This window comes from Saliniradius amylolyticus (assembly GCF_003143555.1).
GTDB lineage: Bacteria > Pseudomonadota > Gammaproteobacteria > Enterobacterales > Alteromonadaceae > Saliniradius > Saliniradius amylolyticus.
This window is the reverse complement of the sequence record NZ_CP029347.1, coordinates 395,175-452,845: the sequence shown is the minus strand read 5'-3', so window position 1 is coordinate 452,845 and position 57,671 is coordinate 395,175. Positions and strand designations below refer to the sequence as shown.

50 protein-coding genes, 7 tRNA genes and 3 rRNA genes (2 of these 60 cut by a window edge) are annotated in these 57,671 nt (G+C 51.3%); 13 read left to right on the top strand and 47 right to left on the bottom strand.

The genetic code is table 11. From position 1 onward, the window contains the following. The 14 genes from nqrM to HMF8227_RS02255 all read right to left on the bottom strand — a co-directional run. A protein-coding gene (gene nqrM, locus HMF8227_RS02320) for a (Na+)-NQR maturation NqrM (RefSeq protein ID WP_109338639.1) crosses the window boundary here: on the bottom strand, nucleotides 1-145 show its 5' portion. Its footprint begins 89 nt before the window's first position; the window shows 145 of its 234 coding nt (coding positions 1-145); its start codon is at nucleotides 143-145; its stop codon lies off the left edge, out of view. A 12-nt stretch (nucleotides 146-157) separates the two neighbouring features. Next, nucleotides 158-1,165: an FAD:protein FMN transferase gene (locus HMF8227_RS02315; protein ID WP_109338638.1), complete on the bottom strand. Its 1,008-nt coding sequence runs from the start codon at nucleotides 1,163-1,165 to the stop codon at nucleotides 158-160. A gap of 205 nt (nucleotides 1,166-1,370) precedes the next feature. Beyond that, on the bottom strand, nucleotides 1,371-2,603 hold the full coding sequence (gene nqrF / locus HMF8227_RS02310) for an NADH:ubiquinone reductase (Na(+)-transporting) subunit F (protein ID WP_109338637.1): 1,233 nt from the start codon (nucleotides 2,601-2,603) through the stop codon (nucleotides 1,371-1,373). Between the two features lie 23 nt (nucleotides 2,604-2,626). Further along, on the bottom strand, nucleotides 2,627-3,235 hold the full coding sequence (gene nqrE / locus HMF8227_RS02305) for an NADH:ubiquinone reductase (Na(+)-transporting) subunit E (protein WP_109338636.1): 609 nt from the start codon (nucleotides 3,233-3,235) through the stop codon (nucleotides 2,627-2,629). A gap of 3 nt (nucleotides 3,236-3,238) precedes the next feature. Further along, the gene (locus HMF8227_RS02300) at nucleotides 3,239-3,871 is read right to left on the bottom strand and encodes an NADH:ubiquinone reductase (Na(+)-transporting) subunit D (RefSeq protein WP_109338635.1); all 633 of its coding nucleotides are present in this window, start codon (nucleotides 3,869-3,871) and stop codon (nucleotides 3,239-3,241) included. 12 nt (nucleotides 3,872-3,883) lie between these two features. After that, entirely contained in the window at nucleotides 3,884-4,642 is a 759-nt protein-coding gene (locus HMF8227_RS02295) for a Na(+)-translocating NADH-quinone reductase subunit C (RefSeq protein ID WP_109338634.1), read from the bottom strand. Continuing rightward, a complete protein-coding gene (locus tag HMF8227_RS02290) occupies nucleotides 4,632-5,843 on the bottom strand; it encodes an NADH:ubiquinone reductase (Na(+)-transporting) subunit B (RefSeq protein WP_109338633.1) in 1,212 nt (403 codons plus the stop codon). The genes HMF8227_RS02295 and HMF8227_RS02290 overlap by 11 nt, the downstream gene beginning before the upstream one ends. A 3-nt stretch (nucleotides 5,844-5,846) precedes the next feature. Beyond that, nucleotides 5,847-7,187, bottom strand: a complete 1,341-nt coding sequence (locus HMF8227_RS02285; RefSeq protein WP_109338632.1) for a Na(+)-translocating NADH-quinone reductase subunit A — start codon at nucleotides 7,185-7,187, stop codon at nucleotides 5,847-5,849. A gap of 361 nt (nucleotides 7,188-7,548) precedes the next feature. Then, entirely contained in the window at nucleotides 7,549-8,718 is a 1,170-nt protein-coding gene (fabV, locus tag HMF8227_RS02280) for an enoyl-ACP reductase FabV (protein WP_109338631.1), read from the bottom strand. 72 nt (nucleotides 8,719-8,790) lie between these two features. Beyond that, nucleotides 8,791-9,885, bottom strand: coding sequence for a TRAP transporter substrate-binding protein DctP (locus HMF8227_RS02275; RefSeq protein WP_109338630.1), 1,095 nt, complete (start codon nucleotides 9,883-9,885; stop codon nucleotides 8,791-8,793). A 19-nt stretch (nucleotides 9,886-9,904) separates the two neighbouring features. Then, nucleotides 9,905-11,278, bottom strand: a complete 1,374-nt coding sequence (locus HMF8227_RS02270; protein ID WP_109338629.1) for a TRAP transporter large permease — start codon at nucleotides 11,276-11,278, stop codon at nucleotides 9,905-9,907. After that, nucleotides 11,278-11,805, bottom strand: a complete 528-nt coding sequence (locus HMF8227_RS02265; protein ID WP_109338628.1) for a TRAP transporter small permease subunit — start codon at nucleotides 11,803-11,805, stop codon at nucleotides 11,278-11,280. Before HMF8227_RS02265 ends, HMF8227_RS02270 begins: the two co-directional genes overlap by 1 nt. A 266-nt stretch (nucleotides 11,806-12,071) precedes the next feature. After that, on the bottom strand, nucleotides 12,072-12,392 hold the full coding sequence (locus HMF8227_RS02260) for a BolA/IbaG family iron-sulfur metabolism protein (RefSeq protein ID WP_109338627.1): 321 nt from the start codon (nucleotides 12,390-12,392) through the stop codon (nucleotides 12,072-12,074). A 136-nt stretch (nucleotides 12,393-12,528) separates the two neighbouring features. Further along, complete coding sequence (locus tag HMF8227_RS02255; protein ID WP_109338626.1) at nucleotides 12,529-13,134, bottom strand: alpha-ketoglutarate-dependent dioxygenase AlkB family protein; 606 nt, start codon at nucleotides 13,132-13,134, stop codon at nucleotides 12,529-12,531. Between the two features lie 73 nt (nucleotides 13,135-13,207). Between HMF8227_RS02255 and HMF8227_RS02250 the strand changes: the two genes are divergently transcribed. Then, a complete protein-coding gene (locus HMF8227_RS02250; RefSeq protein WP_109338625.1) occupies nucleotides 13,208-13,801 on the top strand; it encodes a peptidylprolyl isomerase in 594 nt (197 codons plus the stop codon). 3 nt (nucleotides 13,802-13,804) lie between these two features. Here HMF8227_RS02250 and djlA read toward each other — a convergent pair whose 3' ends face one another. Next, nucleotides 13,805-14,641 (bottom strand): co-chaperone DjlA, encoded by an 837-nt coding sequence (djlA, locus tag HMF8227_RS02245; RefSeq protein WP_109338624.1) that lies wholly within the window; start codon nucleotides 14,639-14,641, stop codon nucleotides 13,805-13,807. Between the two features lie 224 nt (nucleotides 14,642-14,865). Between djlA and HMF8227_RS02240 the strand changes: the two genes are divergently transcribed. The 7 genes from HMF8227_RS02240 to HMF8227_RS02210 all read left to right on the top strand — a co-directional run bounded on the left by HMF8227_RS02240 (nucleotide 14,866) and on the right by HMF8227_RS02210 (nucleotide 23,505). Continuing rightward, the gene (locus HMF8227_RS02240) at nucleotides 14,866-17,079 is read left to right on the top strand and encodes an LPS-assembly protein LptD (protein ID WP_109338623.1); all 2,214 of its coding nucleotides are present in this window, start codon (nucleotides 14,866-14,868) and stop codon (nucleotides 17,077-17,079) included. An 11-nt stretch (nucleotides 17,080-17,090) separates the two neighbouring features. Next, nucleotides 17,091-18,371 carry a peptidylprolyl isomerase SurA gene (surA, locus tag HMF8227_RS02235; RefSeq protein ID WP_109340985.1) on the top strand — a complete coding sequence of 427 codons (1,281 nt, stop codon included), beginning with the start codon at nucleotides 17,091-17,093 and terminating at the stop codon, nucleotides 18,369-18,371. 3 nt (nucleotides 18,372-18,374) lie between these two features. After that, entirely contained in the window at nucleotides 18,375-19,355 is a 981-nt protein-coding gene (gene pdxA, locus HMF8227_RS02230; protein ID WP_109338622.1) for a 4-hydroxythreonine-4-phosphate dehydrogenase PdxA, read from the top strand. Then, nucleotides 19,352-20,152, top strand: a complete 801-nt coding sequence (rsmA, locus tag HMF8227_RS02225; protein WP_109338621.1) for a 16S rRNA (adenine(1518)-N(6)/adenine(1519)-N(6))-dimethyltransferase RsmA — start codon at nucleotides 19,352-19,354, stop codon at nucleotides 20,150-20,152. Before pdxA ends, rsmA begins: the two co-directional genes overlap by 4 nt. Continuing rightward, complete coding sequence (gene apaG / locus HMF8227_RS02220) at nucleotides 20,152-20,529, top strand: Co2+/Mg2+ efflux protein ApaG (protein ID WP_420820547.1); 378 nt, start codon at nucleotides 20,152-20,154, stop codon at nucleotides 20,527-20,529. The genes rsmA and apaG overlap by 1 nt, the downstream gene beginning before the upstream one ends. Nucleotides 20,530-20,531: 2 nt before the next feature. Next, a complete protein-coding gene (locus tag HMF8227_RS02215; protein WP_109338619.1) occupies nucleotides 20,532-21,347 on the top strand; it encodes a symmetrical bis(5'-nucleosyl)-tetraphosphatase in 816 nt (271 codons plus the stop codon). 133 nt (nucleotides 21,348-21,480) lie between these two features. Continuing rightward, nucleotides 21,481-23,505 (top strand): methyl-accepting chemotaxis protein, encoded by a 2,025-nt coding sequence (locus HMF8227_RS02210; protein WP_109338618.1) that lies wholly within the window; start codon nucleotides 21,481-21,483, stop codon nucleotides 23,503-23,505. A gap of 62 nt (nucleotides 23,506-23,567) precedes the next feature. On the opposite strand, the gene folA is transcribed toward HMF8227_RS02210, so the two are convergent. The 4 genes from folA to rplU all read right to left on the bottom strand — a co-directional run bounded on the left by folA (nucleotide 23,568) and on the right by rplU (nucleotide 25,954). Beyond that, complete coding sequence (gene folA / locus HMF8227_RS02205; RefSeq protein WP_338056546.1) at nucleotides 23,568-24,062, bottom strand: type 3 dihydrofolate reductase; 495 nt, start codon at nucleotides 24,060-24,062, stop codon at nucleotides 23,568-23,570. Nucleotides 24,063-24,064: 2 nt separating this feature from the next. Continuing rightward, on the bottom strand, nucleotides 24,065-25,222 hold the full coding sequence (gene cgtA / locus HMF8227_RS02200) for an Obg family GTPase CgtA (protein ID WP_109338617.1): 1,158 nt from the start codon (nucleotides 25,220-25,222) through the stop codon (nucleotides 24,065-24,067). Between the two features lie 147 nt (nucleotides 25,223-25,369). Next, the gene (rpmA, locus tag HMF8227_RS02195) at nucleotides 25,370-25,627 is read right to left on the bottom strand and encodes a 50S ribosomal protein L27 (RefSeq protein ID WP_109338616.1); all 258 of its coding nucleotides are present in this window, start codon (nucleotides 25,625-25,627) and stop codon (nucleotides 25,370-25,372) included. A gap of 15 nt (nucleotides 25,628-25,642) precedes the next feature. Beyond that, a complete protein-coding gene (rplU, locus tag HMF8227_RS02190) occupies nucleotides 25,643-25,954 on the bottom strand; it encodes a 50S ribosomal protein L21 (protein ID WP_109338615.1) in 312 nt (103 codons plus the stop codon). Nucleotides 25,955-26,168: 214 nt separating this feature from the next. Between rplU and ispB the strand changes: the two genes are divergently transcribed. After that, complete coding sequence (ispB, locus tag HMF8227_RS02185; RefSeq protein ID WP_109338614.1) at nucleotides 26,169-27,140, top strand: octaprenyl diphosphate synthase; 972 nt, start codon at nucleotides 26,169-26,171, stop codon at nucleotides 27,138-27,140. Nucleotides 27,141-27,486: 346 nt separating this feature from the next. On the opposite strand, the gene tuf (HMF8227_RS02180) is transcribed toward ispB, so the two are convergent. The 13 genes from tuf (HMF8227_RS02180) to HMF8227_RS02120 form a co-directional block, all read right to left on the bottom strand. Then, nucleotides 27,487-28,671 carry an elongation factor Tu gene (tuf, locus tag HMF8227_RS02180; RefSeq protein WP_109338602.1) on the bottom strand — a complete coding sequence of 395 codons (1,185 nt, stop codon included), beginning with the start codon at nucleotides 28,669-28,671 and terminating at the stop codon, nucleotides 27,487-27,489. Nucleotides 28,672-28,734: 63 nt separating this feature from the next. After that, nucleotides 28,735-30,831, bottom strand: coding sequence for an elongation factor G (gene fusA / locus HMF8227_RS02175; RefSeq protein ID WP_109338613.1), 2,097 nt, complete (start codon nucleotides 30,829-30,831; stop codon nucleotides 28,735-28,737). 21 nt (nucleotides 30,832-30,852) lie between these two features. Continuing rightward, on the bottom strand, nucleotides 30,853-31,323 hold the full coding sequence (gene rpsG, locus HMF8227_RS02170; RefSeq protein ID WP_109338612.1) for a 30S ribosomal protein S7: 471 nt from the start codon (nucleotides 31,321-31,323) through the stop codon (nucleotides 30,853-30,855). Nucleotides 31,324-31,399: 76 nt separating this feature from the next. Beyond that, nucleotides 31,400-31,774, bottom strand: a complete 375-nt coding sequence (gene rpsL, locus HMF8227_RS02165) for a 30S ribosomal protein S12 (protein WP_109338611.1) — start codon at nucleotides 31,772-31,774, stop codon at nucleotides 31,400-31,402. Nucleotides 31,775-32,016: 242 nt separating this feature from the next. Beyond that, nucleotides 32,017-36,207, bottom strand: a complete 4,191-nt coding sequence (rpoC, locus tag HMF8227_RS02160; protein WP_109338610.1) for a DNA-directed RNA polymerase subunit beta' — start codon at nucleotides 36,205-36,207, stop codon at nucleotides 32,017-32,019. A gap of 75 nt (nucleotides 36,208-36,282) precedes the next feature. Beyond that, on the bottom strand, nucleotides 36,283-40,311 hold the full coding sequence (rpoB, locus tag HMF8227_RS02155) for a DNA-directed RNA polymerase subunit beta (RefSeq protein WP_109338609.1): 4,029 nt from the start codon (nucleotides 40,309-40,311) through the stop codon (nucleotides 36,283-36,285). 268 nt (nucleotides 40,312-40,579) lie between these two features. After that, nucleotides 40,580-40,954, bottom strand: a complete 375-nt coding sequence (gene rplL / locus HMF8227_RS02150) for a 50S ribosomal protein L7/L12 (RefSeq protein ID WP_109338608.1) — start codon at nucleotides 40,952-40,954, stop codon at nucleotides 40,580-40,582. Nucleotides 40,955-41,007: 53 nt separating this feature from the next. Beyond that, nucleotides 41,008-41,526: a 50S ribosomal protein L10 gene (rplJ, locus tag HMF8227_RS02145; RefSeq protein WP_109340983.1), complete on the bottom strand. Its 519-nt coding sequence runs from the start codon at nucleotides 41,524-41,526 to the stop codon at nucleotides 41,008-41,010. A gap of 283 nt (nucleotides 41,527-41,809) precedes the next feature. Further along, complete coding sequence (rplA, locus tag HMF8227_RS02140) at nucleotides 41,810-42,502, bottom strand: 50S ribosomal protein L1 (protein WP_109338607.1); 693 nt, start codon at nucleotides 42,500-42,502, stop codon at nucleotides 41,810-41,812. Between the two features lie 3 nt (nucleotides 42,503-42,505). Continuing rightward, entirely contained in the window at nucleotides 42,506-42,934 is a 429-nt protein-coding gene (rplK, locus tag HMF8227_RS02135; RefSeq protein ID WP_109338606.1) for a 50S ribosomal protein L11, read from the bottom strand. 162 nt (nucleotides 42,935-43,096) lie between these two features. Beyond that, nucleotides 43,097-43,633 carry a transcription termination/antitermination protein NusG gene (nusG, locus tag HMF8227_RS02130; RefSeq protein WP_109338605.1) on the bottom strand — a complete coding sequence of 179 codons (537 nt, stop codon included), beginning with the start codon at nucleotides 43,631-43,633 and terminating at the stop codon, nucleotides 43,097-43,099. A 1-nt stretch (nucleotide 43,634) separates the two neighbouring features. Beyond that, nucleotides 43,635-44,012, bottom strand: a complete 378-nt coding sequence (gene secE, locus HMF8227_RS02125) for a preprotein translocase subunit SecE (protein ID WP_109338604.1) — start codon at nucleotides 44,010-44,012, stop codon at nucleotides 43,635-43,637. A 61-nt stretch (nucleotides 44,013-44,073) separates the two neighbouring features. Further along, a tRNA-Trp gene (locus HMF8227_RS02120) sits at nucleotides 44,074-44,150 on the bottom strand. Between the two features lie 188 nt (nucleotides 44,151-44,338). Here HMF8227_RS02120 and HMF8227_RS02115 point away from each other — a divergent pair. Continuing rightward, nucleotides 44,339-44,557 (top strand): hypothetical protein, encoded by a 219-nt coding sequence (locus HMF8227_RS02115; protein WP_109340982.1) that lies wholly within the window; start codon nucleotides 44,339-44,341, stop codon nucleotides 44,555-44,557. 1 nt (nucleotide 44,558) lies between these two features. Then, nucleotides 44,559-44,969 (top strand): hypothetical protein, encoded by a 411-nt coding sequence (locus HMF8227_RS02110; protein ID WP_109338603.1) that lies wholly within the window; start codon nucleotides 44,559-44,561, stop codon nucleotides 44,967-44,969. A 280-nt stretch (nucleotides 44,970-45,249) separates the two neighbouring features. Here HMF8227_RS02110 and tuf (HMF8227_RS02105) read toward each other — a convergent pair whose 3' ends face one another. The 13 genes from tuf (HMF8227_RS02105) to HMF8227_RS02045 all read right to left on the bottom strand — a co-directional run bounded on the left by tuf (HMF8227_RS02105) (nucleotide 45,250) and on the right by HMF8227_RS02045 (nucleotide 55,550). Continuing rightward, nucleotides 45,250-46,434, bottom strand: a complete 1,185-nt coding sequence (gene tuf, locus HMF8227_RS02105) for an elongation factor Tu (protein WP_109338602.1) — start codon at nucleotides 46,432-46,434, stop codon at nucleotides 45,250-45,252. Nucleotides 46,435-46,507: 73 nt separating this feature from the next. Beyond that, nucleotides 46,508-46,583, bottom strand: a tRNA-Thr gene (locus tag HMF8227_RS02100). Between the two features lie 8 nt (nucleotides 46,584-46,591). Further along, nucleotides 46,592-46,666, bottom strand: a tRNA-Gly gene (locus HMF8227_RS02095). A gap of 107 nt (nucleotides 46,667-46,773) precedes the next feature. After that, nucleotides 46,774-46,858: transfer RNA gene (locus HMF8227_RS02090), tRNA-Tyr, on the bottom strand. 15 nt (nucleotides 46,859-46,873) lie between these two features. Beyond that, nucleotides 46,874-46,949 (bottom strand) — tRNA-Thr (locus HMF8227_RS02085). 124 nt (nucleotides 46,950-47,073) lie between these two features. Continuing rightward, on the bottom strand, nucleotides 47,074-47,805 hold the full coding sequence (locus HMF8227_RS02080) for a type III pantothenate kinase (RefSeq protein ID WP_162558459.1): 732 nt from the start codon (nucleotides 47,803-47,805) through the stop codon (nucleotides 47,074-47,076). After that, entirely contained in the window at nucleotides 47,789-48,766 is a 978-nt protein-coding gene (gene birA, locus HMF8227_RS02075) for a bifunctional biotin--[acetyl-CoA-carboxylase] ligase/biotin operon repressor BirA (protein ID WP_109338600.1), read from the bottom strand. Before birA ends, HMF8227_RS02080 begins: the two co-directional genes overlap by 17 nt. Continuing rightward, on the bottom strand, nucleotides 48,763-49,752 hold the full coding sequence (gene murB, locus HMF8227_RS02070; RefSeq protein WP_109338599.1) for a UDP-N-acetylmuramate dehydrogenase: 990 nt from the start codon (nucleotides 49,750-49,752) through the stop codon (nucleotides 48,763-48,765). Before murB ends, birA begins: the two co-directional genes overlap by 4 nt. A 648-nt stretch (nucleotides 49,753-50,400) precedes the next feature. Further along, nucleotides 50,401-50,516 (bottom strand): 5S ribosomal RNA (gene rrf, locus HMF8227_RS02065). A 108-nt stretch (nucleotides 50,517-50,624) separates the two neighbouring features. After that, nucleotides 50,625-53,506: ribosomal RNA gene (locus HMF8227_RS02060) — 23S ribosomal RNA — on the bottom strand. 287 nt (nucleotides 53,507-53,793) lie between these two features. Further along, nucleotides 53,794-53,870 (bottom strand) — tRNA-Ile (locus HMF8227_RS02055). 1 nt (nucleotide 53,871) lies between these two features. Further along, a tRNA-Ala gene (locus tag HMF8227_RS02050) sits at nucleotides 53,872-53,947 on the bottom strand. 70 nt (nucleotides 53,948-54,017) lie between these two features. After that, nucleotides 54,018-55,550: ribosomal RNA gene (locus HMF8227_RS02045) — 16S ribosomal RNA — on the bottom strand. The 16S, 23S and 5S rRNA genes sit together here with 2 tRNA genes alongside, the layout of an rRNA operon. A gap of 60 nt (nucleotides 55,551-55,610) precedes the next feature. On the opposite strand from HMF8227_RS02045, the gene HMF8227_RS15005 reads away from it, so the two are divergent. Together HMF8227_RS15005 and HMF8227_RS02040 are read left to right on the top strand one after the other, a co-directional pair. After that, nucleotides 55,611-55,934 (top strand): hypothetical protein, encoded by a 324-nt coding sequence (locus HMF8227_RS15005; RefSeq protein ID WP_162558458.1) that lies wholly within the window; start codon nucleotides 55,611-55,613, stop codon nucleotides 55,932-55,934. 81 nt (nucleotides 55,935-56,015) lie between these two features. Next, nucleotides 56,016-56,774: a hypothetical protein gene (locus HMF8227_RS02040; protein WP_204101018.1), complete on the top strand. Its 759-nt coding sequence runs from the start codon at nucleotides 56,016-56,018 to the stop codon at nucleotides 56,772-56,774. 98 nt (nucleotides 56,775-56,872) lie between these two features. On the opposite strand, the gene rplQ is transcribed toward HMF8227_RS02040, so the two are convergent. Together rplQ and HMF8227_RS02030 are read right to left on the bottom strand one after the other, a co-directional pair. After that, on the bottom strand, nucleotides 56,873-57,271 hold the full coding sequence (gene rplQ / locus HMF8227_RS02035; protein ID WP_109338597.1) for a 50S ribosomal protein L17: 399 nt from the start codon (nucleotides 57,269-57,271) through the stop codon (nucleotides 56,873-56,875). Nucleotides 57,272-57,313: 42 nt separating this feature from the next. After that, nucleotides 57,314-57,671, bottom strand: the 3' end of a protein-coding gene (locus HMF8227_RS02030; RefSeq protein WP_109338596.1) for a DNA-directed RNA polymerase subunit alpha. 632 nt of this gene lie beyond the right edge of the window; the window shows 358 of its 990 coding nt (coding positions 633-990); its start codon lies off the right edge, out of view; it ends in the stop codon at nucleotides 57,314-57,316.

Genomic DNA, 57,671 nt, shown 5'->3' with positions numbered 1-57,671 from the left:
CCGGACAATCACAGGCTTTTTCGATGCCAAGGGCACCAAGACCGCCACAACTGCCCGAGATGGTTTTTTGCTGCACGATATAACCAACGGCCATTGCCAATACCACCAGCAGGAAAAAACCAAATGCCAGGAAAAACGTCGTCACAATAACACCTTCTTACTGCAAATAAGGCTTGAATTCGGCGGTATTATAACTGGTATAGCCGCCTTTTTCTTTACTAATGAGGAACACGGGTAAATTTTGTTCACGGGCAAAGGCAAGTCCTCTTTCCAGCCCCATCACATTGATCGCCGTTGCCAGCCCATCGGCAGTCATCGCCGAGGGGTGTACCACTGTCACCGATACCAGGTTATGCTGAATCGGGCGAGCCGTGAGCGGGTCGATAATATGGGAGTAGCGAACGCCATCCTGCTCATAGTAATTCCGATAATCGCCGGACGTGGCCACAGCATTATCCCCTACCGAGATAATCTGAGCCACCGCACGCTCTTCGGAAACCGGCTTCTCGATTGCGACCCGCCAGGGTTGCTGATGGTGCTTGTGACCAGACAATCTCATCTCGCCGCCGATTTCCACCAGATAATTATAAATGTCGCGCCGCTCCAGAAGCTCGGCAACCACATCCACGCCATAGCCTTTGGCAATAGTGGAAAGATCCACATAAAGCTCGGGATGGCGCTTGATGGCCTGATTCGATTCCAGCTCCAAAAGATCTAAGCCCGTGCGCTGTCGAACACGTTCAATGTCCTGCTGGGTCGGTACCTGCTCAGGACGCCCGTTAGGACCAAAACCCCAGAGGTTTACTAAGGGCCCTACGGTCACATCCAGCACACCGCCGGTGAGCTTGCCCAAACGCTTAGCCTCCTCAAGGACCATCATGGCGCCAGAGGAAAAAGCAAAAGCCTGAGCGGCTTGCATACGATTAAACTGGGATAACTCAGAGTCGGGATCATAGGTGGACATCTGACGATTCACCTCCACCAAAGCCTGATCGATATCCTGTTGAAGGGTGGCGGCATCCAATCCTGCCGAATTGACGAACTTAACCGTATACGTGGTGCCCATAGTTCGGCCTTGCAGGCTCTCCAGTTCAGGCTGAGGCTTGGCACAGGCAGTCACCAGTGCCAACAGAATAATGACCAGCCAACAACGAATGGCAAGCATAGACAAACACTCCCTTAATTTGGTTACAAAAAAAGGGCCCAAAGGCCCCTTTTTATATATGTTCTCGATAACCGAATATCGACTTAGACAAAGTATTGAGGCTTTAGACAAGGCCGCCGAGGTCTTGAGCCCCGGGAGCTTACCCAAAAGTAAGTGACCGGGGTCAAAGGCGACGGCAACGCCGTATTAAGCCTCAAGACGAAGTCTAACCGCCGAAGTCGTCCAGCATGATGTTTTCATCTTCCACACCCAGATCATGCAGCAGGTTGATGACTGCGGCATTCATCATCGGTGGACCACACATATAGAACTCACAGTCTTCCGGCGCCGGATGGTCCTTCAGATAGCGCTCATACAAGACATTGTGGATAAAGCCGGTATCCCCTTCCCAGTTATCTTCTGGCTGAGGGTCGGACAAGGCCACATGCCACTCGAAGTTGTCGTTCTCTTCCTGCAGTTCATTGAAATCCTCTTCATAGAACATTTCTCGCAGTGAACGTGCACCGTACCAGAAGGTCATCTTACGATCGGTCTTGATTCGACGCAGCTGATCGAAGATGTGTGAGCGCATTGGCGCCATACCGGCACCACCGCCGACAAACACCATCTCGGCATCGGTATCCTTGGCGAAGAACTCACCGAACGGACCGGAAATGGTTACCTTGTCACCTTCCTTCAGGCTCCAGATGTAAGAGGACATCTTACCGGCTGGCAGGCTGAGGTTATTCGGTGGAGGCGTCGCGATCCGGACGTTCAGCATAATAATGCCTTTCTCTTCCGGATAGTTGGCCATGGAATAGGCGCGAATGGTTTCTTCGTCTACTTTGGACTCAATGTCGAAGAATCCAAAGCGATCCCAGTCACCCTTGTACTCGTCCGGAATATCAAAATCTTTGTACTTAACATGATGCGGTGGCGCCTCAATCTGAATATAACCACCAGCGCGGAAAGGCACGTCCTCACCTTCTGGAATCTTAAGTACCAGCTCTTTGATGAAAGTGGCTTTGTTATCATTGGAAATGACTTCACAATCCCACTGCTTAACACCGAAGATCTCTTCATCCAGCTCGATCTTCATATCCTGCTTCACCGCTACCTGACAAGACAGACGGCAGCCCTCACGGGCTTCTTTCTTAGTGATGTGATCCAGCTCGGTTGGCAGGATTTCACCGCCACCGTCTTTCACATCCACCCGGCACTGACCACAAGAGCCACCGCCACCACAAGCAGAAGAAACAAAGATCCCCGCGTCAGCCAATGCCCCAAGCAGCTTACCGCCCGGCTCTGTGGTGATCGCCTTTTCCGGATCGTCGTTGATAGTGATAGTCACTTCACCACTGGGTACCAGCTTAGACTTGGCAAACATAATGATGAATACCAGTGCCAGTACAATGGCAATAAACATACCCACACCAAGGTAAATCTCAATCTGATTCATTACTTACTCCTATGTGCGGTCTGTTACAAAGAAACGCCGGTAAAAGACTGAAAGCCCAGGGCCATCAGACCGGAAATCATAAACACCGACCCCAGTCCCCGAATACCATCGGGCATATCGGCATACTTCAGCTTCTCGCGCACCGCTGCCAGCAGAGTAATGGCGATGGCCCAGCCAAGACCACTACCCACACCGTAGACAATGCTCTCGGACAGGTTGTACTCACGCTGCACCGCAAATGCCACGCCACCAAAGATGGCACAGTTTACGGTAATCAGTGGCAAGAAGATCCCAAGAGCGTTGTAGAGCGCCGGGAAGAACTTATCCAGACTCATTTCCAAAATCTGTACCAACGCAGCAATTACGCCGATAAAGGTCAGGAAGTTCAGGAAGCTCAAATCCGCCTCAGGAAAGCCAGCCCAGGCCAGCGCACCGGGTGCCAGAATATTGGTGTAGATAATCTGATTTACCGGTACAGAGATGCCCAGCACCACAATCACTGCAGCACCCAGACCCATCGCCGTCTTGACTTTCTTGGACACCGCCAGGAAGGTACACATCCCCAGGAACAGGGACAGAGCCATATTCTCGATAAATACCGAGCGAACAAAGATATTAATATAATGTTCCATAAATTACTCCTTAGGCTCCACTTGCTCAGGGCGAATAGTCCGGATAAACCAGATCATCCCGGCGATCAGGAAGAACGAACTGAATGGCAGAATTAACAGACCATTGCCTTGGTACCAGCCACCGTTTTGCACCAGTGGCAGAACTTCAAATCCAAGCAGTGTTCCGAAGCCGAACAGCTCCTTAATGGTACCGATAACGATCAGAATAAAGGAATAACCCAAGCCGTTCCCAATGCCGTCTAACAGGCTCATCATAGGAGGGTTTTTCATCGCATAGGCTTCAGCACGGCCCATAACGATACAGTTAGTAATGATAAGACCAACGAACACCGAAAGCTGCTTGGACACCTCGTAGGAGTATGCTTTCAGGATCTGGTCCACCACAATTACCAGAGAGGCGATAATGGTCATCTGAATGATGATACGCACGCTCGAAGGAATGTGATTACGAATCATAGAGATAAACAGGTTAGAGAACGCGACCACTGAGGTCAGCGCCAACGACATAACCAGCGCGGTCTCTAACTTAGTTGTGATAGCCAGTGCAGAGCAGATCCCCAACACTTGCAGCGCAATTGGGTTGTTGTCCAGAATCGGACCAAACAACGCCTTTTTCATTTCTTTTGCATTAGCCATTTGCTTGCCTCCTTAGGACTTCCAGGGCTGCTTATCCAGGAAGGGACCAAAACCAGCATCGCTTACCCAGTATTGCACCTGGTTCTGTACGCCGTTACTGGTTAAAGTCGCTCCTGATAGCGCGTCAACGGTGTAAGGGTTGCTGTCAGACGCACTCTTAGTGACTTTAATCGCCACCTCGCCGTCTTTATACAGTTTCTTACCGTCCCACTTGGCCTTCCAGCTTGGGTTTAACACTTCACCGCCCAACCCTGGGGTCTCTGCCTGATCGTAGTAGATCAGCTCACGGGTGGTATTACCGTCGCTGTCTACAGCCAGGAAGGCGTACATCAGATCCCACAGGCCACTGCCGTGAACAGGCAGGATGATGCGGCTGACATCGCCTTGCTCATCACGCACCAGGTAAACCGGCGCTACGGTAGCACGACGCTTAAAGCCAACATTACTGTTCTCAACCTGTTTGCTGAGTTCAGGATTATCGGCTGCCTTGTACATGTCGTAGTCTGGCTTCGGTGCTTCGGTAAACTGTCCGCTGGACAGGTCGACAAAGCGCTCTTCGATAAACTCGTTGTAGGTTGCTGCAATATCGCCGCCGGCTTGCTCTAACAGACCAGCCGCTTCCAGGATATTACTCTGGCGGTCCAATTTGGCGTTGGTTTGCTGCAGCGAGCGCAGGCCTACCGCTGCACTCGAGACCACAATTGAACATACCAGGCAGACGGCAACAACGATGCCGACGGTTCTGCCGAGAGATTCTTTTTTAGCTGACACGTGCCATCCTCCGCTTGATATTTTTCTGTGCTACGAAGTAATCGAACAGTGGCGCCCACAAGTTAGCAAACAGGATGGCTAACATCATGCCTTCCGGGAAGGCGGGGTTAAGCACACGGATCATTACACACATAAATCCAATCAAAATGCCGTAGGCCCATTTACCCTGGTTGGTAAAGGACGCTGAAACCGGATCGGTTGCCATAAACAACATACCGAACGCAAAGCCACCGGTTACTAAATGCCAGTACCATGGCATGGCAAACATCGGGTTGGTCTCGCTGCCAATCAGGTTCAATAAGGTAGCGAAAGCTGCCATACCCAAAAAGGTGCCGAGTACGATACGCCATGAGGCGATACGCATATACATGATAAAGACACCGCCGATCAGCAGCATCAGGGTGGAAACCTCACCAACAGACCCCTGGATATTACCGAAGAAGGCATCCCACCAGGCCTGATTCAGGCTCCAATCGTTGATTTGACCCAGAGCCGCCTTGCCCAATGCTGTCGCACCGGAAAATCCGTCTACAGCCGTCCAGATTTGATCGCCGGAGATTTGTGCCGGATAGGCGAAGTACAGGAAAGCACGACCAGATAGGGCTGGGTTTAAGAAATTACGGCCGGTCCCGCCAAAGACTTCCTTAGCAATCACCACACCAAAACTGATGCCCAGTGCCACCTGCCATAGTGGAATTGTGGCCGGCAGAATCAGCGCAAATAATACCGAGGTCACGAAGAACCCCTCGTTGACTTCGTGCTTACGCACCGACGCAAACAGCACTTCCCAGAAACCGCCGACGATGAAGGTCACCGCATAAATTGGCAGGAAGAAGCATGCGCCGTAGCCAAACATGGCCCAGCCTGAGGTTGCCTCAGTGCCCAGTTCGCCGCCCAGGGCGGTAAACAAGGCAGCCTGCCACATGTCGGGCAAGGTGCCGGCACCGGTCATGATAGCTTCGTGCGCTTGAGCACCCACATTGTACATGCCGTAGAACATGGCCGGGAAAGTCGCCATCCACACCATGATCATGATGCGCTTCAGGTCGATGCTGTCACGAACGTGGGTAGTATTCTGGTTAACCTTACCGGGCGTATAAAAGATGGTAGCTACCGCTTCATAGAGGGCGTACCACTTCTCGTGTTTTCCGCCGGGTTCGAAATTCGGCTCAATTTTTTCTAAATAATTCTTTAAGCTCATGGATCAGCCCTCTTTCTCGATAGTGTTGAGGCAATCTCTCAGGATTGGTCCATAGTTATACTTACCGGGGCAGACATAGGAACACAGTCCCAGATCTTCCTCATCCAGCTCCAGACAACCTAGTGTCTGAGCACTGTCCGTATCACCGGCGATCAAGTCGCGCAGTAATAGAGTCGGTAAGATATCCAACGGCATAATGCGCTCATAATTGCCGATGGGCACCATGGAACGGCTGGAACCATTGGTAGTCGTGGTCATATTAAACAGACGCTTAGGATTCAGATGGCCTAAGTAAGCACGGGTGATGGAGTGCTTATCAGAGCCAGGGCGTAACCAGCCAAACAGCTCTTTCTCATAGCCTTCTTTAAGCACTGAAAGCTGGGCATGGAAGCGGCCCAGATAACCGTGTACACCAGAAGCGTGAGTTCCGCAGAGCACTGAACCGGATACGACACGGCTGTCGCCCGTGGTCAGTTCCCCCTCAGTCAGCTCCTCGGTGCAGGCACCCAAGACAGTGCGTACCAGACGAGGTTTTTTCACCACAGGACCAGCCAAAGAAACCACACGACGATTATCCAACTGGCCCGAGGTCAAGGTGGCGCCGATGGCCATCACATCTTGGTAGCCGATGTGCCAGACGATCTTGTCGGCACCCGCGGAGTCCAGAAAGTGGATGTGGGTACCCACCAAGCCAGCCGGATGAGGACCGGCAAACTCATTAACACTGACATCCGCCTCGCCCACCGGGATATCGGCACCGGCAGCCTTGGTGACATACAGCTTACCCTGAGTCAGCTTGCGGATAATGGCCAGGCCATTCACAAAGTCCTCCTTGCGCTCGCCGATGATCACTTCAGGATCGGCCGCTAATGGATTGGTATCCATAGCGTTAACGAAGATGGCCTTGGGCTCAGAGCCGATTTCAGGACTGCGGCTGAAAGGACGGGTACGGAAAGCCGTCCAAAGACCGGAGTCTACCAGCGTCTTCTCGATGGTGTCTCTTTCCAGGGAGGGAATGTCTTTGGCATCCACCTGATGGAAAGTTTCGTAGTCTTCGCCCTGCATTTCGATCACGACCGATTGCAGCACACGTTTGTGACCACGATTGACTTCTTTTACCACGCCGGCCGCCGGGGCAGTGAACTTCACTCCCGGATTTTTCTTGTCTTCAAAAAGCACCTGGCCTTTCTTGACACCGTCCCCCTCACGCACATGCATGGTGGGGCGCATACCGACATACTCTTCACCAAGTATGGCAACTCGGGAAACCCGGGCACCATCCTGGATTTGTTGTTGTGGCGCTCCCTCAATGGGGAGGTCCAACCCTTTGGTGATTTTTATCATACGCAATTGCACTACTTATTTACTGAATACTCATCAGCATGGACACGCACAGCGCACATCTGTCCATGCTGATGAGTATTCAAACGAACTCCACCTGCTCTGATATCCAGCAACAAGCACCTGCAATTTCTACTTTTTAGAAAAGGGGTCGCGAGATTTTATGGACCCACTTATAAACCCGGTATTTTAGCATCAAGCGGCCCATCTTCGCTACGTCAATTATGATTTAACTTAGGTTTTCTTGCCCAACAGGGAAAGGAACAGGCGAACCCAGCGTTTTTAACATTTTGATTACACCTGGCCCGCAAGAGGGGGCTGAAACAAAAGCGCCGCCCAAAGGCGGCGCGAATAATAGAGCACGTTACCAGTCTCTCAAAGGAGATATATCGGCGTCGTAATCCACGTTATCAAAATCGAAACCGAACAAGTGCAGAAACTCGCTGTGATAACCGGCATAGTCAGACAACTCATGGAAGTTGTCTTGGGTCACCTGATCCCACAAGGCCTTAATTTTGGCCTGAGTCGCGTCGTTAGTTTCCTTACCATCCATGCGCAAACGGTTGGTATCATCGGTATCCGGACTGTCCACCAGCAGCTTTTCACGGAACAAACCGTCGATCTGCTCAATGCAACCTTCATGGGTCCCTTCTTCTTTCATGACTTTATAAATCAAGGAGATATAAAGCGGCATGACGGGAATGGCCGAACTGGCCTGAGTTACCAGGGCCTTCAGGGAAGACACATAAGCCTGTACCTTGGGATTTTGACTGATGGCCGACGCCGCCCGGTCCAAATCTTCCTTAGCTTTACCAATAGTGGCATTACCATAGATGGGCCAGGTCAGTTCCTTGCCGATATAGGTATAGGCAGTGGTTTTACAGTTATCCGCCAGAACTCCGGCCTTATCCAGAGCGTCGATCCACATTTCCCAGTCTTCCCCGCCCATGACCTTGACCGTATTAGCGATCTCTTCATCGTTGGCAGGATCCAGTGTGACTTCATGGATCTTGTCTTTATCCGTGTCATAGGTCTTGGTGGTGTAAGCCTGTCCTACTGGTTTTAACGTGGACTTGTATGTCTCCCCGCTATTTGGATCAGTCCGACGCGGCGACGCCAGGCTGTAGATCACCAAATCCACCTGTCCCAAATCCGCCTTGATAGCCTCAATAGTTTCCTGCTTGATCTCATTAGAGAACGCATCCCCATTGATGGTATGTGCATATTTACCGGCTTTTTGCGCCTCGTCGTGGAATGCCGCTGTGTTATACCAGCCGGCCGTTCCCGTCTTGCGCTCGGACGGCGCTTTTTCAAAACACACACCCAGGGTTTTGGCGTTATAACCGAACGCCGATACGATGCGGGAAGCCAGCCCATAACCAGTAGAGCAACCGATCACCAAAACATTCTTTGGTCCCTCGCCGGGGTGATCCTGCTGCTGTACATAGCCGATCTGACGGCGAACATTTTCGGCACACCCCTCTGGATGGGCGTTAGTACAAATGAATCCGCGAACCTTTGGCTTTATAACCATTGCCATTTTTCCTCGTTAAAATTTGCGCCTATTGTAGTTGTCCCTTATCAGGAAACAACTCGGAGCAGAGAGCTATCGTCCAGCCCGGTTGAGGTAATATTCCATCTCTGAAAATTTGTGATAGTCACTGACCTGCTGCTGAAACGCGGAATATGACTGGTACACCTTGTTAAACATGGGGTCCTGTTTGGACTGCTCCTGCATAACTTCGGTCGACGCCTGTTTCAATGCCCGCATCACTTCGTCGGGCAGTGGCCGCATATCAACCCCGTGCTGTTTAACTAGCTGGGTCATGGCCGACTGATTACGGGCAGTGTATTCGTCCAGCATGTCCTGGTTTACGGCTCGTGTGGCGACACGGATAATGGCCTGCAAATCCTCAGGCAACCTGTTATAAGCCTTCTCATTAACGGTAAACTCCAGCATGGCACCCGGCTCGTGCCAGCCAGAGTAATAGTAATACTGCGCCGCTTTATGGAAACCAAACGCCAGGTCATTGTAGGGGCCGACCCACTCGGTGGCATCAATAGCACCGGTTTGCAGTGACGTGAATATTTCGCCCCCGGTCAGTGAAACCGGCACCCCGCCGAGCTTTTCAAACACCTCGCCCCCTAAGCCGGGAATGCGCATTTTCAGGCCTTTCAGGTCGTCAACGCTGTTGATTTCCTTTTGAAACCAACCGGCCATCTGTACGCCAGTATTGCCACCTGCAAAAGGGATCACACCGAAGGGCTTGTATAACTCACGCCACAACTCCTGACCACCGCCATAGTGGATCCAAGCATTCATCTCGGTCGCGTTCATACCAAAAGGAATGGTCGTGAAGATCTGTGCCGCAGGCATCTTCCCTTTCCAATAATAACTGCCTGCGTGACCCATTTCAGCAGTGCCTCTGGAAACCGCATCGAACACCTCAAAGCCAGGCACCAGTTCCCCCGCGCCATAGACCTTGATATTCAGCCGCCCACCGGACATTTCCTTCACATAACGGGCAAAAGTCTCGGGGGCCCGTCCCAGGCCGGGAAAATTCTTCGGCCAGGAGGTCACTAATTTCCAGCTATAAGTTTTCGCCGGTGGGGCTGGTTCGGCCGAACCAGCGGGCTGGGGCTTGTCACCACAACCGGATAACAACAGCATGATAAATAACAAACAGGAGAGCAGTTTCATAATGAGTCCTTAAAATGAGCTATTGGTCGTAAAGCGTTTCCGGCAGCCAGGTAACCAGTTCCGGCCAGATTGCCAACATGGCCAGCAAGAGTAACTGAATCAGAATAAAGGGAATCACGCCCAAATACATCTGTGAGGTGGGGACACTAGCCGGGGCCACCCCACGCAGATAAAACAGGGCAAAACCAAAAGGTGGCGTTAAGAAAGAAGTTTGCAGATTGACCGCGATCATAATGCCTAACCAGATGGGGTCGATTCCCATAGCCAGGAGCACAGGCCCAATGATAGGCACCACCACAAAGGTGATTTCGATAAAATCCAGAATAAAGCCGAGCAGGAAAATCACCAGCATCACCACCAGCATCGCGGTGAAGACGCCACCAGGCAGGCCCGTAAGAAAGTCTTCGATCAGCACCTCACCGCCCAGGCCACGAAATACGAGCGAGAAAACAGAGGCTCCGATGAGGATCAAAAACACCATACTGGTGATCTTGGTGGTGTTCATCATCACTTCTTTTAAGGTCTTCATACTAAGTTGGCGCTGACTTACTGCTAACAGCAGTGCGCCCACAGCCCCCACCGCGGCCGCTTCTGTAGGCGTGGCAAGACCTGCAAGAATGGAGCCCAGCACCACCACCATTAAGGCCAGAGGCGGGAATAGCGCCTGTAATAAGAGCGTCAGTGACAATGGCTGCGGTTGTTCCTCATCGGACTGCTCGATCTGAGATGGCCTATATAGCCCGACGCCCAGCACATAGATCAGGTACATCCCCACTAGTATCAGTCCCGGTACTATTGCCCCTACAAAGAGGTCCCCTACCGACACTGACTCGGGGGAGAAAATCCCCATATCAATCTGGGCTTGCTGATAGGCGCTGGAGAGCACATCTCCCAAAAGAACCAACGCAATGGACGGTGGAATGATCTGACCTAAGGTACCGGTGGCGCAGATACTGCCAGCGGCCAACGCCGGATGATAGCCGCGCTTGAGCATCGTAGGCAGGGATAGTAACCCCATGGTCACCACAGTCGCTCCCACAATACCGGTACTGGCAGCCATTAACATGCCCACCAGAATAACGGACACCGCAAGCCCGGCTTTGTAGCGGCCAAACACCTGAGCCATAGCCTGCAAGAGCTGCTCTGCGAGCCTGGATTTCTCCAGCATTACCCCCATAAATACAAACAGCGGCACCGCCAGTAAGGTTTGATTGGTCATGATACCGTATAGGCGATTTGGCAGAGCCTGCAGGTAACTGAGCTCAAAAGCGCCGAACAGGGAGCAGACACCGGCAAACAGCAACGCCGTGCCGGCCAGGGAAAACGCCACCGGGAACCCCAGCATTAATACAACGCACACCAAGACAAAAAGAACCAGAGCGAGGATTTCCATTAACTTGCCTCCTCGCGGTATGTCAGACGCAGTCCTATGCCCTGCCGGGTAGCAATCGCAACCCCCTGCAATAACAGGGTGAGTGCAAATAAGGGCAGCAAGGACTTGAGCACAAACACCAAAGGGAGGCCTCCAGCTTCCTGCGAGGTCTCCAGTAATTGCCAAGAGCTGGCCACATAGTCCAGGCTGGCCCAGAAGATAAATCCCGTTACTGGCAATAACAGCAATATGCTGCCGAACAGATCGACCCAAGCCTTACCTTTGTGGGACATGCGCCGATATAGGATATCAACCCTGACATGCTCATCCACCTGCAGCGTATAAGCTGCGCCTAACATAAACACCGCCGCATGGAGATACATGGCGCTTTCTTGAAGGGCAATCCATCCAAGATTAAAGCCGTAACGCAGCACCACCACCACAAAGACAATGATCACCATCAAAAGGGTAAACCAACTGATGAGTTGGCAGAGACGCCGATGCAAGAGATCGATAAACACACAGAACTTCGGGGTGTTTTCGGACATGGGGTTAGTTATTGTTATTTATTGATGCACCGCTTTTAACAAAAAACTAACGAGATTGGAATAACAACCGGCAGAAGTAACGCTAAAGATAGCTGTCAGTTATCGGTTCTGGAGGTCATTGGATTACGCGTTAACGACGGTCATTTTAAGGTCCACAAAACCTGAATCCGCGCTGGATGCGCCGCCTTAACTGAACGCTCATCTACCGCTTCCTGACGACGACCCCTGGCGGAAGGGGCCTGTTTACTGAACGCCTTATTCAGTATTCACGAGGCTTGACGCTCACCGCCAAGACAACGCGGAGAATCCGGTGTTTCACCATACAAGCCATGCCACTCTGAGTCAGTGTAGGTGTGCAGCGCCAAAGCATGAATATGATTGGCCAACTCCTCTCTTAGAACCTTGTTCACCGCCCGATGGCGGTTGATCAGTCGCTCACCATGAAATTTGGGAGACACCAACACTACTTTGAAATGAGTCTCAGAACCTGCAGCGACATTGTGCTGATGGCTCTCATTAAGCACCTCCAAGTGTTCTGGCGAAAAGTGCTCGCTCAGCTTGTCTTCAATTACAGACTGAATATGCATAGTGTCCCCTTGTATCACGTCTCTGGAATTACTAAATGTAGATGCCTATTTGCCGAAGCTACACCGTATTTTACTGACTCGAGAGTAACTCATTGAGTTGCTGCCATATAATTTTTTGTCACCGATCCCAAGCCAATTATTCTACCGAATGAATCCAACGGAAGGTGAGATTGACTCTGGGGCTGGTTATCTTCTTGGTTCGCGCCATACCGTGCTGCCAGCACTTCTGAGTATCACCACGCATGATTAACACACTCCCGTGAGCCAGTGGCAAACGGACCTTCTGGCCGGTTTTCTTGTGTCGAAGATCAAAGCCACGCTCAGCACCGAAACTGACCGACGCAATCACAGGACGACTACCCAGCTCAGGCTCATCATCACTGTGCCAGCCCATAGCGTCGTTACCATCCCGATATAAATTAGCCAGGACACTGTTAAATCTGCAGTCAGCCAACCTCTCGCAGCGCAGCTTGATCGCCTCCAGTACCGGCAACCAGGGTCTGGGCTGCATCGTCAGTCCCGAATAGCGGTAGTTCGCGCTTGAATCCCCATACCAAGCCTGCAGCCGGGGAATATTCACTTTCTTACCATACAGACAGATTCTGTCTTGTCGCCAGTGCAACTGAGTCATTAGCTGAGCCAATAGTTCATCGGCTTGTGCCCGATCATAGGCCTCGGGAAAATAATCCAACGTGGCGTCGGGCAATTCTACAGGCTCAGGGCCGAACAGTGATGCTTGCATTGGCTTTGGCTTGCGATCCGTACATATATCCGTATCTTACCATTTTTAGTTCAGTGATACGCCCAGAGGTACTATGAGAATCCTATTAACCGCCCTGTGCTGGCTGCTTGTCAGCTCCGCCTATGCCATCGGCGATGGCTCTGAAATCCAGCCCGCGGATATTTTCCCCCGGGTGAAAATCGAAACCAATATGGGGAATATCGTTGTAGAGCTGGACAGGATCAAAACACCCATCACTACCAACAATTTCCTGTTGTATGTAACCCGGGGAAGCTACAAGGGCACCATTTTTCACCGAGTTGTGAAAGACTTCGTGGTTCAGGGCGGCGGCTATGATAAAGACTACAACGCCAAGCCCACGATTCGCACTATCTTCAACGAATCCGGCAGTGGCAACAAAAACGAAATGTACACCATTGCCATGGCGCGCGAGAAAGACCCGCATACCGCTAACCGCCAGTTTTACTTTAACATGAACGACAATCCAAGCCTGGATCCGGGCCGCAAATGGGGCTATGCCGTTTTTGGCCGAGTGGTGGAAGGCACTGAAGTCTTGGATAAGATGGCGGATGTTGAAACTCATACCGCCCCTGAACTCGGTTGGACCGATGTGCCGAAAGAGCCTCTGGTGATCGAAAAGGCCACTCTGCTCCCTCAGCAATTCTAATGCCTAGCGCTGTTGCTTGATCATCTCATAGGCGGCCTGTATATCCTGAGCCTTGTTTTTCGATAGCTCAATGGCCTGTTTCGGCAGGCCTTTGGCGATGAGTTTATCTGGGTGGTGTTCGCTCATCAGCTTGCGGTAAGCCTTCTTAATGGTGGCCATATCATCGCTGGGCTTTACCCCCAGGATCTGATACGCATCATTCAAACTCTGTTTGTCCGAACTGCTGCGCTGTTGACGTTGCCGCCGCTGACCGTCGCCGCGCTGCCGGGAACGAAACCGTTGCTCGGCCTCATAAACCGATAGCAGGTAGGAAAACTCATGGCGTTTAAAGCCAAGAGTCTGAGCAATCTTCTCCAGCACTCTCTGCTCAGCGGAATCCAGGCGACCATCGGCGTACGCTGCCTGGATTAGGATTTCTAAAAACACCTGTAATACATCGCGGCGCGAAAAGCACGACTGTTTGAATTCATTTAGGGTATCGATTAGCGGAAAATCTGCGGCTTTACCCTCTCGAAAGGCCTGTTGCGCTTCTTTTAAAGTATCTCCGGCGAGCCCCATCTGCTTCATCAATCCAGAAGCAATGTCGATTTCTTCGCGGGTCACCCTACCATCGGCTTTGGCGACATGCCCCATGGCAGAAAACAGTGCATGGAAAAAAATTGCCTGGCGCTGATAATCGTCGCTTTGACCAAAAAAGCGACCCAGTCCCCCCATTTGATTAAAATCCTGACTGTAGCCCCGATCAAAAAGATGACCGACGATAAACCCAAGAATGGCACCAGGGATGCGTCCGAACATAAAGCCAAACAGAGTGCCAAGCAGTTTTCCCCAAAAGGGCATTGTTGTCCTTCCTAAATCTTCGCATTGCACGGTAGTGACGCCACTATACCAAAGCTTGCCCGCGAGGAAACCAGCTCCTGTTCATCGCACTGTGGTACGTTAGAAACAACAAAGCCTGAGTTTTTTGTGTCATCGCTGGTAAAACCAGACGAAAGCTTTAAAATTGCCTGCTAATTTAAGCTAAGTTGCCGTTCATACGTATTATTCTCAGTGCGCATCCATTTATGAGTCTGTTCCGTTATCTAGTGCCCCTGCTGCTCTTAACCAGCTGTTTGTCTCACGCAGCCGAGGCCCCTTTATGCCCGGTGCCCCCAGTATCCGAACCAGAGCTCCTGGCAGGAGATAACCCCAATATTGTGGTTACCGCCGATAAGGCTCAGATTAACCAGGATACTCTGGCATTTTTTAGTGGTAATGTGGACATACAGAGCCGCGATGCGCAGATCCACGCCCAACAAGCGACTTACAACAAGCGGGAGCAGTTCCTTGGAGCCACCGGCGATATTCGCTACCGGGATCGCCAGATCGAGGTCACCAGTGATGACCTTTTCCTTGATGCAGACTCCGGCAGGTTAAACCTTCGTCAAACCCAATATCGTCTGTCCGCCTACCCCGGGCGCGGAGCTGCTGGTTCCATCGGCATCAATCAGCGCGAAGGTATCGTACTTGATGATGTGACCTTCACCACTTGTCCGGCAGGCCAGGAAGACTGGGCTCTGAAAGCAGGCAGTCTGGAATTGTCGCCAGGCAAGATTTGGGGGGAAGCCAAACACACCCGCTTGTATATCGCCGATGTGCCCGTGTTATATCTGCCGTACTTTAGTTTTCCGGTCACCGACCGCCGCCAGTCTGGTCTGTTATTTCCCAAGTTTACCAGTTCCGATCGTGTCGGTCTGAGTTACGAACAACCCTATTATTGGAATATTGCTCCCAATATGGATCTAACCCTAAGCCCCCGGGTCATGACCGACCGGGGAGTGCAGCTTAAGACCGAATTTCGTTACCTATCCAGGAAGCACCAAGGACAGCTCAATCTTGAATACCTGGACAATGACCGTCGTTTTGAGCTGAATGAAGCCCGTTACGCTTACCGGCTCTCTCATTTAAGCCAACTCTCAGAGAACTGGTTGTTCAGCGCCGATATCAATGACATCAGCGACGATAACTACATTGTGGATCTGGGGTCAGACTTTTATAGCCGTGCTGACACTCACCTTTATCAGACTCTCAAACTAGACTATTTTTCCGAAACACTTAGCCTGAACATGCAGTTACGAGACTTTGAAATCATCGGCGATCACCCGGAGAGTTATCGGACACTTCCCGAAATCAAGCTCAACTATCAGGTTCCTTTTGGTTCTGTCGCCCACTTTGGGCTGCACTCTGAATTAGCGTATTTCGATAGCCCGGACCCAGGCAAACACGCCGCAAGCCGATTTCACATAGCGCCAACTTTATCATTACCCCTATCCAACGAATGGGGCGAGCTGCTTGGCGAGGTCAGTGTGTTACATACCCGCTATCACCAGGATGTAGCCGCCGATTCCACTCTGGCGAAAAATACCAGCCGTACTTTGGGTAAAGCCAGACTATACGGTGCCATAAACTTTGAGCGGACATTGAACTTTTCCGGTCAGTCCCTGACTCAGACTCTGGAACCCAAGATGCAATATCTGTATACCAGCTATGAGGATCAGTCAGAAATCGGTCTTTACGATACCAACCGCTTGTTAAACGATTATGATGGCCTGTTCCGAGGCCAGAGCTTTGCGGGTCTGGACCGAATCAGCGACGCCAATCACCTTACGGTAGGTTTGACTTCGCGACTGATGGATGAATCGGAGTCAGAGTTATTGCGAGCCAGTATTGGTCAAATCTTTTACCTGCAAACACCCGAGATGGGAAATGCTCAGCAGAACAGTGACCGCTCAGCTCTGGCGGGGGAATTGGACTGGCGCATCAACAACCATTGGAGCCTGCAAACTGAGCTTCAGTTGGGTGCGGAAGACCAAGCAATGGAACGAAGCTCCATGAGCCTGAATTATCAGCCCTCCGCCAGTAAGTTATTGCAAGCGACTTACCGGTATGTCGAAAACATCGGTAATGAGGAAATCGAACAGGCAGGTTTTACCGTTGCCTGGCCTTTAGCCAAGCGCTGGCAGTGGGTAGCACGCTGGTATCATGATTTAACACAGCACCGTTCCATCGAGACCTACACTGGCCTACAATACGATTCCTGTTGCTGGTCAATACGCTTGGTTGCGCAACGCTACTTGAGCAACCGGTTTGATGCGTTGGGACATCAGAACACCAATGAATTCGAGTCAGGCATCTCGTTACAATTTGAATTTAAGGGAATGGGCAGCAGTGACTCGGCCCGCTCATTGCTCGACGAAGGCTTGTTTGGTTACAGACAGCCTTATTTTGTCAATCAATAATGAAGTTGGATATGAAATTAAAAGTTGTCTTATTATCGTTTCTCGCACTGTGGCTGAGCACAGCTCACAGTCAACCAAAAGAACTGGATAAGGTCGCGGTTATCGTCGATCAAGGCGTGATACTGGAAAGTGAAATCCAGAGCCGACTACAACAAGTCAAGCAAGAGGCTCTGGCCTCAGGTCAGGATCTTCCTTCCGAGCGGGCTTTACGTACTCAGGTCACCGAACGCCTGATTATGGAGAATCTGCAAATGCAGATGGCTGACCGCATGGGGATGCAAATCAGCGACCCTCAACTTGACCAGACCATCGCTAATATCGCCGCAGAACAAGGCATGACACTGGCGCAATTGCGCGGCCAAGTGGCAAAAGATGGCTTAAGCTATGACGAATACCGCGAGCAGGTGCGCCGCCAGTTAATCATGGGCGAAGTCAGACGTGCGAATGTGCGCCGCCGGGTCTATATCACCCCGCAGGAAGTCCAGAACCTGGTGGAGTTAATGAAAGAACAAGGTCAGCAGCAAGCCGAATATCGTTTGGGGCATATTCTGATCGGATTCCCACCGGAACCGTCCGATGAAGATATTGAAAGCGCGCGTGACCGAGCGGCTAAAGTACTGGATCTGCTCAGTCAGGGTTCTGATTTTGCCAAAATCGCCATCGCGTCCTCCTCTGGCTCTAAAGCTCTGGAAGGCGGTGATATGGGTTGGCTGAACATCAACGCCATGCCCACCCTGTTTGCAGAAGCGGTGCAAGGCAAAGATAAAGGCGAACTCATCGGTCCGATTCGCAGCGGTGCCGGCTTTCACATTTTGAAAATCCAGGACACCCGGGGACTGGAAACCGTTGAAGTAGAGGAAGTTAAGGCCCGTCATATTTTAATGAAACCCTCGGTCATCCTGAGCGAAGAAAAAATTCGCACTATGATGAAAGACTTCCGTGAACAGCTCATCGCTGGTGAGGCAGACTTCGCAGAACTGGCCAAAGAACACTCAGAGGATCCTGGCTCTGCGCTCAAAGGCGGAGAGCTGGGCTGGGCCGACCCCGAGAACTACGTCCCCGAGTTCCGTCAGGCGCTGGCCAGACTCGAGAAAGACCAGTACAGCCAACCGGTTCGTTCCACACATGGCTGGCATCTCATTCAGCTCCAGGATCGCCGTATCAGCGATGCCACCGAGGAGCGCCGTCAAAACAAAGCCTATCAGCTCCTGTTCAAACGCCGCTTTGCTGAGGAAGCCGACAGCTGGATGCGAGAAATGCGCGACCAGGCATACATAGAGGTGGTGGAGTAAACCATGACCGTTCGTATTGCGGTAACGCCGGGGGAACCCGCCGGCGTTGGCCCCGACTTGCTGATCCAACTGATTCAGCAACAGTGGCGCGCTCAATTGGTGGCTTTTGCTGACCCTGCGATGCTGCAAGCGCGGGCCAGCCAATTAGGCTTGCCACTTGAACTGCTCCCCTACAAGTCCGAACAGAGGCAACCTGCAAGGCCGGGGCAGCTGTATATACACCCCATTAGCGGCTCTAGTCCGGTGACAGCCGGAAAGCTGGACGCCGGCAACGGACACTATGTGGTGCAAACTTTAGAGCAGGCCTGCAAGAAAAATCTCAGTGGCGAATTTGATGCCGTAGTGACCGGTCCGGTTCATAAAGGAATCATTAACGAGGCAGGCATCTCTTTTAGCGGCCACACCGAGTTTTTTGCACAGCAAAGCAACATCTCCGATGTGGTTATGATGCTCGCCACCGAAGGACTACGAGTGGTTCTTGCGACCACTCACATTCCCCTGGCGTACGTGGCCAAAGCGATTACCCGCGAACGGTTAAACAGAGTACTCACTATTGTTCACGAGGACCTAAAAACTAAGTTTGGTATCGACAACCCCAAGATCTATGTATGTGGACTCAATCCCCACGCGGGTGAGGGAGGCCACTTGGGGAGTGAGGAGATCGATATCATAGAACCGGCCCTGGATGAACTGCGACAGCAGGGCCTGAACCTTACCGGACCACTGCCTGCCGACACTATTTTTCAGCCCAAGTATCTCGAGCAAGCCGACGCCATTCTAGCCATGTACCACGACCAGGGCCTGCCAGTACTGAAATATAAAGGCTTCGGTGCCGCCGTTAATATTACTCTGGGGCTGCCCTTTATCCGCACCTCAGTGGATCACGGCACCGCGTTAGACTTGGCCGGCACCGGACAGGCCGACACCGGCAGTTTTTCCATCGCGCTGAATAAGGCCATTGAAATGGCAGAGGTGCAACAATGAGTCGTCAGCATTTGGGCCACACTGCCCGTAAGCGCTTTGGCCAAAACTTTCTTCATGACGCCCTGGTAATACAGCGCATCGTGGATGCTATCTCCCCACAAAAGGGGCAGGCACTGGTTGAAATTGGCCCAGGCCTCGGCGCACTAACAGAACCGGTGTGTGAACAGGTGGATCACCTTACCGTGGTGGAACTTGACCGGGATCTGGCCAAGCGCTTGCGCCACCACCCCTTCATGGCTGATAAACTGACGATCGTCGAGCAGGATGCCCTTAAGTATGACTTTCACCAGCTTTGCCCTGAAAACGGTAAGCTACGAGTATTTGGCAACCTGCCCTATAACATCTCTACGCCCCTGATGTTTCACCTCTTCGCTCAGTCCGAGTGCATTGAGGATATGCATTTCATGTTGCAAAAAGAAGTGGTTAAACGGCTGGCTGCCAGTCCAGGCAATAAAAACTACGGACGGCTTTCCGTCATGGCTCAGTATTATTGCCAGGTGGAATCGGTCCTCGAGGTTCCCCCGGCGGCATTTAATCCACCGCCAAAGGTGGACTCGGCCATTGTGCGCCTGATTCCCCATACCAATAAACCGGTTCAGGTAAACAATGAAAGCACATTGGCCAGTATCTGCACTCAGGCCTTTAACCAGCGCCGGAAAACCATTAGAAACAGCCTGAAGAACAGTTTATCCGCTGACCAGATCGCCTCCGTTGGCATTAAACCGGAGAGTCGTGCCGAAGTCCTATCGTTGGAAGACTTCGCGCGTTTGGCTAATCTGATTCACGTTGAGGAGTAATTTTGCCCCCTGAGTCCATTCATATCACCGCCGAGGTTCAATATCTTCCCAAAAGCTCGGACCCTGAACAAGACCAGTTTGCCTTTGCCTACCACATTAGGATTACCAACGAGGGCGAACAGACGGTACAACTCATTAACCGGTATTGGTTGATCACCGATGGCAATGGCACCCATAAAGAGGTGGCGGGCTCTGGCGTAGTGGGTCAGCAACCCCAGATTGCCCCCGGGGAGAGCTACGAGTACACCAGCGGCGCCATGTTGGAAACCCCGGTCGGTACCATGCAAGGCCACTATGATATGCAAACGGCGTCTGGCGAGACATTTCAGGCCCACATCCCGGTATTTACCCTGGCCGATCCCAAACAGGTTAATTAGTTATGGCTCGCTATGTGGTTGGCGATATTCAAGGCTGTTACTCCGGGCTACGTCGCTTACTGGATAAGTGTCAGTTCAGTCCCGAACGGGACAGCTTGTATGCGGTCGGCGACTTGATTGGCCGCGGTGCAGAGGCAAAGGAAACGTTGGACTACCTTTTGTCTTTAGGCGATAGCTTTCAAACGGTGTTGGGTAACCATGACCTGCATTTTTTAGCCGTACACCTCGAGCTTGCAAAGAATAAGCCCAGTAATGGCTTTGAGCCATTGCTTGAGAGCAGACACCGGGATGAATATGTTCACTGGCTACGCCATTGTCCGCTTGCCCTGGCTCCGGTCTCGAACACTCTGATGACTCACGCAGGCTTATACCCGCACTGGAGCATTGAGCATGCCCTGGATCAGGCTACTTTTGTTAGTCAACAGCTTCGATCACAGGGTTGGCAAGCGGTGCTCTCTCATATGTACGGAGATGAGCCCAGAGTCTGGTCCGATGACTTACCGACAAAGCAACGCAATCGCTTTATCATTAATGCTCTGACTCGAATGCGCTACGTTACCGCCGACGGCGCCCTGGAGCTGAAGACGAAAACCTCGACCGCCCAGGCACCTAAAGAGCTTTATCCCTGGTTCAAACACCCTGAATTTAGCCTTAAACCGGGCCAAAGGGTGATTTTCGGCCATTGGGCCGCATTGGAGTGCAAAACCCAAAACGAGCATGTTATTGGATTGGATAGCGGCTATATTTGGGGAGGGAGTATGACAGCATTGGATTTGGACACTGGTCAGTGCACTCGGGTCCCTCATCTTAAAGGTTAGCCCGAACTGGTCGATAGCCTGTCTGATGGTTGCAAAAATGCCACCACCCTATCACTAAGGCATTGTTTTTTAGTGATCCTAAGTTATAAATTTGTGACAATGAACCGGCAATGATTGTTTTTCGGGGAAGACTATGAAATTAACAGTAGCCATGCGAGTTATTGGTGGCTTTGCCATCATCACCCTGTTGCTATTTATTATCAGTATTACATCGCTGATCAATCTCAACAGTGTGGACAGTGAAATAGAGCAAGTAAACCAATTGGCCGTCCCCACCTTACAGGGCAGCTCAAACCTCAAGGTTACCTTTGTCGATATGGGCCGTATCGCCATCACCGCTTTCCACGAAAAGACCGTTTCAGCTCTTGAGGAACGCTTAGGTCATTACCAGGAATCTAAAAATGAGTTCAACTCGGTTCTGGGCAATCTTAAGCAAACCGTTACTAGTGAGCCGACACTTAAAGAAGAAGTTGCCGAGGTCGAAAGAGCGTACGGCCGGTACAGTGATAACGTGCAGTCCATGTTTGATAGCCGGATTGCTGACCTGGAACTGGCCGCCAGCCTGCAGAGCCAGTTAGAGGATGTGGAAATAACCATTGATGACACCACCATGATGCTGCTCGACTTCTCCGATATGGACGCAGCGCGGGGCGATGGCCCCCTAGCAGACGCTGCGATGGTGGGCATGGATTTAGAAGCCGAGTTAGTAGCTCTGATTACCGTGGCATCCAACTACCTGAAAACTGAAACGTTAACGCGTGCTGAAACCATAGGGAATGAGTTTAAGCTGCGTATGGAGACCGTCAGAGAGACGGCCAATAGTATGCGTTCTGCGGCAGGCAGTCAGAGTGATAATGATATGCTGGTTGAAATTATGGATATGGTCGACCGGGTCGAAGAAGGCGTAACCGGTTCTTCAGGCCTTATCCGTCGCCATGTTGAACGTCTTAACCACCAAAACCAGGCGGTTAATGCCCTCTCCGAATCGGAAGCCAATATTGAACAAGCTGTTAAGCAGCTCGATCAACTGTTAACCGATGCGAATAACATCACCACCGAAGCGAAGCAAAACGTTGCCAGCGCCGTTACCACGGGTAACACCAGTACGATCATCATCATGGTTATCTCAGCAGCCGCAGCGGCTGTGATTGCAATATTCAGCATCCGGGCAATCACCATTCCTCTGAACCGCGTCAACGAGATGCTGCATGTCGTATCGTCCGGTGATCTGACCAAGCGGTTGGATGACTCCTCTCAGGATGAGTTTGGTGAGTTGGCCAGAAACTGTAATAACCTGATTAATAGCCTTAAAGAGCTGATTTCGGGAATTTCTTCACGGGCCAGCCAATTAGCGGCCGCTTCTGAAGAAACCTCTGCAGTCACCGCCCAAACCACCAAGTCCATTCAGGAACAGAAGTCCCTGGTGGCACAGGTCGCTACAGCGACTACAGAGATGAACAGCACCTCGCAGACGGTGACCCAGAATGCCGAAGACACCCTGAGTGAAATTCGCCATGCAGATAAAGAAGCCCAGCGTGTTAAGCAGATTTCTAACGAAAACAAAGATACCATCCTGGTGCTGGCTAAAGACGTCCAGGAAGCCTCTGATGTGATTAATAAGCTGCATCAAGACAGTGCCAGCATTGGCGGAATACTGGATGTAATCCGAGGTGTGGCCGATCAAACCAATCTGTTAGCCCTGAACGCCGCTATTGAAGCTGCCAGGGCGGGCGAACAGGGTCGCGGCTTTGCGGTGGTTGCTGATGAAGTCAGAACCCTGGCCAGCCGAACTCAGGAGTCGACTCAGGAAATCCACTCCATGATCGAGATGCTACAGGCCGGTGCCGAGAAAGCCGTGAACGCAATGGAACAAGGCAAATCTCAAACCGAAGCCTGTGTTGAGAAAACCGAGCAGGCCACCGAAGCGCTGGATCTCATTACCAACGCGGTGCATAAGGCACATGATGTGAGCTCGCAAATTGAGCAGTCCGCGCGGGAACAGTACACGGTGTCTCAGGAAATCTCAGAGCGATTGGAAAACGTTGTATCTATCGCTGAGCAAACCGCAACAGGCGCCGAGCAGACCTCTGACTCAAGCCATGAAGTGGCCAAGCTGGCGGATGAACTGCAAGAGTCTATTAAGCAGTTCAAAGTGTAAGCAAAATAGCAGGCACAAAAAAGGGAGCTCCGGCTCCCTTTTTTAATGCCTGATGTCAGGCGCTAATGCTGCCTATCCAAAGTGCGGAACACCATATTGCAGGCATTCTTGTCGTCGGCCTTAAACGACTCAGATGTTACCTCGATCCAGCCAGCTTCGGCCTGATAATCGGGGAAGTAGGTATCTCCGATAACGTCCAGATCAATATCTGTGATGTACAAACGCTCAGCCAGCGGCAGGAATAACTCATAAATACGCCCCCCTCCAATCACCATCACTTCATCTTGGCTTTGCACCCTTTCTAAAGCCTGCTGGGGCGTCGTCACCACTTCAACCCCTTCCGGGTTAAAATCGGGACTGCGGCTGATCACCACATTGGTACGCCCTGGTAAGGGCCGACCAATGGACTCAAACGTCTTACGCCCCATAATAATGGGCTTACCCATGGTCACCTGCTTGAAGTGTTTGAGATCGGCAGGCTGATGCCAGGGCATGTCATTATCCCGTCCTATTACCCTGTTTTTAGCCATAGCGGCGATCATTGCTACCTTAGCCATGACTACCTCTCGTAAATCACTTCGACGTCGTAATCGTCATCATCGAAGTCATCATCATCGTCAAAGTCGTCCGATTGCTCAGGCTGCTCCTTGTGATAGCTATCCCACTTAAACTCCACTTGCTTATCTTCTTGCTGATCAAACTTCTCTTGCGGCAACTGCTCAAGCAGTTCCATGATGTCATGGCAAAGTTGAGTGGTACCTTGCTGACTCAATGCGGCTATTTCATAGACCGGCGCCTGCCAGTCAAGGGCTTGCACGACCTTGTTCCGCACTTCGGTGACTTCTTCAGGTAACAGCAAATCGACCTTATTGAATACCAGCCAACGGGGTTTTCCAGCCAGCGCGGGACTGTACTTTTCAAGCTCGTTGACTATCGTTACCGCGGTTTCCGCCGGGTCTGACTGGTCCATGGGTAGTACATCAACGACATGGAGTAGCACCCGGCAGCGCTCTAAATGCTTTAAGAACTGAATGCCAAGCCCAGCCCCTTCGGCCGCACCTTCGATAACACCGGGAATATCAGCCACAACAAAGCTGCGTTGAGCATCCATGCGCACCACGCCAAGATTAGGAATGAGCGTGGTAAAGGGGTAGTCCGCCACTTTGGGCTTGGCCGCCGAGACACTGCGAATAAAGGTGGATTTACCAGCATTGGGCAGCCCCAAAAGCCCCACATCGGCCAGCAGCATCAGCTCTAGCTTCAGCACCCGTACATCGCCAGGTGTTCCGTTGCTCTTCTGACGCGGTGCCCGATTGGTGCTGGATTTAAAGCGGGCATTGCCCAGACCGTGAAAGCCTCCCTTAGCCACTAGAATCCTTCGACCATGCTCTGCCAGATCGCCTAAGATCTCTCCGGTGTCTACATCGGTAATACGCGTACCGACAGGTACCGACAGGGTCAGATCGGCGCCACCTTGACCTGTGCAGTTACTGCCCTGACCGTTTTGCCCCCTCTCGGCACGATGTACGCGTTCAAAGCGGTAATCCACCAAGGTGTTCAGGTTCTCGTCCGCAACCAGGTACACACTGCCACCATCGCCACCGTCACCGCCATCGGGACCGCCCTTGGGAATATATTTTTCACGTCGGAAACTGACTACGCCATTACCACCATCACCGGCCTCTACGCGAATCTCCGCTTCATCTACGAACTTCATACCTAATTACCCAACTGTCGCTGCCTTGTGCTAGTTATAGCACGAACAAACACAGGCCCGATTAATTCTCTGAACCTGAATACCTTGCCGTTAATACAAAAAACCCCGCAGATGCGGGGCTTTTTCTACGTTATGTACGTGTCTGAATTATTCAGAAACGATGCTAACGAATTTGCGATTCTGAGGGCCTTTCACTTCAAACTGAACTTTACCGTCAGTCAATGCGAACAGGGTGTGGTCTTTGCCCAGACCCACATTGTCACCGGCGTGGAACTTAGTGCCACGCTGACGCACAATGATATTACCCGCTAAAACAGACTCTCCGCCAAAGCGCTTAACACCTAAGCGTTTACTTTCGGAATCGCGACCGTTCTTGGTACTACCACCGGCTTTTTTATGTGCCATCTTTCAGTACTCCTCTTAAGCGCTGATGCCAGTAATTTTCACTTCAGTGAACCACTGACGGTGGCCCATCTGACTGCGTGAATGCTTACGACGACGGAATTTAACAATCTTAACCTTATCGCCACGACCATGGGTTACGACCTCAGCCTTAACCTTTCCGCCTTTTACCAACGGCGTACCGATTTTAACGTCGTCGCCATTGCTCACCATCAGGACGTCGTCGAATTCGATCGTCTCACCTGGTGCTACTTCGATCTTTTCCAGACGAACGGTTTGACCTTCGGCCACACGGTGTTGCTTACCACCACTTTGGAAAACCGCGTACATATTCTACTCCGCTCTCCGCGTTATATTTAACGCTAATCAATTCTAAAACAGGGCGCGAATTGTACGCTAAGTGCTCAAGCCCCGCAAGAGCTAATTGCGCAAATCTTTAACCGGTCAGAAAGCACCGGCAAAAAACGTTAAAGTCTCCCTGCAAACTGGAACCTCTGGCCTATTTTTGTAAAAATGCCTGCAACCTATCCTGTTAGTATCTTCTATGGATCTTGAGCAAATACGCACATTGACGGACGCCGACATGCAGGCGGTAAATGCATTGATTCAACAACAGGTCAATTCGGATGTGGCGTTAATCAATCAACTGGGCTTCTATATCGTCAATAGCGGCGGTAAACGACTGCGCCCTTTGCTGGCAGTACTAGCGGCCCGCGCCGTAGGCATTAACAACCAGGACCACCACACCCTAGCCGCTATTATTGAGTTTATCCACACTGCAACCTTATTACACGACGACGTTGTAGATGAGTCAACAATGCGTCGAGGCCGTGAGACCGCCAACGAACTTTTTGGCAACCAGGCGAGCGTATTGGTGGGGGACTTCCTCTATACCCGCTCCTTTCAGATGATGGTGAGCCTGAAGCGAATGCGTGTCATGGAGATTCTGTCCGACGCCACCAATGTGATCGCCGAAGGCGAGGTCTTGCAGTTGATGAACTGTAATGATCCCGACACCTCCGAAGACAGTTACATGCAGGTAATTTACTCAAAAACAGCCCGCCTGTTTGAGGCAGCCACCCAGTTAGCGGCCATTCTGACCGATCAAGAGCAACATATCGAGCAAGCTTTACAGGATTACGGTAAATACCTGGGCACTGCCTTCCAGTTGATTGACGATGTGATGGATTACACCTCCGACGCCGAGGACATGGGGAAGAACATCGGCGATGATCTGGCTGAAGGGAAACCGACCCTGCCTTTGCTGTATGCCATGTGGCACGGCAACAAAGATGAATCCCAACTGATTCGTGATGCCATTGTAAACAACAGCGGCATGGACAATATGCAAGCAGTGTTGACCGCCATGGGGCGCACGCAGTCCCTCCAGTACACTCGTAAAAAAGCCGAGTCAGCCGCCGATCAGGCCATTAATGCCTTAGCTCCCTTACCGGACTCTGAATACAAACGGGCGTTGGAAGCACTGGCCCATATTGCTGTTAATCGCAGCGCCTGATACTTGGACGTAAGACTATGGACGAAAGAAAAGCGCCTAAAGGCGCTTTTTTTGTACTTTTATGGACACACACTAGCTAACGAGGGACACAAAAAAGGCGCGCAAAGGCGCCTTTCTGAGAGCTCTATGATACCGACTCTTAGTCGATAATCTTAGATACTACGCCAGCACCAACGGTACGGCCACGTTACTCCTATCATCCTGATACTCGCCCTACGGGCCATCGTCGCTACGCTCCGATGTTCAAAATCGTTCCTGACGATTTTGTCACGAAACATCGTTCAGGTGGCCGTAAACAAAAAAGGCGCCCAAAGGCGCCTTTCTGATAACTCTATGATACCGACTCTTAGTCGATGATCTTAGATACTACGCCAGCACCAACGGTACGGCCACCTTCACGAATCGCGAAGCGCAAACCTTCGTCCATCGCAATCGGTGCAATCAGCTCAACAACAAACTTCAGGTTGTCGCCTGGCATGACCATCTCTACGCCTTCTGGCAGCTCTACCGCGCCAGTTACGTCAGTGGTACGGAAGTAGAACTGAGGACGATAGCCTTTGAAGAATGGCGTGTGACGGCCACCTTCGTCTTTGCTCAGTACGTATACTTCTGCTTCAAACTTGGTGTGAGGCGTGATTGAACCAGGCTTAGACAGTACCTGACCACGCTCAACTTCGTCACGCTTAGTACCACGCAGCAACGCACCAATGTTCTCACCTGCACGGCCTTCGTCCAGCATCTTGCGGAACATCTCTACACCGGTGATGGTGGTCTTGGTGGTTTCTTTGATACCAACAATCTCACACTCGTCGCCTGTGTTGATGATACCGCGCTCTACACGACCGGTTACAACAGTACCACGACCAGAGATTGAGAATACGTCTTCGATTGGCATCAAGAACGGCTTGTCGATGTCACGCTCTGGCTCTGGGATGTAAGAATCCAGTGCTTCGCCCAGCTCTACGATTTTCTTTTCCCACTCTGCATCGCCTTCCAATGCTTTCAGAGCAGAGCCCTGAATCACTGGCAGGTCGTCGCCTGGGAAGTCGTATTCGCTCAGCAGTTCACGAACTTCCATCTCTACCAACTCTAGCAGCTCTTCATCGTCTACCATGTCGCACTTGTTCATGAATACGATGATAGAAGGTACGCCTACCTGACGACCCAGCAGGATGTGCTCACGAGTCTGAGGCATAGGACCATCGGTGGCCGCTACTACCAGAATCGCGCCGTCCATCTGCGCAGCACCAGTGATCATGTTTTTAACATAGTCAGCGTGCCCCGGGCAGTCTACGTGTGCGTAGTGACGGTTTGGCGTGTCATACTCTACGTGTGAGGTAGAGATGGTGATACCACGGTCTTTCTCTTCAGGCGCGTTGTCGATTTGATCGAATGCCTGGGCTGAACCACCGTAGGTCTTGGCCAATACCGTGGTAATAGCCGCTGTCAGTGTGGTTTTACCGTGGTCTACGTGACCAATTGTACCGACGTTTACGTGCGGTTTCGTACGTTCAAACTTTTCTTTTGCCATTTTACTATTTCCTAAGTTAAAAGTCCGGCCCCCTGCGGCGCAGATAACCGGACCAGACCTTCATTAAGTTCTAGCTTCGATAATTGCGTTAGCAACGTTGCTTGGCGCCTCGCCGTAATTGAAGAACTCCATTGAATAGGAAGCCCGGCCCTGAGTCGCGCTGCGAAGGTCGGTAGCATAACCAAACATCTCTGACAGTGGAACCTTGGCTCGCACTATCTTGATACCGGCTACGCCGTCTTCCATCCCTTCAATAACACCGCGACGACGATTCAGGTCGCCAACCACATCTCCCATCCAGTCTTCCGGAGTGGTTACCTCAACGTTCATGATGGGCTCAAGCAACACAGGGTTTGCCTGTTCAACACCCTTCTTGAATCCCATAGAACCGGCGATCTTAAACGCCATTTCGGAGGAGTCAACATCATGGAATGAACCGTCATACAGGGTCACTTTAATATCGAGCATCTGATAACCGGCTAACACACCGCTTTGCATCTGCTCCTGGCACCCCTTGTCGACGGCCGGGATGTACTCTTTTGGCACAACACCACCAACGATCTCGTTGACAAACTCGTAGCCAGCGCCTTCTTCCTGTGGCTCCAGCTTTAACCATACGTGACCGTACTGACCACGACCGCCGGACTGACGTACAAACTTGCCTTCCGCCTGAACAGGCTTGCGGATGGTTTCGCGATACGCCACCTGCGGTTTACCGACGTTACATTCAACCTTGAACTCACGCTTCATACGGTCAACGATAATATCCAGGTGTAATTCACCCATGCCGGATATGATCGTTTGACCCGATTCTTCGTCTGTCTTGACCCGGAATGAAGGGTCTTCGGCTGCCAGTTTACCCAGCGCCAACCCCATCTTCTCCTGGTCCGCCTTGGACTTCGGCTCCACAGCGATGGAGATCACCGGATCCGGGAACTCCATACGCTCCAGCGTGATCACATGGTTAGGATCACACAGAGTGTCACCAGTAGTAACATCTTTTAGGCCGATAGCCGCGGCAATATCACCCGCCCGGACTTCCTTAAGCTCGGCACGCTCCTTAGAGTGCATCTGTACAATGCGCCCAAAGCGCTCGCGCTTACTTTTTACCGGGTTATAAATGGTATCTCCGGTATTGACCACACCCGAGTAACAACGGAAGAACGTCAGAGTGCCCACAAACGGGTCGGTGGCGATCTTAAACGCCAATGCCGAGAACGGCGCATTATCGTCCGCTTCCCGGTGTGCTGGCGATTCATCTTCCAGTTCGCCCTCAATCGGAGGTACATCGATGGGAGACGGTAAATATTCCACCACCGCGTCGAGTACCGCCTGGACACCTTTATTCTTAAAGGCTGAGCCACAGGTTGCCAATACGATCTCATTCGCCAGTGTACGAATACGCAAGCCTTGTTTGATCTGAGCTTCAGTCAACTCACCATTTTCCAGGTATGTTTCCATCAGCTCTTCATTAGCTTCTGCCGCTGCCTCAACCATTTCGGAGCGATATTGCTCGGCCTTATCCTGAAGCTCGGCCGGGATGTCCTCAAAGGTGTAGGTCATGCCACGATCGGCTTCATTCCAGTTAATCGCCTTCATTTTGATGAGGTCAATTACACCACGGAATTCGTCTTCGCTACCGATATTAAGCTGGATAGGCACACAAGTGGCGCCCAGACGCTTGCGGATCTGAGCAACAACGCGCTCGAAGTCCGCACCCGCGCGGTCCATCTTGTTAACGAATACCAAACGAGGCACATGGTATTTATCCGCCTGACGCCACACGGTTTCAGACTGGGGCTCAACCCCGGACGAACCGCAAAACACGACGACGGCACCATCGAGCACCCGCAAAGAGCGCTCAACCTCAATGGTGAAGTCCACGTGCCCCGGGGTATCGATAATATTGATACGATGCTGCTTGAATTGCTGGTCCATACCGGCCCAGAAACAGGTGGTCGCAGCGGAGGTAATGGTTATCCCCCGCTCCTGCTCCTGTTCCATCCAGTCCATGGTGGCAGCGCCATCATGGACTTCACCTATCTTGTGAGACAGGCCGGTGTAGAACAACACTCGTTCTGTTGTGGTGGTTTTACCCGCATCCACGTGAGCACAGATACCAATATTGCGGTAGTACTCAATGGGTGTTTTACGAGCCATATAAACCTCTCAGAAGCCCGATTACCAGCGGTAATGAGCAAATGCTTTGTTGGCTTCCGCCATGCGGTGAACGTCTTCACGCTTCTTAACCGCAGCACCTTTGTTTTCAGACGCATCCAGCATTTCGGCTGCCAGACGCTGAGACATGGATTTTTCACCACGCTTACGAGCCGCTTCTACCATCCAGCGCATACCCAGAGCGTTACGACGTACCGGGCGCACTTCAACAGGTACCTGATAGGTGGAACCACCTACGCGGCGAGACTTAACTTCCACAGAAGGGCGGATGTTGTCCAGCGCTTCTTCAAACACGTCCAGATGCTCTTTGCCGGTTTTCTCGGCAACGATATCCAGAGCGCCATATACGATTTGTTCAGCAGTTGATTTCTTACCGTCGAGCATGACGATATTCATAAACTTAGCAAGTAGTTCTGAACCGAACTTCGGCTCAGGCAGAATCTTTCTCTGACCTATGACTTTTCTTCTAGGCATTGCGAATTCTCCGTAATGTTCAGGGGTTACCCAAAACTAAAATATTTGACTGTTTGGCCTTACTAACGGAGAACCGTTAAGACTTGGGCCGCTTGGCGCCGTACTTAGAACGGCCTTGTTTACGTGCGCTAACGCCACCGCAGTCCAAAGTACCGCGAACAGTGTGATAACGAACACCGGGCAGGTCTTTTACACGACCACCGCGAATCAGAACAACGCTGTGCTCTTGCAGGTTGTGACCTTCACCGCCGATGTATGAGCTAACTTCGTAGCCATTGGTTAAGCGAACACGACATACTTTACGCAGTGCAGAGTTCGGCTTCTTAGGAGTGGTGGTATATACACGAGTACATACACCGCGTCTTTGTGGACAAGCCTGCAGTGCAGGGACGTTGCTTTTCTCAACGGCCTTGCGACGGGGCTTGCGCACCAATTGGTTAATTGTCGCCATTAAAAGCTCCTGATAAAAATTACTACTAAACAATCGTATATCCCGTGTTACCGGGTTGTGCCCACCGCAATAAAACGGTGTACACGCTCATTACAGGGTGGCCCCGAAATGAACAAAAATTCCGCCACCCTACAAATAAGGTCGCGGAATTCTATAGACCAAAGTTTGAGCTGTCAAGCCAGCCAGTGCTGGCCCGACAGTCTGTTCACTTTGTCACTAACCTCTTTACTTAACGCTCGAGATTAGCCTTCTTTATTGTCGCTGTTGACTTCGGCATTCAAAGCATCGGTCAGGGCCTGCTCCGCCTCTTCTGCCGATACGGAAGATTCCTCTTCGTGCGCGGCAGCGATGGCTTGCAGACGTTTCTCCATACGCTTCTTATGATAAGAGAAGCCCGTACCCGCCGGAATCAGTCGACCGACGATAACGTTCTCTTTCAGACCACGCAGGTCATCCTCTTTACCCTGTACAGCGGCTTCCGTCAGAACCCTTGTGGTTTCCTGGAAGGACGCGGCCGAGATAAAGGACTCGGTGGACAGTGATGCCTTGGTAATACCCAGCAATTGCGTATCGTAGGTCGCCGGAATCTTGCCCTGTTCTTCCAGAGCACGGTTGGCAACGCTGACTGCCGCCACTTCTACCTGTTCACCTTCCAGGAACTGAGTATCGCCCGGATTCAGGATGATGCACTTACGCAGCATCTGGCGGATAACCACCTCGATGTGCTTATCGTTGATCTTAACACCCTGCAGACGGTAAACGTCCTGAACCTCGTTCACAATGTAGTTAGCAACCGCGCTGACGCCCCGTAGACGGAGAATGTCGTGCGGTGACTCTGGACCGTCGGCGATAACTTCGCCTTTTTCCACGCTCTCACCTTCGAACACATTCAGCTGACGCCACTTAGGAATCATCTCTTCGTAGGCTTCACCCTTCTCTGGCGTGATGATCAGGCGGCGCTTGCCTTTGGTTTCTTTACCAAAGCTAACGGTACCTGTGATTTCCGCCAGGATGGCCGGTTCTTTCGGCTTACGAGCTTCGAACAAGTCGGCAACCCGAGGCAGACCACCGGTGATGTCCCGGGTCTTAGAGCTTTCCTGAGGAATACGTGCCAGGATGTCACCGGTCTCTGAGGTTTCACCGTCTTTGGCTTCGATAGTGGCAAAGCTCGGCAGACGAATTTCCTGCAGGCCATGCTTCTCAGTTTCCAGGATCAGCTTAGGTTCTTTGGCGTTTGCCTTAGCCAAGTCTTTAACCACGATACGGGTCAGACCGGTCAGCTCGTCCTGCTGCATCTCGGTATTGGTATCATCCACGTCCGCAAAGCTGACTTTGGCCGGACGCTCGGTAATGATGGGGTGCGAGTGTGGGTCCCAGGTGGCGACAATATCGCCGGCCTTAACCTCAGCGCCCTCATCTACCGACAACATGGCTCCATAAGGCACCTTGTAACGCTCTTTCTCACGGCCCTGATCGTCGATCATGGTCAGCTCGGTCGAACGTGACGTGATCAGTACCTTGTCTTCGCTGTTACGTACGAACTTGGCGTTATGCAGTTTCATATGACCGTCGGTCTTCACCTGCACGCTGTTCTCGGCTGAGGCACGAGACGCGGCACCACCAATGTGGAAGGTCCGCATGGTCAGCTGAGTACCAGGCTCACCGATAGACTGGGCGGCAATAACACCAACCGCTTCGCCCGTGCCTACTTCATGGCCTCGAGCCAGGTCACGGCCGTAACACTTGGAACACACGCCGTAATCGTTCTTACAGGTGATAACAGAGCGTACCCAGACCTGGTCTACCGAATGAGCTTCCAGCATGTCTACCATTGCTTCATCGAGCATCACATTACGCTCAACCAGCACCTCATCAGTGGCTGGGTCCAGTACATCTTCAGCCACTACACGACCCAATACACGCTCGCGCAATGGTTCAACAACGTCGCCGCCTTCGATCAGAGGCGTCATCTTAACGCCGTCGAAGGTGCCACAGTCTTCGTTGGTGATGACCAGATCCTGGGCCACATCAACCAGACGACGAGTCAGGTAACCTGAGTTCGCAGTCTTAAGTGCGGTATCCGCAAGACCCTTACGAGCACCGTGAGTTGAGATAAAGTACTGTAGTACGTTCAGACCCTCACGGAAGTTCGCGGTGATGGGCGTTTCGATGATGGAGCCATCGGGTTTAGCCATCAGGCCCCGCATACCGGCTAACTGACGAATCTGAGCGGCACTACCACGAGCACCGGAGTCGGCCATCATGTAGACGGAGTTGAAAGACTCTTGTTCTTCCATTTCGCCGTCGGCGTTCTCAACCATGTACTTAGACAGGTTTTCCATCATCGCTTTGGACACCTGCTCATTAGCAGAAGACCAGATATCGATAACTTTGTTATAACGCTCACCGGCGGTAACCAAACCAGACTGGAACTGCTCCTGAATCTCGGTCACTTCCGCTTCGGCCGCGTCGATGATTTCGGCTTTCTTCGCCGGGATCACCATGTCTTCGATACCGATCGAGTTACCCGCGATCATCGCGTAGTGGAAACCGGTATACATGATTTGGTCGGCAGCGATAACGGTGTCTTTCAGACCCAGCTGACGGTAGCAAGCGTTCAGCAGACGAGAGATTTGCTTCTTACCCATGGCCTGGTTGATCAACTCAAACGGCAGACCTTCGGGCAAAATCAGTGACAAGATGGCACGGCCTACCGTCGTATCAACGATCTCATAAGTGGTCGTCTTGTTACCATCTTCGTCGAAGCTGATTTGCGGAATACGTACTTTAACGCGCGCATGCAACTCGGCCACTTCGGTACGGTAGGCTTTTTCAGCTTCCGCCGGGCTGGCAAACGCCATGCCTTCGCCTTTGCCGTTTACCTTGTCGCGAGTCATGTAGTAGATGCCGAGTACCACGTCCTGAGACGGCACGATGATAGGATCACCGTTGGCCGGAGACAGGATGTTGTTAGTCGACATCATCAGTGAACGGGCTTCTAACTGAGCTTCCAGCGTCAATGGCACGTGCACGGCCATTTGGTCACCGTCGAAGTCAGCATTATAAGCGGCACACACCAAGGGGTGCAGCTGGATAGCTTTACCTTCGATAAGAGTCGGTTCAAAAGCCTGGATACCCAAACGGTGAAGTGTTGGCGCCCGGTTCAACATGACCGGGTGTTCGCGAATCACATCGTCCAGTACATCCCAAACTTCCGGGGCCTCACGCTCGACCATTTTCTTGGCCGCTTTGATGGTGGTGGCCAGGCCACGACCTTCAAGCTTGCCGTAAATAAAGGGCTTGAACAGCTCCAGCGCCATCTTCTTAGGCAGACCGCACTGGTGCAGGCGCAACGTTGGGCCCACGGTGATAACGGAACGGCCTGAGTAGTCAACACGCTTACCCAGGAGGTTCTGACGGAAACGACCCTGCTTACCTTTGATCATGTCGGCCAAAGATTTCAGAGGACGCTTATTGGAGCCGGTGATGGCACGACCACGACGGCCGTTATCCAACAGTGCATCGACGGCTTCCTGCAACATACGCTTTTCGTTGCGCACGATGATATCCGGAGCGGCCAGATCCAGCAGGCGCTTCAGACGGTTGTTACGGTTGATCACCCGGCGATAAAGGTCGTTCAGATCCGACGTGGCAAAGCGGCCGCCGTCCAGTGGTACCAATGGACGCAGGTCCGGTGGCAACACAGGCAATACCGTCATAATCATCCACTCGGGACGATTACCGGACTGCATAAAGGATTCCATCAGCTTCAGACGCTTAGTCAGCTTCTTACGCTTGGTTTCCGAGTTTATGCTCGGTAACTCTTCACGCATGGCCGCCACATCGCCTTCCACATCCAATACTTTCAGCAGGTCGAATACGGCCTCGGCACCCATCTTGGCGTCGAATTCATCACCGTGCTCTTCCAGCGAGTCGAGATACTCATCTTCGCTCAGCAGTTGACCGCGCTCCAGCGTCGTCAGACCTGGCTCAGTCACCACATAGGATTCAAAATACAGCACGCGCTCGATATCGCGCAGCGTCATATCCAGCATCAAGCCGATACGGGATGGTAGTGATTTTAAGAACCAGATGTGTGCCACCGGGCTAGCCAGCTCGATGTGACCCATGCGCTCACGACGCACCTTGGTCAGTGTGACTTCAACGCCACACTTCTCACAAATTACACCACGGTGCTTGAGGCGCTTATATTTGCCACACAAACACTCATAGTCTTTTACCGGACCGAAAATACGTGCACAGAACAGACCGTCACGCTCTGGTTTGAAGGTACGGTAGTTAATGGTCTCGGGTTTCTTCACTTCACCATAAGACCAAGAACGGATCATATCCGGCGAAGACAGACCGATACGAATGTTATCGAACTCTTCGGTCTTATTTTGTTGTTTAAGAAACTTTAATAAGTCTTTCACGATTTTCTCCCTGCGGAGTCATTAACCTATGGGAGCCCGAAGGCTCCCTGAATGCCCTGATAAACCAGAACGGCCTTAGTTTTCTTCCAGCTCGATGTTGATACCCAGTGAGCGGATTTCTTTCAACAGTACGTTGAAGGACTCGGGAATACCGGGTTCCATGCGGTGGTCGCCATCGACGATGTTCTTGTACATCTTGGTTCGACCATTCACGTCGTCCGATTTCACTGTCAACATTTCCTGCAGGGTATAAGCCGCACCATAGGCTTCCAGCGCCCAGACTTCCATCTCACCGAAGCGCTGACCACCGAACTGAGCCTTACCACCCAGCGGCTGCTGAGTAACCAGACTGTAAGAACCGGTAGAACGGGCATGCATCTTGTCATCCACCAAGTGGTTCAGTTTGAGCATGTACATATAGCCCACGGTCACCTTACGCTCGAAAGCACGACCGGTACGACCGTCATACAGCACAACCTGGCCATCTTCTGGAATATCCGCCAGGGTCAACAGCTCTTTGATCTCGGCTTCAGTTGCACCATCAAACACAGGCGTCGCAGTTGGCAGACCTTTACGCAGGTTCTGAGCAAGACGCTTCACTTCGTCATCACTAAAGCTGGCAATATCGGCTTTGTGCGCCGAGTCACCCTGAGCGTAGACCTTCTCAACGTACTCACGCAGTTTGGCAAAGTCCTGCTGTTCTTTAATCATGCGGTCGATCTTAGCACCGACACCATGAGCCGCCATGCCCAGGTGTGTTTCCAATACCTGACCGATGTTCATCCGCGAAGGTACACCCAGCGGGTTCAACACGATATCGACCGGCTGACCGTCGGCGTCATATGGCATGTCTTCCACCGGCATAATGGTAGAGATAACACCTTTGTTACCGTGACGACCGGCCATCTTATCACCAGGCTGGATTTCGCGTTTCACAGCCAGGTAAACCTTAACGATCTTCAGTACACCCGGAGCCAGATCATCGCCCTGAGTGATCTTGCGACGCTTCACCTCAAACTTCTTATCGAAGTCTTCTTTGATTTCTGCGTACTGATCGGCGATCTGCTCTAAGTCGGCCTGAGCGTTGTCATCTTTCAAGCTGATATCGAACCACTTCTCTCGCGGCGTGTTGTCCAGCTTGTCTTCTTTGACACCGTTGGCCAGCAACAGAGTGCGAGCTCGGGCAAAGGTACCATCGGCCAGGATATTGAATTCGTCGGACAGGTCTTTTTTCACCTGACGCAACTGCATGTCTTCAATTTCCAGTGCCCGCTGGTCTTTCTCAACACCATCACGGGTAAAGACCTGGATGTCGATCACCGTGCCGTGCACGCCGTTAGGTACGCGCAAAGAGGTGTCTTTCACGTCCGAGGCCTTCTCGCCGAAGATAGCTCTTAGCAGTTTCTCTTCCGGAGTTAGCTGGGTTTCACCCTTAGGCGTCACCTTACCGACCAGAATATCGCCGCCTTTCACTTCGGCGCCAATGTAGACCACGCCAGACTCGTCCAGTTTGCCAAGGGCAGACTCACCCACATTCGGGATGTCTGAGGAAATTTCTTCCGGCCCCAGCTTGGTATCACGCGCGATACAACTCAGTTCCTGGATATGGATAGTGGTGAAACGATCTTCCTGCGCTACGCGCTCAGAAATCAGAATGGAATCCTCAAAGTTGAAGCCATTCCAAGGCATGAACGCCACTCGCATGTTCTGACCCAGGGCCAGCTCACCCATATCGGTAGACGGACCGTCAGCCAATACATCACCGGCCACAACGGGCTCACCCACTTTACAGTTAGGCTTCTGGTTGATGCAGGTGTTCTGGTTAGAACGGGTGTACTTGGTCAGATTATAGATATCGATGCCGGCTTCACCGGCAACGGTTTCTTCCTCGTTAACCTTAACCACGATACGGCTGGCATCCACGTAATCCACCGTACCACCGCGCTTAGCCACCACTGTGACACCGGAGTCAACCGCAATGGTGCGTTCCATACCTGTACCAACCAGCGGCTTCTCAGCTCGCAGAGTAGGAACAGCCTGACGTTGCATGTTTGAGCCCATCAAGGCCCGGTTCGCATCATCGTGCTCCAGGAACGGAATGATGCTGGCCGCAACAGACACGATCTGCTGAGGCGACACGTCCATATATTTAATGTCTTCACGAGGGATCAACGTGGTCTCACCGCGATAACGACACGGCGTCAGGTCATCGACGATGTGGCCATTCTCATCCAATACGGTGTTGGCCTGAGCGATGGCGTAGTGGCCTTCCTCAATGGCAGACAGATAATCGATGTCTTCAGTGACCACGCCGTCAACCACACGACGATAAGGGGTTTCAAGGAAACCGAAGTCGTTGGTACGGGCGAAAGTCGCAAGTGAGTTGATCAGACCGATGTTCGGACCTTCTGGCGTTTCGATGGGGCAAACACGACCATAGTGAGTCACGTGTACGTCCCGCACTTCGAAGCCAGCGCGTTCGCGAGTCAGACCACCTGGGCCCAAGGCAGAGATACGACGCTTGTGCGTTACCTCTGACAGCGGGTTGTTCTGGTCCATAAACTGAGACAACTGGCTGGAGCCGAAGAATTCTTTCACCGCCGCCGAGATAGGCTTAGCGTTGATCAGGTCCTGTGGCATGATGTTATCCAGATCGCCCAGACTCAGACGCTCTTTTACCGCACGCTCAACGCGAACCAAACCGACGCGGAACTGGTTCTCGGCCATCTCGCCCACACTACGGATACGACGGTTACCCAGGTGATCGATATCGTCCACCTCGTCTTTACCGTCACGAATCGCAATTAGCTGCTTCATTACCGCGACGATATCGTCTTTATCCAGTGTCCCGGATCCAGTCAGCTCATCGCGACCCAGCCGGCGGTTGAATTTCATACGACCAACGGCAGACAGGTCATAACGCTCGTCAGAGAAGAACAGGTTATCAAACAGTGCTTCGGCTGCATCCTTCGTTGGCGGCTCGCCAGGACGCATCATTCGGTAGATTTCCACCAGTGCTTCTAAGCGATTGGTGGTGGAATCGGCTCGCAGAGTTTCGGAAATGTAGGCACCGTGATCCAGCTCATTAATATAGAGCGTCTCGAAGCGGTCATATCCAGCTTCTTTAACCGCCAGAATCGATTCCAGGGTCACTTCGTCGTTGGCGTTGACAATCACTTCGCCGGTGTCTTCATTCACGTAGTTACGCGCAAAGACTTTACCAACCAGGTATTCAGCTGGCACTTCTAACTCATTGATGCCGGCCTTATCTAACTGACGAGTGTGGCGAGCAGAAATACGACGACCACTTTCGACAATCACGTTCCCGTCTTTGTCGATAAGGTCGAACTGAGCGGTTTCACCACGCAGCCGATCCGGAACCACGTCCATCATCAGCTTGTCTTTGGTGATGCGAACCTGGTTCTTGTCGAAGAACAGATCCAGAATCTCTTCGGTGCTCATTTCCAGTGCGCGAAGGATTATAGTCGCAGGAAGCTTACGGCGACGGTCGATACGCACGAACAGGTTATCTTTAGGGTCAAACTCAAAGTCTAACCAAGAACCACGGTAAGGAATGACTCGAGCATTATAGAGAACCTTACCGGACGAGTGCGTCTTACCTTTATCGTGGTCGAAGAACACGCCTGGGCTACGGTGCAGCTGAGAAACGATCACTCGTTCGGTACCATTGATGACAAAAGTACCGTTTTCGGTCATGAGTGGAATTTCACCCATGTACACTTCTTGTTCTTTGATGTCTTTTACCGTTCCTGGTGCTGCATCTTTATCGTACAGAACCAGGCGCAACTTCACGCGCAAGGGTGCAGAGTATGTGACACCACGGATTTGACATTCATTAACGTCGAATACCGGCTCGCCCAGCCGATAACTGACGTACTGCAATTCGGAGTTGCCTGAGTAGCTTTTGATCGGAAAAACCGAGCTAAATGCGGCTTCCAGACCATATTGGCCGTCAGGATCGATATCGATAAATTTTTTAAAAGAATCTAGCTGGATGGAAAGAAGATATGGTATTTCCAGTACCTGCGGGCGCTTGCCAAAATTCTTACGAATACGTTTCTTTTCGCTATAAGAGTAAACCATGGGTTCCTCAGCCTGCTGATTTATGACCCAACTTGCCTTTTACCACACTCACGATTGGTGAGTTCCAGACAAACTTCCAGCACCGTTTAGGAGCCATCCATAAAACTATTGAATTAATAACTTTATGTTTTTCCTGATGTTTCCTGTTCGCTTCAAACGGATAGGCAATCACGGTGTAAGTGCTCTATCCTACAGCGCAAAAAGGCTGGTGATCAAATGATCACCAGCCTATGCCTGAAATCAGGCGAATAATCTGTCAGACGACAGATTATTTGATTTCAACTTTAGCACCAGCTTCTTCAAGCTCTTTCTTCAGTGCTTCAGCGTCATCTTTGCTTACGCCTTCTTTGATAGCTTTAGGAGCAGATTCAACTACTTCTTTCGCTTCTTTCAGGCCAAGACCAGTTGCGCCACGTACAGCTTTAATCACAGCAACTTTGTTGCCACCGATTTCAGCCAGAACTACGTCGAACTCTGTCTTTTCTTCTGCAGCAGCTTCGCCGCCAGCAGCAGGAGCTGCAACTGCAACTGCAGCTTCAGCAGATACGCCGAATTTTTCTTCGGCTGCTTCGATCAGTTCAACCAGTTCCATTACTGGCATTTCTGCGATTGCTTCTAGGATATCGTCTTTAGTTAGAGCCATGTCTCTAAACTCCTGGGTAGTAAGTTAAAAAATTCGATTTAAACCGACACCAATTACTTGGTGTCTTTAACTGCCGCCAATACACGCACAAACTTAGAAGGTACTTCGTTAACAGTCTTAACGAATTTACCAACAGGTGCTTTGAAGGTTGCCAATAGTTTGGCAAGGGCTTCGTCGCGGGTCGGCAATGCAGCAACGGCATCCAATTTTTCTGGACCCATCACACCATTTCCGATGGAAAGTGCGGTCACTTTCAGATTTTTGTTTTCTTTAGCAATGTCCTTGAACAGACGCGCGCCTGTACCTGGAGCATCGATAGAGAATGCATAAATCAGAGGACCGGTTAAAGCGCTGTCCATGTCGGAAAATTGCGTGTTTTCCAAAGCACGACGAGCCAGGGTGTTACGAATTACCTTCAGGTAAATCCCCTGTTCGCGGGCTTTGACGCGCATATCCGTCAGTTCAGCCACTTCCATTCCGCGGTATTCAGCGACGGCAACGGATAGAGCGCGAGATGCAACATCGCTGACTTCAGCGACGATCTCTTTCTTTGCTGCTAAACCTAGTGCCACTGAGTTCACCTCTTTGTTACTGAGAAGCAAGCTTCTCAGAGTTCACAGATTGATAGTTTCTCCTGTTAGGGAGTCCCTACCGCTCTACGGTGTTCGCTATTCCCAGAGAGTCTGAGTCAGATCACCGTCTGCGCAGGCTGTTGGATTAAGCGTTCCGTTAGTGCAGATGCTCTCTTGGTTCATCTGCCGGTCCGCACCTGCGGTCTTGGACGGGAGCCTTAAACAGCAAGGCTCCAACCCATAACCGTCAAGAGAGGGCGCGGCATGCCGCGCCAGTAATTCTTTACGCCAGGCTGGCCTGGTCAATCGTTACGCCGGCACCCATAGTGGTGCTCAGGCTCACTTTCTTGACATAGGTGCCTTTCGCTGAAGAAGGCTTGGCCTTTTTCAGTGCTTCCAGCAGGGCTTCCAGATTTTCTTTGATTTGATTCTCTTCAAAGGCAATCTTACCGATACTGGCATGAATAATACCGTTCTTATCGTTGCGATAGCGCACCTGACCGGCCTTCGCATTCTGAACCGCAGTCGCCACATCAGGAGTTACAGTGCCAGTTTTAGGGTTTGGCATCAGGCCGCGTGGACCTAAGATTTGACCCAGCTGACCAACAACGCGCATCGCATCCGGAGAGGCAACAACAACGTCAAAGTTCATTTCGCCCTTCTTCACCTGCTCGGCCAGATCGTCCATACCCACGATATCGGCACCGGCTTCTTTCGCCGCATCGGCGTTAGCGCCTTGTGTAAATACCGCTACGCGTACGTCTTTACCCGTACCGTGAGGCAGTACAGTTGCACCACGCACGTTTTGATCTGATTTACGAGGATCAACACCCAGGTTTACGGACACATCAACGCTTTCAGGGAATTTCGCTGTGGCCAGTTCTTTCAGCAGAGCCACGGCTTCAGAAATTTCGTATTCTTTGGTCGCATCCACTTTTTCTTTAATGGTGCGCATACGTTTAGTTAATTTAGCCATTGATTAGTCCTCTACTACCAAGCCCATACTACGAGCAGAACCCGCGATAGTATTAACGGCAGCGTCCATATCCGCTGCGGTCAGATCAGGTTCTTTCGCCTGAGCGATTTCTTCCAACTGAGCACGAGTCACCTTGCCCACCTTATCGGTATTGGGACGAGAAGAACCGCTCTTCAGGCCTGCTGCTTTCTTCAGCAGGTAAGATGCTGGTGGTGTCTTGGTCTCGAATGTGAAAGAGCGATCTTCGTACACAGTAATAACAACTGGTACTGGCGCGCCTTTGTCCAGGCTCTCTGTCTTAGCGTTAAAAGCTTTACAGAACTCCATGATGTTTACACCATGCTGACCCAGAGCTGGACCAACTGGCGGGCTTGGATTTGCAGAGCCTGCACCGACCTGCAGCTTGATTAAGCCTTGTACTTTTTTAGCCATTGCTTATTACCTCTATTGCGGGTTTAACGCCTCGTAAACATTGAGGATGCTTACTCAAACGGCTTCCCGTGCATTAAAAAAGGACGCGGATTATATTTTAATCCACGTCCACGATCAACCATGCTGGCGTTATTCTTTGAAATATTCTCAGGCGAGCGCTAACTAGCTCTTTTCTACCTGACTGAAATCCAGATCTACCGGGGTAGAGCGGCCAAAGATCAGCACCGATACTTTCAGGCGACTTTTCTCGTAATCCACTTCTTCAACCACACCGTTGAAATCGGCAAAAGGACCGTCGGTAACCCGGACCACTTCACCCGGCTCGAACAATGTCTTCGGTCTTGGCTTGTCTACCGACTCTTCGAGGCGATTCAGGATGGCGTCGGCTTCGCGCTTGCTGATAGGCGCAGGGCGGTCAGATGTACCACCGATAAAGCCCAACACACGGGGCACGCTTTTCACCAGGTGCCACGAATCTTCGTTCATTTCCATTTCAACCAGCACATAGCCGGGGAAGAATTTACGCTCACTCTTGCGCTTTTGACCGGCACGCATCTCAACGACTTCTTCGGTAGGAACCAGGATCTCACCGAAGTAATCTTCCATAGCGTGGATCTTGATATGTTCTTCAAGCGATTTTTTTACTCGTGCCTCAAAGCCTGAGAAGGCCTGTACCACGTACCATTTCTTATCTGCCATATCAGATCCCTAACCCTGTTACAAAACCGACCAAGCGAACCAGAATACCGTCTAATCCCCAAAGAATCAGAGCCATAATAATGGTTGCTGCTAATACAATCAGTGTTGTCTGTGTGGCTTCCTGACGTGTCGGCCAGACCACTTTGCGAACTTCGGTGCGCGATTCTTTAGCAAATGCAATAAAATCCGAGCCTTTCTGAGTGCTTGCTGCAATTAAGCCTGCAACCACTACTGCCGCGACAATCGCCAGCGCACGCACCAACACGGACATCTCACCGTACATTGTGTTGCCCGCAACACATGCGATTAACAGGGCGAACACCAGTACCCATTTTACTGAATCCATAGCACTCGCGGTATTCTCTGTATTTGCGCTCATCTAATTACCTATTTAGCCTCTCAGCCTAAACCATTGGTACAGGCTTTGTACCCGAATACGTTGGCAGGGGTGGAGGGATTCGAACCCCCAACACGCGGATTTGGAATCCGCTGCTCTGCCAATTGGAGCTACACCCCTAAAATACCTTCCTCACAAGTTATATCTCATCGTCTGGTTATTAATAGTCAGATTCGAAAGGAGAACTTGGGAGGGTGCGGTATTATACCCACTTGACGGACGCTGACAAGCTCAATCCCGCTCCGGTTTGCTTTTCACGTATATACGGGCAGTATAGGGATTTACCCGTAAACGCGACGGCTCAATCCATGTTTGATATTAAACAGAGACTGCACCAGCAAATCAGAAACAAGGCCATTAGTCGTGCTGAGACACGTATACTTCTCGCAGGCAAGAAACCCGAACAGTTCTCTGAGGAAGAGCTGGAGATCATCGTCAAGGAGGAAGAGGAGAGTATTAAGTCCAGCTTTAAAGAAAAAGGCCTTATGGGGTTGGCTGCCCTGCTTGGGCTGAGCTTCTGGGCCTAATATGTTTAAACCCGTGTTACGTCTGACCCTGATTACGTTTGTTTGGCGTCGTTATAAGCGCAATATACTGATCACCCTGGCGGCATTCATTGCTACCGTTTTAGTCACCATCATTCACAGCGACTACCTGGCCTACCTGAATCAAACCGGGCAAACAGCCAACATAGGCTGGTCGTTTGTCGTGAAATGGTTGCTTTACCTTCTGATCATTGCCCTTTGGATCGCCACACTGAGCTTACATAAAACGAGTCGCTCCACCACATTTAAGCGACCGTCTCATTCTGAGATCAGAGATACCGCATCCCGTCGCAAGGAGAAAGGTCCCTCTCAGGGCGATGACCCCTTTGCTCACATTCGTAACAAGAAGCAGCTTCACAGTCGTGGTGATCAGGTCATTGAGCATAAGAAGTAACTAGTTGACCCACAGGCTCCAGAGCAAAAGCGACTGTATTAGCAGCAGACACAAAAAAGGCGCGCAAAGGCGCCTTTCTGAGAGCTCTATGATACCGACTCTCAGTCGATAATCTTAGATACTACGCCAGCACCAACGGTACGGCCACGTTACTCCTATCATCCTGATACTCGCCCTACGGGCCATCGTCGCTGCGCTCCGATGTTCAAAATCGTTCAGGTGGCCGTAAACAAAAAAGGCGCCCAAAGGCGCCTTTCTGATAACTCTATGATACCGACTCTTAGTCGATGATCTTAGATACTACGCCAGCACCAACGGTACGGCCACCTTCACGAATCGCGAAGCGCAAACCTTCGTCCATCGCAATCGGTGCAATCAGCTCAACAACAAACTTCAGGTTGTCGCCTGGCATGACCATCTCTACGCCTTCTGGCAGCTCTACCGCGCCAGTTACGTCAGTGGTACGGAAGTAGAACTGAGGACGATAGCCTTTGAAGAATGGCGTGTGACGGCCACCTTCGTCTTTGCTCAGTACGTATACTTCTGCTTCAAACTTGGTGTGAGGCGTGATTGAACCAGGCTTAGACAGTACCTGACCACGCTCAACTTCGTCACGCTTAGTACCACGCAGCAACGCACCAATGTTCTCACCTGCACGGCCTTCGTCCAGCATCTTGCGGAACATCTCTACACCGGTGATGGTGGTCTTGGTGGTTTCTTTGATACCAACAATCTCACACTCGTCGCCTGTGTTGATGATACCGCGCTCTACACGACCGGTTACAACAGTACCACGACCAGAGATTGAGAATACGTCTTCGATTGGCATCAAGAACGGCTTGTCGATGTCACGCTCTGGCTCTGGGATGTAAGAATCCAGTGCTTCGCCCAGCTCTACGATTTTCTTTTCCCACTCTGCATCGCCTTCCAATGCTTTCAGAGCAGAGCCCTGAATCACTGGCAGGTCGTCGCCTGGGAAGTCGTATTCGCTCAGCAGTTCACGAACTTCCATCTCTACCAACTCTAGCAGCTCTTCATCGTCTACCATGTCGCACTTGTTCATGAATACGATGATAGAAGGTACGCCTACCTGACGACCCAGCAGGATGTGCTCACGAGTCTGAGGCATAGGACCATCGGTGGCCGCTACTACCAGAATCGCGCCGTCCATCTGCGCAGCACCAGTGATCATGTTTTTAACATAGTCAGCGTGCCCCGGGCAGTCTACGTGTGCGTAGTGACGGTTTGGCGTGTCATACTCTACGTGTGAGGTAGAGATGGTGATACCACGGTCTTTCTCTTCAGGCGCGTTGTCGATTTGATCGAATGCCTGGGCTGAACCACCGTAGGTCTTGGCCAATACCGTGGTAATAGCCGCTGTCAGTGTGGTTTTACCGTGGTCTACGTGACCAATTGTACCGACGTTTACGTGCGGTTTCGTACGTTCAAACTTTTCTTTTGCCATTTTCGTTACCCCAGCGAAGGTTAATACACTAAAAGATAGACCATAAGTAGAATGAGCTGGGGGGAGAGAGAAGTGGTGCTGATAGGCAGATTTGAACTGCCGACCTCACCCTTACCAAGGGTGCGCTCTACCAACTGAGCTATATCAGCACATAATTTGGAGCGGGCAGCGGGAATCGAACCCGCATCATCAGCTTGGAAGGCTGAGGTAATAGCCATTATACGATGCCCGCGTTCCTTTATCTCTTGAGGCCACCTCATCCCAAGAACTTGGCGGGCAACAGGAACGCTGTTACTGACCTGTGTACCCAATGCAAGTGTGCTACTCGCATTTAAAATATGGTGGAGGGGGCAGGATTCGAACCTGCGAAGGCTGAGCCGTCAGATTTACAGTCTGATCCCTTTGGCCACTCGGGAACCCCTCCAAATTGTTTTGATGATGGTGCCGGCTGCCGGAGTCGAACTGGCGACCTACTGATTACAAGTCAGTTGCTCTACCTACTGAGCTAAGCCGGCGTCTCATCAAGTGGGTGCGAATTCTAGAGAAGCCTTCCGCCACTTGCAAGAGTCAAAGATAAAAAAAAACGGTTTTTCGGCCCGATTGCTCAAATTGCACCCAGCACAGCCTGTTTTTGTAGCTTTATGCCTGCTTCTCAGGCATAAACAGAGCCATCCCTTTAAAAATAAGATCGGGCTGAAAGTCACATACGTCTGGGTTCTTACGCCAGAACTGCTCTGCATCCCCCCCGCAAAGAATCACCTCGAAGTCGGCAAAATGACGTCGGCAAAACTCTCTTGCTTGATAAATAATCCCCTGCGCCGCCGATAAGCAACCAGCATCAACACAATCCATGGTGTTTTGCCCCACTTCCATACGACTCCACCCTGTCTTCCGAGCTGCGACATTCTGCGTAGTCTGCACCAATGCACCGCGCATACTGTTGACCCCTGGCAAAATCCATCCTCCCAGATGATTTCTTTCCGCATCCACAAAATCACAGGTGATCGCGGTACCATAGTCAATCACCGCATACGCGCGATGGCGCCCACACCCTGCACCTAATATGGCTAGCCAGCGGTCTATACCAAGCGCGCTTGGGCTCTCATAAGCGCAGCTAATGCCAAAAGCTTTAGCGGTAACCCTTGCTTCAATACATTGTACTCGACGTCGTTGAGCTTCCTTTCTGATCCAGTCGGTTAACAACGGATTGCCAACTGCGGCCAGCACCATTGACTGGCTCTTTGCGATAAGTTGACCAATATCTTCATCACTAACAGGGCCCAGCATGATAATGCGCTCCTTCTGCAGGACCGCCGCTTTTGTCCTGCTGTTACCCACGTCCAGTAGTAAGGCACTATAGGGGACGGACACTGACCTCTCCCCCAAAAAACGTCTTCTGGCCGGCTTTAGTATCCAGAATCAAGGCACCGTCCTGGTTAATCCCCAGACATATTCCCTGGAATTCCTGTTTACCACAGAGCATTCTCACCGACTGACCAGCAAAATGATCACGTTTATTCCAGCGTTCTTGGAAAGGGGTTAATCCCTGTTCTTCGAAACGAAGTACCCCCTCATGAAGTCTGTCGATAATTCTTGCTGCCAAACGGTTCTTATCCACTTCTTGCCCAAATTCGCGTGTTAAGTCGGTCCATGGCTGGTCGATACCCATAGCAACGTTATCCGGCATATCCAGATTCAGGCCTAACCCGATAACCGCCTGACACTCATCGTTCATTTGCCCTTCTACCTCGATTAAAATGCCGCCTAGCTTTTTACCCTCAAGATAAACGTCATTCGGCCATTTTAACTTAGTCCCGGGATAGCCAAGTTCATCAAGGGCCTCGCTGACAACGAGCCCCACCATCAGACTCAGGCCTTGCAACGCTGAATAACCGCCTCCAAAGCACCAGAACATGGACAAGTAAAGATTGGCACCAAACGGCGATAGCCATTGCCTACCCATTCGGCCTCTACCTGCCGTCTGAGCCTGAGCCACACAGACAGCCCCTGAATAATGCAGTTCCTGGTCACATTTTAATTGGGTGTTTGTAGAGTCCACCACATTCATGACTTTGACAGGCGCACCCAAAATGGCTTGACGATGTGTGGCTAATTGACTCTCCTCCAAAAGAGTCAAAGGACCACTTAGGCGATAACCCTTCCCTGTTACTTTATACACATCTAACCCTAGCGCCGTCAGAGCCTGAATATGCTTGTTCACAGCCGCTCTGGAGACTCCCAACGCCCTACCGAGAGACTCACCGGAATGAAACTGACCGTCGGCCAGCCGCGCTACTAACGTTGAGCGACGCTGTTCTACGGATAGGCTCATAACTCAACCAGGCCGGTCCGGCCAACCAGTCGGACTTCGTTGTGCAGTTGAATGGCGAACCTTTTATATACGGCATCACGAATCTCCCGTGCCATATTAAGCAGCGCCTGACCAGAGCCTTCTCCGGTATTAAACAGCACTAAAGGCTGACTTGCGTGGCAGCCAATTCCCTCCCTCTCATAACCTTTATAACCAAGCTTATCGATAAGAAAAGCCGCGGGGACTTTTATTCGGCCATCCGATAACGGGTGGCCAGGCATTGCAGGAAAGTCCGCCAACAACTTATCGTAATGATCCGCCTCAATGACGGGGTTCTTAAAGAAGCTGCCGGCATTACCTATCTTCTCGGGGTCAGGTAGTTTGGCAGAGCGAATATTAATCACAGCCTCGCAGATTTGTTGTGCAGTGCAGTCTTTCGATAAATCGGTCAATGCACCATAGGAGAGCTCTGGCCGCCATGTTTTTGGTAATGCGAGCGTAACCGACCGTACCAGTAAATTCTGACCTTCGGGGCGCTTAAAGAAGCTATCCCGATAGCCAAACTGGCATTCGCGGCGAGTCAACTGCAGCTCTTCCCCGGTAAATTTGTCTCGTACGTCGACCGACTGACAAAACTCGGACAACTCTCTGCCATAGGCGCCGATATTCTGTATCGGTGCGGCGCCCACGGTGCCAGGTATCAGGGCCAGGTTCTCTAGACCATCAATCCCTTTCGCTAATAGCGCGCAAACCAAGTCATGCCAGTTCTCACCAGCCTGGGCTGTCACCACATAGTCTGTGTCTGTCTCAGTAACCGATACTCCCTGCCCTTCCACGCATATGAGAGTCCCGTCAAAATCGTCCACAAACACCGTATTACTGCCGCCAGCCAAAATATAATGTGGCTCATCCCGATCGATAAGCAAGCGAGAGTCATCGCGCCAATGGACAAGGTTTCTGGCTTTTGCCGACAAACCAAACGTATGTAACTGAGAAAGATCGAACAACGCTAACAACCCTTAGGAATTCGGAAGCCTAAGTGTAAGGAAGCGGAAGGTTAAGATCGAGCACCACAGCCCAACTTTACTATTTATTTACCTTCACCATGTTAACTGGCGGAACATATCCCCCGGCCCGGAGCCTTTCGTCATACCCATGGAGATGCAGACCTACGTCAGCATGAGAGTGTATGGCCCACATGGATATGGGTCATTAGAACAACGCAGGAGCCGTTGTCGTGACGGCCGACCTGGAGGCGGCTTCATGGACGAATGACAGATGACTGATGGCCGTTAGAATACGATACCCTTGCCAGTGCGATGGGTTGGGTCCCATGTGATTGCGCGTCAGTGCATTGCTGAAGAGGGGCTATCCGCCTGCGGATGTTTGTGCGAGTGATGAGGGTGATTTACAGGCAATAAAAAAGGGCCATCCTTTCGGATAGCCCTTCTTCAGGAATAGAAGCCTGGCGGTGTGCTACTTTACTCCGCGCAATCCTGCGCTACGCCCTTCGGGCCGTCGTCGCGTAGCTCCGACGTTCAAATTCGTTCCCGACGAATTTGTCACATTCCATGTTCGAGTGCACACCCGAATACTATTGATGCAAATAAAAAAGCCCCTCTCTTTCGAGAAGGGCTTTTCTATTTGAATTAGAAGCCTGGCGGTGTGCTACTCTCACATGGGGAGACCCCACACTACCATCGCCGCTAATACGTTTCACTTCTGAGTTCGGAATGGAATCAGGTGGTTCCGTATTGCTATTGCCGCCAGGCATAAACTGTGAACAATTTGAGCAAGCTGTCTTTAAATCGGTAATCTGTCTGTCTTGGTATTGCTCTGATGCGCGTTACTTACTGTTTTAACGTCACTTGGGCGTTGTATGGTTAAGCCTCACGGGCAATTAGTACGGGTTAGCTCAACGCCTTACAACGCTTACACATCCCGCCTATCAACGTCCTGGTCTTGAACGACCCTTTAGAGAGCTTAAGCTCTAGGGATGACTCATCTCGAGGCTCGCTTCCCGCTTAGATGCTTTCAGCGGTTATCGATTCCGAACGTAGCTACCGGGCAGTGCCATTGGCATGACAACCCGAACACCAGCGGTTCGTCCACTCCGGTCCTCTCGTACTAGGAGCAGCCCCTCTCAATCATCCAGCGCCCACGGCAGATAGGGACCGAACTGTCTCACGACGTTCTAAACCCAGCTCGCGTACCACTTTAAATGGCGAACAGCCATACCCTTGGGACCGACTTCAGCCCCAGGATGTGATGAGCCGACATCGAGGTGCCAAACACCGCCGTCGATATGAACTCTTGGGCGGTATCAGCCTGTTATCCCCGGAGTACCTTTTATCCGTTGAGCGATGGCCCTTCCATACAGAACCACCGGATCACTATGACCTACTTTCGTACCTGCTCGACGTGTCTGTCTCGCAGTTAAGCTGGCTTATGCCATTACACTAACCTCCTGATGTCCGACCAGGATTAGCCAACCTTCGTGCTCCTCCGTTACTCTTTGGGAGGAGACCGCCCCAGTCAAACTACCCACCAGACACTGTCCGCAATCCCGATAAGGGACCAACGTTAGAACATCAAACATACAAGGGTGGTATTTCAAGGTTGGCTCCACATCATCTGGCGACAATGCTTCAAAGCCTCCCACCTATCCTACACATGTAGGTTCAATGTTCAGTGCCAAGCTGTAGTAAAGGTTCACGGGGTCTTTCCGTCTAGCCGCGGGTACACCGCATCTTCACGGCGATTTCAATTTCACTGAGTCTCGGGTGGAGACAGCGTGGCCATGGTTACACCATTCGTGCAGGTCGGAACTTACCCGACAAGGAATTTCGCTACCTTAGGACCGTTATAGTTACGGCCGCCGTTTACCGGGGCTTCGATCAAGAGCTTCGCATACGCTAACCCCATCAATTAACCTTCCGGCACCGGGCAGGTGTCATACCGTATACGTCCGCTTACGCGTTAGCACAGTACTGTGTTTTTAATAAACAGTCCCAGCCACCTGGTCACTGCGACCGCCATCTGCTTAGGGAGCAAGTCCCATCACAAACAGCGGCGTACCTTCTCCCGAAGTTACGGTACTATTTTGCCGAGTTCCTTCACCCGAGTTCTCTCAAGCGCCTTAGTATTCTCTACCTGACCACCTGTGTCGGTTTGGGGTACGGTTCGTATTATCATATGCTTAGAGGCTTTTCCTGGAAGCGGGGCATCTGTGACTTCAACTCCTTGGAGTCTCGTCTCGTGTCTCGGCCTTAGAATCCCGGATTTGCCTAAGATTCCAGCCTACGCACTTTCACATGGACAACCAACGCCATGCTCACATAGCCTTCTCCGTCCCCCCTTCGCTGATAATACAAGTACGGGAATATTAACCCGTTTCCCATCGACTACGCATTTCTGCCTCGCCTTAGGGGCCGACTTACCCTGCCCTGATTAGCATGGGACAGGAAACCTTGGTCTTCCGGCGTGGGGGTTTTTCACCCCCATTATCGTTACTCATGTCAGCATTCGCACTTGTGATATGTCCAGCACACCTCTCGATGCACCTTCAGCCACTTACACAACGCTCCCCTACCCAGCATGTAAACATGCTGCCGCAGCTTCGGTGACTAGTTTTAGCCCCGTTACATCTTCCGCGCAGGCCGACTCGACTAGTGAGCTATTACGCTTTCTTTAAAGGGTGGCTGCTTCTAAGCCAACCTCCTAGCTGTCTGTGCCTTCCCACATCGTTTCCCACTTAACTAGTACTTGGGGACCTTAGCTGGCGGTCTGGGTTGTTTCCCTCTCCACGACGGACGTTAGCACCCGCCGTGTGTCTCCCGGATAGTACTCTACGGTATTCGGAGTTTGCATGGGGTTGGTAAGTCGGGATGACCCCCTAGCCCAAACAGTGCTCTACCCCCGTAGGTATTCATCCGAGGCGCTACCTAAATAGCTTTCGGGGAGAACCAGCTATCTCCCGGTTTGATTGGCCTTTCACCCCCAGCCACAAGTCATCCCCATCTTTTTCAACAGATGTGGGTTCGGTCCTCCAGTTGATGTTACTCAACCTTCAACCTGCTCATGGCTAGATCACCGGGTTTCGGGTCTATACCTGGCAACTAGACGCGCAGTTAACACTCGCTTTCGCTACGGCTCCCCTAAACGGTTAACCTTGCTACCAAATATAAGTCGCTGACCCATTATACAAAAGGTACGCAGTCACCTAACAAGTAGGCTCCCACTGATTGTACGTATACGGTTTCAGGTTCTATTTCACTCCCCTCACTGGGGTTCTTTTCGCCTTTCCCTCACGGTACTGGTTCACTATCGGTCAGTTAGGAGTATTTAGCCTTGGAGGATGGTCCCCCCATATTCAGTCAAGATAACACGTGTCCCGACCTACTCGATTTCACTATCAGATTGTTTTAGTGTACGGGGCTGTCACCCTGTATCGCGGCACTTTCCAGAGCCTTCCACTAACGCACTGATAACTTAAGGGCTAATCCCCGTTCGCTCGCCGCTACTAAGGGAATCTCGGTTGATTTCTTTTCCTCGGGGTACTTAGATGTTTCAGTTCTCCCGGTTCGCCTCTCATGCCTATAGATTCAACATGAGATACCTCTAAAGAGGTGGGTTTCCCCATTCGGACATCTGTGGCTAATAATGCATTTTGTCAGCTCACCACAGCTTTTCGCAGACTTACACGTCCTTCATCGCCTCTAACTGCCTAGGCATCCACCGTATACGCTTTGTCACTTAACCATACAACCCCAAATAACGTCAGAATCGTACAGTCAGTAACGCGCTAATCATCAGATAAAGCAATACCAGACGACGTCTAGATTACTTCGCTTGATTGATTTAAATATCAGCTTGCCAAATTGTTAAAGAACATTAAGTGTCGAAACACTTATCAATAATGACTGTCAGTCAGTATTCATAAGTATTTCTGTATAGCGATTCGCGGACATATTTGCTAGTCAAGGCGTCGTGCAGCGTAGCGTACAATCAGTACGTGAGCTGTGCGACAACGCAGAATAGCGAATATGTGGTAGGCTTGGGCAGACTTGAACTGCCGACCTCACCCTTATCAGGGGTGCGCTCTAACCAGCTGAGCTACAAGCCTATGGTGGAGCTAAGCAGGATCGAACTGCTGACCTCCTGCGTGCAAGGCAGGCGCTCTCCCAGCTGAGCTATAGCCCCTCGCTATACTCTTTCTCTTTGCAACAAAACAATCTGTGTAGGCACTGCATCAAAAGATGTCAGCATTTCGTAAGGAGGTGATCCAACCGCAGGTTCCCCTACGGTTACCTTGTTACGACTTCACCCCAGTCATGGAACACAAAGTGGTGATCGCCCTCCGAAGTTAGGCTAACCACTTCTTTTGCATCCCACTCCCATGGTGTGACGGGCGGTGTGTACAAGGCCCGGGAACGTATTCACCGCAGTATTCTGACCTGCGATTACTAGCGATTCCGACTTCATGGAGTCGAGTTGCAGACTCCAATCCGGACTACGATTGGCTTTAAGGGATCCGCTCCAGCTCGCGCTCTCGCTTCCCTCTGTACCAACCATTGTAGCACGTGTGTAGCCCTACACGTAAGGGCCATGATGACTTGACGTCGTCCCCACCTTCCTCCGGTTTGTCACCGGCAGTCTCCTTAGAGTGCCCAACTTAATGCTGGCAACTAAGGACAAGGGTTGCGCTCGTTGCGGGACTTAACCCAACATCTCACGACACGAGCTGACGACAGCCATGCAGCACCTGTGTCAGAGTTCCCGAAGGCACCAATCCATCTCTGGAAAGTTCTCTGCATGTCAAGTGTAGGTAAGGTTCTTCGCGTTGCATCGAATTAAACCACATGCTCCACCGCTTGTGCGGGCCCCCGTCAATTCATTTGAGTTTTAACCTTGCGGCCGTACTCCCCAGGCGGTCTACTTAGCGCGTTAGCTTCGCTACTCACAACCTATAGTCGCAAACAGCTAGTAGACAGCGTTTACGGCGTGGACTACCAGGGTATCTAATCCTGTTCGCTACCCACGCTTTCGCACCTGAGCGTCAGTCTTTGGCCAGGGAGTCGCCTTCGCCACTGATGTTCCTCCAGATCTCTACGCATTTCACCGCTACACCTGGAATTCCACTCCCCTCTCCAAGACTCTAGTCTGCCAGTTCTAAATGACCCTCCCAGGTTGAGCCCGGGGCTTTCACATCTAGCTTAACAAACCGCCTGCGTGCGCTTTACGCCCAGTAATTCCGATTAACGCTCGCACCCTCCGTATTACCGCGGCTGCTGGCACGGAGTTAGCCGGTGCTTCTTCTGTGACTAACGTCAATATGTGCAGGTATTAACTACACATCCTTCCTCATCACTGAAAGTGCTTTACAACCCGAAGGCCTTCTTCACACACGCGGCATGGCTGGATCAGGGTTGCCCCCATTGTCCAATATTCCCCACTGCTGCCTCCCGTAGGAGTCTGGGCCGTGTCTCAGTCCCAGTGTGGCTGTCCTTCCTCTCAAAACAGCTAGAGATCGTCGCCATGGTGAGCTCTTACCTCACCATCTAGCTAATCTCACTTGGGTTCATCCGGTAGCGAGAGCCTAAGCCCTCTTTGGTCCGTAGACGTTATGCGGTATTAGCCACCGTTTCCAGTGGTTGTCCCCCTCTACCGGGCAGATCCCCAAGCATTACTCACCCGTCCGCCGCTCGTCAGCAGAGAAGCAAGCTTCTCTCTGTTACCGCTCGACTTGCATGTGTTAGGCCTGCCGCCAGCGTTCAATCTGAGCCATGATCAAACTCTTCAATTAAATAATCATGAATATCTTTGGCTGACACTCTTTTAACGAGTGCCCACACAGATTGTCTCGTTGCAAATTGTTAAAGAACATTTCGCTTCAAATCCAAGCTTGGCTTGCCCTGAAGCGGGATGCGCATTCTACGCCAACCCCATCGACTGTCAAGCATTTTTATTTAAAAAGTTGCTTGCCTTTCCCTGTCTCGCTGAAGCGCTTAAATGCCTCTTCAGCAACTTCGATTCGCGTCCTGCTGCGGCGCCGTTAGTGGCTGTCCCGTCGAAGTGCGGCGCATTCTACAGCTCCCCGCTTATCCTGCAAGTGGTTTTTGATATTTTTTATCATTACAGGGTTCTTTTGCACATATTTGCACCAATCGGTTATTTTCTGTTTAAATAGGTTACTATTTTGTTAATTTTGAACTTGTTAGCTTACATAAGGTCTTAAAGCTGACAGAAGTAACCTGAAAGGTCCTATTTAATGAAGCTGCAACTCCCGGTTTTGGTAACCTGCTGTTGTTTAAGCCTACTCGGCCTTACTCAGGAAAGGACTCCCCAGAGTATCGACACAAAAACAGCTCAATTCTTAGAGTCTCAAATAGAGCGCTCAGCTTCGGTTGGACATGGTGTCCGAAACGTTGTAAGTCACTACCCTGAAGATGTTGAAATCATCGTCGGTACCGCTCTGGATATGTATCCGGAAAAATACAAGGAGATCATCCACGCCGCCATCTCAGCACAACCGGCACTCACTCATGACGTGGTGCAGATTGCTATCGACAAGGGCATCACCGAGTGTGTTGAGATCGTCGAAACTGCGATCAAAGCCGAACCCAGTTACGTAGATTTTGTAGTAAACGCCGCTGCCAACTCTAGTCCAGAGCAGTTGGATGATATTATTCGGGTCGCGGTACAAACCGAACCTCAATCCGCTGATGCTATTGTTCGCTCGGTGGCCAAAGCACAGCCCAATCGACTCATGGAAATCATGGTGTCGGCCCTGAACGCCGTACCGATTGTGGGTGAGTACGTTGTCGAGGCATTGCTGGCCGCACACCCCGCTAGTGCTGAAACCGTAATGAGTGCGGCTATCCACCACTATGAAAATAACGATGATGAATTAAAACGTGTTTTTGAAAGCGCTCGCAGTGTCGGTATCAGTAAAGAGCAACTCCGAGAGCTGGGCCTGAAAAATGGTATGTCTCAAGAACAGTTAACGGTCATGCTGTCTAATAATTAAAAATCTATCACGAACAGCTTGACGGTTAGTCTGCCAAGCTGCATTTCAGACAAAAAAAAGCCGGGTTATACCCGGCTTTTTTATACTTTTGTGTCAGCTTATTCAGCTGCAGCTTCTTCGGTTACTTCTTCCGCTTCTACTGGACGGTCAACAAACTCAATGTAGGCCATAGGAGCTTTGTCACCGGTACGGTAGCCGCATTTTAAGATGCGGACATACCCACCAGGACGCTCGCTATAACGAGGACCTAAGTCAGTGAATAGTTTACCAACCACTTCTTTATCACCAGTGCGGGCGAACGCCAGACGGCGATTAGCAACACTGTCTTGCTTAGCAAGGGTGATAAGCGGCTCAATAACGCGACGCAACTCTTTCGCCTTTGGCAGGGTTGTTTTGATGATTTCGTGTTTCACCAAAGAACCGGCCATATTGCGAAACATCGCTTGACGATGGCTGCTGTTACGATTTAACTGACGACCACTCTTACGATGGCGCATGGTTCTTTCCTTCTTATCAAATCAGTTTAACTTGCGACCTGATTAGTCTTTCTCAACCAGACTCTCTGGTGGCCAGTTCTCCAGGCGCATGCCCAGAGACAAACCACGAGACGCCAAGACGTCTTTGATTTCTGTGAGAGACTTCTTACCTAAGTTAGGCGTTTTCAGCAATTCAACTTCGGTGCGTTGCACCAGGTCACCGATATACTGGATAGCTTCTGCTTTCAGACAGTTTGCAGAGCGGACCGTAAGCTCCAGATCATCTACTGGGCGAAGCAGAATCGGATCAAACTCCGGCTTCTCTTCTTTCGCTTCTGGTTCCTTGATATCGCGTAGTTCAACGAAAGCATCCAACTGCTCAGCCAAAATTGTGGCGGCGCGGCGGATGGCTTCTTCTGGA

Bases quoted from the DNA above. Each gene is read 5' to 3' on its own strand.
- rsmA (WP_109338621.1), top strand. From the start codon at position 19,352: ATGAGTCGTCAGCATTTGGGCCACACTGCCCGTAAGCGCTTTGGCCAA.
- cgtA (WP_109338617.1), bottom strand. From the start codon at position 25,222: ATGAAGTTCGTAGATGAAGCGGAGATTCGCGTAGAGGCCGGTGATGGT.
- nusG (WP_109338605.1), bottom strand. From the start codon at position 43,633: ATGGCAGATAAGAAATGGTACGTGGTACAGGCCTTCTCAGGCTTTGAG.
- HMF8227_RS02240 (WP_109338623.1), top strand. From the start codon at position 14,866: ATGAGTCTGTTCCGTTATCTAGTGCCCCTGCTGCTCTTAACCAGCTGT.
- nqrE (WP_109338636.1), bottom strand. From the start codon at position 3,235: ATGGAACATTATATTAATATCTTTGTTCGCTCGGTATTTATCGAGAAT.
- HMF8227_RS02040 (WP_204101018.1), top strand. From the start codon at position 56,016: ATGAAGCTGCAACTCCCGGTTTTGGTAACCTGCTGTTGTTTAAGCCTA.
- HMF8227_RS02270 (WP_109338629.1), bottom strand. From the start codon at position 11,278: ATGGAAATCCTCGCTCTGGTTCTTTTTGTCTTGGTGTGCGTTGTATTA.
- HMF8227_RS02250 (WP_109338625.1), top strand. From the start codon at position 13,208: ATGAGAATCCTATTAACCGCCCTGTGCTGGCTGCTTGTCAGCTCCGCC.
- HMF8227_RS02265 (WP_109338628.1), bottom strand. From the start codon at position 11,805: ATGTCCGAAAACACCCCGAAGTTCTGTGTGTTTATCGATCTCTTGCAT.
- fabV (WP_109338631.1), bottom strand. From the start codon at position 8,718: ATGGTTATAAAGCCAAAGGTTCGCGGATTCATTTGTACTAACGCCCAT.
- HMF8227_RS02215 (WP_109338619.1), top strand. From the start codon at position 20,532: ATGGCTCGCTATGTGGTTGGCGATATTCAAGGCTGTTACTCCGGGCTA.
- HMF8227_RS02275 (WP_109338630.1), bottom strand. From the start codon at position 9,885: ATGAAACTGCTCTCCTGTTTGTTATTTATCATGCTGTTGTTATCCGGT.
- rpsL (WP_109338611.1), bottom strand. From the start codon at position 31,774: ATGGCGACAATTAACCAATTGGTGCGCAAGCCCCGTCGCAAGGCCGTT.
- HMF8227_RS02115 (WP_109340982.1), top strand. From the start codon at position 44,339: ATGTTTGATATTAAACAGAGACTGCACCAGCAAATCAGAAACAAGGCC.
- pdxA (WP_109338622.1), top strand. From the start codon at position 18,375: ATGACCGTTCGTATTGCGGTAACGCCGGGGGAACCCGCCGGCGTTGGC.
- djlA (WP_109338624.1), bottom strand. From the start codon at position 14,641: ATGCCCTTTTGGGGAAAACTGCTTGGCACTCTGTTTGGCTTTATGTTC.
- rplQ (WP_109338597.1), bottom strand. From the start codon at position 57,271: ATGCGCCATCGTAAGAGTGGTCGTCAGTTAAATCGTAACAGCAGCCAT.
- tuf (WP_109338602.1), bottom strand. From the start codon at position 28,671: ATGGCAAAAGAAAAGTTTGAACGTACGAAACCGCACGTAAACGTCGGT.
- HMF8227_RS02300 (WP_109338635.1), bottom strand. From the start codon at position 3,871: ATGGCTAATGCAAAAGAAATGAAAAAGGCGTTGTTTGGTCCGATTCTG.
- nqrF (WP_109338637.1), bottom strand. From the start codon at position 2,603: ATGAATCAGATTGAGATTTACCTTGGTGTGGGTATGTTTATTGCCATT.
- rplL (WP_109338608.1), bottom strand. From the start codon at position 40,954: ATGGCTCTAACTAAAGACGATATCCTAGAAGCAATCGCAGAAATGCCA.
- rpmA (WP_109338616.1), bottom strand. From the start codon at position 25,627: ATGGCACATAAAAAAGCCGGTGGTAGTACCAAGAACGGTCGCGATTCC.
- surA (WP_109340985.1), top strand. From the start codon at position 17,091: ATGAAATTAAAAGTTGTCTTATTATCGTTTCTCGCACTGTGGCTGAGC.
- tuf (WP_109338602.1), bottom strand. From the start codon at position 46,434: ATGGCAAAAGAAAAGTTTGAACGTACGAAACCGCACGTAAACGTCGGT.
- folA (WP_338056546.1), bottom strand. From the start codon at position 24,062: ATGGCTAAGGTAGCAATGATCGCCGCTATGGCTAAAAACAGGGTAATA.
- rpsG (WP_109338612.1), bottom strand. From the start codon at position 31,323: ATGCCTAGAAGAAAAGTCATAGGTCAGAGAAAGATTCTGCCTGAGCCG.
- HMF8227_RS02290 (WP_109338633.1), bottom strand. From the start codon at position 5,843: ATGAGCTTAAAGAATTATTTAGAAAAAATTGAGCCGAATTTCGAACCC.
- HMF8227_RS02315 (WP_109338638.1), bottom strand. From the start codon at position 1,165: ATGCTTGCCATTCGTTGTTGGCTGGTCATTATTCTGTTGGCACTGGTG.
- rpoB (WP_109338609.1), bottom strand. From the start codon at position 40,311: ATGGTTTACTCTTATAGCGAAAAGAAACGTATTCGTAAGAATTTTGGC.
- HMF8227_RS02210 (WP_109338618.1), top strand. From the start codon at position 21,481: ATGAAATTAACAGTAGCCATGCGAGTTATTGGTGGCTTTGCCATCATC.
- HMF8227_RS02110 (WP_109338603.1), top strand. From the start codon at position 44,559: ATGTTTAAACCCGTGTTACGTCTGACCCTGATTACGTTTGTTTGGCGT.
- birA (WP_109338600.1), bottom strand. From the start codon at position 48,766: ATGAGCCTATCCGTAGAACAGCGTCGCTCAACGTTAGTAGCGCGGCTG.
- fusA (WP_109338613.1), bottom strand. From the start codon at position 30,831: ATGGCTCGTAAAACACCCATTGAGTACTACCGCAATATTGGTATCTGT.
- ispB (WP_109338614.1), top strand. From the start codon at position 26,169: ATGGATCTTGAGCAAATACGCACATTGACGGACGCCGACATGCAGGCG.
- rplA (WP_109338607.1), bottom strand. From the start codon at position 42,502: ATGGCTAAATTAACTAAACGTATGCGCACCATTAAAGAAAAAGTGGAT.
- secE (WP_109338604.1), bottom strand. From the start codon at position 44,012: ATGAGCGCAAATACAGAGAATACCGCGAGTGCTATGGATTCAGTAAAA.
- rplU (WP_109338615.1), bottom strand. From the start codon at position 25,954: ATGTACGCGGTTTTCCAAAGTGGTGGTAAGCAACACCGTGTGGCCGAA.
- HMF8227_RS02255 (WP_109338626.1), bottom strand. From the start codon at position 13,134: ATGCAAGCATCACTGTTCGGCCCTGAGCCTGTAGAATTGCCCGACGCC.
- rplK (WP_109338606.1), bottom strand. From the start codon at position 42,934: ATGGCTAAAAAAGTACAAGGCTTAATCAAGCTGCAGGTCGGTGCAGGC.
- HMF8227_RS02285 (WP_109338632.1), bottom strand. From the start codon at position 7,187: ATGATAAAAATCACCAAAGGGTTGGACCTCCCCATTGAGGGAGCGCCA.
- HMF8227_RS02260 (WP_109338627.1), bottom strand. From the start codon at position 12,392: ATGCATATTCAGTCTGTAATTGAAGACAAGCTGAGCGAGCACTTTTCG.